We start from the raw sequence: 57671 nt of genomic DNA, 5'->3' as shown, positions 1-57671 counted from the left end.
GGGCGGGCTCAACCCACTGCTCTAGCCAGCTCAGCTCGTCCACCAGCTCATCAGCGGCAGCAGAGGAAGCGCACGCAAACTCGGCAAGCTCGTGCGGGGTTGACAGCTCCACGAAGGAGCGAGCGCCCGGATCGTACCAGCTGGCGCGGCGCGGGGCGTAGAACGCGCACTGAATATCTTCGCGTTCCAGCAGCGCCGTAATCGGGCGCGAGAGCGTCGGGTGGCCGAAGAGCACCACACGCTCAATCTGCGCGGCGGGCACGAAAGACTCATCGCCGAGCAGCTGTGGGTAGTGAGGAATCGAGGTGGCACCGTGGCGCGCCTCGGAGGAGGGCTCAGCAAAGAGTGGCAGGTTCAGCACGCGCGCGAACTCAGCCGCGAACTCGCCGGCACCGTCAGCGGCAACCACCACGGTGCGGTGTGCCGGGGTGAACTCCGCTAGGTCCGCCTGTGCCTCCAAAGAGTCCAGAAGCCAACGCTGCTCGGCGCTGGAGAGTCCTGAACCTTCAGCGCGGGCGGCGCGGGCGCGACCCTCAGCCTGCGGGTCGTAATCCTCCAGCAGGCTCTGTGCCCACTGCGGCAGCATCTGCGCAAAACGGCCAGAGGGGGTCAGCGGCGTATCGAAACAAATGTTCAGGTGCACCGGGCCAATCGGTTCCGCCGACTGCTTGCGCCAGTGCTCGGCGCTACGACCGGTCAGCGCATTCAGGCAGGCGGCAAAGGCCTGAGTCTGCTCGCCCTCCACCTGCTCGGGGTAGGAGGTCAGATCGGCTTCAGCACGCACAAAAGGATGGAAGAAACTCGCCTGACGGGTCGTCTGATTCACGCCGCTACCACGCAGACGCTCCGGGCGGTCAGCGCTCAGCACCGCCAGGGGCACACCGGCGTGGTACGCCTCCATGACGGCGGGCACGTACTCGCCCAGAGCCGTACCGGAGGTGCACACCAGACCCACGGGCTGACCGGATGCCTTGGCAATACCGAGGGCGGTAAAGGCTGCACTTCGCTCGTCCACGCGCACATGCGCAATGAGCGCGCCGGCTTCAGCGGCGGCGGCAATAGCGTACGCAAGAGGTGCGCTACGGGAACCCGGAGACACGACAACATGCCGCATACCGGCACGAATCAGCGAATCGAGCACGGATACTGCGGTGAGCATGGCGGGGGTTGAGCGGTTTTCAGTCACCGTACCATTCTAATGCCGTAAGGTTTTTCATTCAGTTATGGTTACCCTTCACGGGCGCGACCTTGATAACTGCAGTCGTCACAGTCCGCAGGCGCGTTCCAGAACCCGGTAGCAGGCGGTGACGCGCTCCACCCACCACTGGCGGGTCTGCTTGTCGGTGGCAAGACGCTCCAGGCGCTGCGGGCTGGGGGTGATGGTGCGCAGGTCCATGAACCCGTCGCGGGCGATGAGCGGCTCGTCGGTGACGTCCTCAGCCATGAGGGAGACCGTGCCCAGACCGCACCCGTACCTCAAGGTCGGTAGGGAGGCCGCCAGGGAGGCACCGGTGGCAATGCCCACCGAAGACTCCAGCGCAGAAGACACCACCGCCGGAAGCTGCGCCTGCTCCACCAGCGCGAGCGCACGACGTACACCGCCCAGCGGCGCCGCCTTAATAACCATCAGGTCCGCGGCGTTTGCGCGCGCCACCTTCAGCGGGTCTTCCGCCTTGCGAATCGACTCGTCCGCGGCGATGCGGGCGGGCAGCCCCTCCTTGGCAATGGCAAAGCGGAGCGCCGCCATATCTTCAATGGATGCCACGGGCTGTTCGGCGTAGATAATGCCGTACTCGCAGAGCTTGCGCAGTGCCTCAAGGGCACCGTCGAGGGTGTAGCCCATGTTCGCGTCCACCTTCAGGCGTGCATTAGGGAGGGCATCTCGTGCCGCCGCCACGCGGGCAATATCGTCAGTGAGGCTCTGACCCTTCTCAGCCACCTTGATTTTGAGTTCCTGAATCTCCCCCTCGTACTTGGCGAGCACCTCCGGCACACGCTCCGCAGGTACCGCAGGCAGGGTCGCGTTCAGCGGGATGCGCGTACGCACCGGCTCCGGGGTGGGCAGCCACGCCGCCTCTAGCGCGCAGGCAAGCCACGCGGCAGACTCCTGCGCACCGTACTCGAGGAAGGGTGCAAACTCGCCCCAGCCGTGCGGGCCGCGAATCAGCGCACTCTGGCGACTGTTGACCCCGCGGAAGGTGACCGTCATCGGAATTTCGACCGTGAACAGGTTCTCCAGAACCTCCTGCAGCGGCGGCAGGGGAGTGTTCGTGAGGTGAAAACCGTAGCCGAGAGGCGGCACGCTCATACTGGTGTTCAAGGTATCTGCCCTTCTGTGATGCGCTATGAGCTCACCATAACATTCTGGGGGCGGGTGGGTGCGCTCGCACCCTGTCACGCATTCTCTGGAAACTCTCAGGTTGTGGTCGAAAAAACTTTAGTTTTTCATAGCTTAACCTGGGATAGTAGGTAGTTATTCGCCCGAGAACTCGGACGGTGCTTCGCATAAAACGGCAGCTTGGGGGCTACCGTTTTGAGGGGCTGGCATCGGCGGGCTCGGGTATCACTAACAGACATGAGGGCGAGAAGGTACAAAGGGTTATGAAGAAGAAAACACCGGCAAATACATCGGGTTCGGAAAACTCCGGTTGGGAGAGCTCCGAAAACCTCGATGCTACCAGTGTGCTTCACCCCGCTGATGTGCATGCGGCCGCTACTGACAATGCGCCCACTACGGTGTTTTCCTCTGATGAGACTGCGGTGCTCTCTGATTATCAGGACCCGACTGCGGTGCTCTCTGATTATCAGGATGCTACCCAGGTGCTCACCTCCCACGAAACGGCTACCCCTGCCGCTACGCACAGTGATGACCGCACGAAAGTTTTGACGGATTACGGTTCCTCGCCGGCTAACAAAACTGCGCCTGCAGGTTCCATGAATACCGGTTCCGCGAACGCTGAATCTGCGAATACCGAAGTTATTTCTTCGCACCCCGACACCTCAGAGGTTATTGGCGCGACTCGTCCTTTGCCGCGCGCTTACCGTGCCCCCATTAAGATTCCTGAGACGATTCCCTCGCCGCAGGAACGTGCTTCCCAGGGGAACTACAGTGTGGATGAACCGATGCAGGCTACGCGCCGTCTGGACCCGCCGAAGCCTCCGGTGAGCGGTTTCCCGCTGAACAATCAGATGGGTGCTTCCCCAATGGGTGCGCCTCAGATAGGTGCTCAACAGCCTCTTCCCACGCGTGCGATGCCTCCGCAGCCGGTGGCTTATCCTCCCGAGGCGTATCCTGCCGCCGCCTACCCGAACGGTGCGTATGTTCAGACCGGTCAGGTTCCCGTGGATGCTTCGGGCCGCCCGGTGAATCGTCCCGGCGAAGAGCAGGGGCACCATCTTCCGAGTACCGGTATTTTGATGCGTCACGTGATGGCGTTGCTGTTCTTGGGTCTGTCTCTCTACGGTGCGTTTGTGTTCTTCATTTACACGGCGACCGGCCAGCAGGTTGATGAGCAGGCGTACACCGAGTATGCGCATCAGTTCAAGAGTTACCGCGGTCCGACCCTGACTGCGCTGGATTCTTTGCCCACGATTGTTGGTGTGATTGCGGTGCTGGGTCTGATTGCGGTGCTGATTTGGAAGCACCGGTTCCTGCCCTCGCTGATTGGCGTGCTAGTTGGGGCTGCGGCGGTGACGAGTACATATCTGCTCAAGCACTACCTGATTGTGAAGCCCGACCTGGGTGTTCAGGAGGCGCTGAGCAACTCGGCGCCCAGTGGCCACACGACCTTCGCAGCGGCGGCTGGCGCGGCGCTCTTTTTGGCGGCGCCTCGTTTCTTGCGGCCCACGGTGGCTCTCTGCGCGGCGGTGGCGACCTGCCTGACGGGCGCCTCCACGATTATTAACGGTTGGCACCGACCGGCTGATGTGGTGACCGCTATTCTGGTCACCGCCATCTGGACGGTCGTGGGTATGGGTGTGTTGCGTTATGTGCGTCCGGCAGATTTTGCGGTGCCGGCGCGTGGCGGTTTGGTGCTGGTGCCGTTGATGACGATTGCGACGCTGTTCCTGTCGTTCTGCGCGGTCATCCTGTATCTGATTGCGATTTTTGCGCCGATTCCCGGTGGTGCGTTTACCGCGGCGACCTGCATGATTATTGCGGTGAGCTTTGGTACGACGGCGTTGATGGTGAACCTGCTACGTCCGCGTAATAGTAATCGCTCCGCTTATTCGAAGGTGTGGAGTTATCAGTAAATGTTGTTCCCCTCCCTGCTCGGGGTGCATTAGCTCGGTGTGAGCTGAAGCATTGTCCTGTTGCGGGGAGGGGAATACAATATAAATAATTTAGTATTTTAAATACCAATAATAGGGAGGGGGTGCGCGCCCCCTTTCACTCACCCCTGAAGAGAAAGGTGCGTACCATGGCAGGTACCCATGAAGGCCGCGTCCTCGTATTCCCCCAGCTCACCGAAGCGCTGACCCCCTTTGAAGATAAGCCCCAGGCCCGCAAGATCGTTGATGCCGACGGCGGCAACCTGACCCTCATGGAACTGGCTGCAGGCCAGTCCTGGCACGAGCACCACAGCGTGCACCCCATCTTCGTGCAGGTGCTCAAGGGCGAGGTGATCTTCCACGTGAAGGACCGCGATATTACCCTGGTGCCCGGCAAGCCGATTCACGTGACCGCCAAGCTGCTGCACTCCCTGCGTGCCGTGAAGGACTCCACCCTGCTGGTGACCATGCTGACCGGTGAGTCGCACCCCGAACCCAAGGTCAATATTGACGTCGAAGAGGTCTAAACCCCGACCCCAAAATCCCTAACCCCAAAACATTAGCTCGCCGCCGCATCTGCACCGGATGCGGCGGCGAGCTTTTTCTCTGTCCTCTTGCCCTCACATATGCCGGCGGAGATTACCCTCACGCTACGCCCTGAGCTTTCTGCACGCTCGTACACCCCGCGTGGGCGTACCCTGAAAAGTACACTCCCGCTAACCTCACAGGGAGCAACCCGAAAGGATACGCAATGCCCAAGTCACTGCAACGCCCCGTCGTTCTTCTCACCGGGGCCAGCTCCGGTATCGGCTACGACGTGGCGCCGCTACTGGTGCGCTACGGCTACACCGTCTACGGTGCCGCCCGCCGCGTTGAGAAGATTGAAGAGCTCGCCTCCGAGGGTGTGAAAGCGCTCAGTCTGGATGTTGCCGATGAAGCATCCATGGAAGCCGCCGTACAGCAGATCATTGACGCAGAAGGCCGCATTGACGTGCTCATTAACAATGCAGGCTACGGATCCTACGGCGCCATTGAAGACGTCCCCATCGACGAGGCACGCCGCCAGTTCGAGGTGAACCTCTTCGGCCTGGCGCGCCTCACCCAGCTGGTGCTGCCGCATATGCGCGCACGGGGTAGCGGGCGCATCCTGAACATCTCCTCGATGGCGGGGCGTATTACCTCGCCCCTGGGCGCCTGGTACCACGCCACCAAGTACGCCCTCGAGGCGTTCAGCGATGCACTGCGCATGGAAGTTGAAGAGTTCGGTATTGACGTGGTCATTATCGAGCCCGGCGGCATCAAAACCCCCTGGGGACTCATCGCGGCAGACCACCTAGAGGAATCCTCCCGAAACGGTGTCTACGCGGCTCAGGCGCAGCGGGTTGCGGCAAATATGCGTAAGCTCTACTCGCCGTCCTCCAACCTCTCAGAGCCCAAGGTTATCTCTAACGCTATTCTGCGAGCCCTGGAGGCGCGCCGCCCCAAGACCCGCTACCTGGTAGGTTTCGGTGCTAAGCCCTCCGTGTTCCTGCATACCGTGCTGCCCGATCGTCTCTTTGACAAGGTGGCGCGCCGCATCTTCTAGAGCCGAAACAGCCGCGACCTAGAGCATTAAAAAGCGGGCGGTGCTGCGCGAAACAGAATGTTTCGTACAGCACCGCCCGCTACGTTTTTCAAGAGCTAGTACTAGTCTACTACGGCGTGGGTCGGATCGAGCACGCGCGCCAAGAAAGCCTGAGTACGTTCGTGCTGGGGGTTGCCAATCACCTGATCGGCGGGGCCCTCCTCCACGACCACGCCGTCGGCCATGAAGACGACCTTATCGGCGACCTCGCGGGCGAACGCCATCTCGTGGGTCACCACAATCATGGTCATACCCTCGTCAGCAAGGTTACGCATAATGCTCAGAACCTCGCCGACCATCTCCGGGTCGAGCGCACTGGTCGGCTCATCGAAGAGCATCAGATCCGGGTTCATGGACAGCGCACGCGCAATAGCCACACGCTGCTGCTGACCACCGGACAGCTGAGCCGGGAAGCGGTCTTCCTTGCCTTCCAGACCAACCTTGGCGAGCTGCTCGCGGGCAACCGCCTCCGCCTCCGCCTTGGAACGGCCCAGAACCTTGATCTGAGCGATCGTGCAGTTATCCAGAATGTTCAGGTGGCCGAACAGGTTGAACTGCTGGAACACCATGCCCATGTGGGTACGCACGCGGTTAATGTCTACGTCCGGGTCGGTGACCTCGGTATCGCCCACCATGATGGTGCCGTCGTTCGGCTCCTCCAGCAGGTTCACGCAACGCAGCAGGGTGGACTTACCGGAACCCGAAGGGCCGATCAGACACACGACCTCGCCCGGCTCGACCTGCATGTCAATGCCCTTGAGAACCTGAACCTTGCCGTAGGACTTGTGCAGGTTAGAAATGCGCACCGAGGAGGCGGCCATGGATGAAGTTGAAACAGTCATAGTATCTTCCGTAATCCGTATCTGTCGTTGCGCTTACTTGCGGCCCGCAAGCTGAGTGCGGCGCTCAAAGTATGCGGAGAGCTGGCCCAGCGGAACAGTGATAATCAGGTAGCACAGACCCGCAACCACCAGGGGAGTCAGGCCCGCGTTAGCGGCGGTCAGGCCCTCACGACCGAACTTCGCCAGCTCGTACTGAGAAACCGTCACGCCCAGCAGGTACACGAGGGAGGAGTCCTTGGTCAGCAGGATAACCTCGTTGGTCAGCGGGGGCAGAACCACTCGGAACGCCTGAGGAATAATGATCGAAATCATCGCGCGAGTGTGGGACATGCCCAGGGAACGTGCCGCCTCCATCTGGCCCTTCGGGATCGCCTGCAGACCCGCACGCAGAACCTCACTAATGTAAGCAGCCGAAACCATGCCCAGGGACAGGGTCACCGGAATCAGGTTATCCACGAAGCGAATCTTGAACGCCAGAGGAATACCGTAACCGAACGCGAAGAAAACCAGCAGCGCCGGGATGCCGCGGAAAAGCTCCACGTACAGGGTCGCAATCCAACGGTAGGGGGCGATAGAAGAAATACGCATGAGCGCCAGCAGTAGACCGCCGGAGAGGCCCACGATGAAGCCCAGGGTGGTGTACAGCAGGGTGTTCTTCAACGCCACGGTGATGACGTCGGGGAACTGCTGAGCCGCAACGTCCAGGTTGAATACCTGCTGGCTGAGGGTCTTCCAGTCAGCCAGAAGAATGGCTGCCAGGGCGATAACTGCCAGAAGGGCGTACTGTGCGTAGCGGAAGAGCTTCTGCTTCTGACGGGGTGAGAGTTTAGAGGACATGCGCTTTCTTATCCGTGTGCTGTTCGGTCAAGAGCGTTTTATACGCTCACAAGGGTGAAGGCCGGAGAATCCCCCAACCCAAAAGTAATAAGGGTACTCCTGAATTGGGGGAGAGGCTAACCGGCTAGACGCTTAGGAAGCGGAGGAAGAGGCGCTCGCGGAGGTGGAGGAAGTAGCACCAACCCACTTGGCCTTCATCTTGTCGAGCTCGCCGTTTTCCTTGAGCTTAGCGATGGTGGCGTTTGCCTTGGTCAGCAGTGCCTTGTTGTTGGAGGAAACTGCTGCGGCAATCTGCTCGGTATTCTCGGAATCCTGGTAGGCAATCTTGAAGGAGTCCGGGTCGTTGGTCAGTGCCTCGGACACCACGGAGAGGTTCGCTGCGACTGCCTTGACCTGACCGGTCTTCAGAGCGGAGAACATGAGGGAGGTGTCTTCGTACTGGATGACCTCTGCACCGTTTTCCTTGGCGTAGGTTTCACCGCTGGTTGCCTGCTGCGCACCAACGCTGACACCCTTCAGGTCTGCGGCGGAGGTGATGGAGGAACCCTTGGGGACCAGGATTGCCAGGTTGTCGTCGAAGTAGACGGTGGTGAATTCCATCTTGCTCTTACGTTCATCGGTCACGCCGATACCCGCAAGGGCGATATCGCACTGACCGGTGGCCAGACCGGTACCGGAGTCCAGGCCCTCGAAGCTGATGGAGGTCAGCTGAGCCTTCACGCCCAGGTCGGAGGCGATAGCGTTGGCGATGTCTGCGTCCAGACCGACGATGGTGCCGTTTTCTTCGTATTCGAAGGGCTTGTAGGGGGTGTTGGTGCAGACGCTGAGGGTGCCGGACTTGACGAGGCTGACCTCGCCGTTGGCGTCGGAGTTCTCGTTGGCGGTGGAGACGCAGCCGGTCAGTGCCAGAGGTAGCACTGCCAGCAGTGCGAGGGGCTTGAGGGATGCGGTGTTCATTGGGATGCTCCTGTGTGGGGTGTGCTCTATGAAATCTATGGTCTATTGTGCGCGCCTATGTTAAAAAATGCAAGTATATACATAAATATTCATAAATTTTTGCTGAATATGAATAATTTACACCCCTAAAAACTGAATAAAACCCCGAATTAGCGACTCGAAAACCACTTCAGAACGCACCTTAACGCACCGTGCGACACTACTACGGTTTACCCAACTATCGAATCTAGTAACCTCCATGCCACAATTGAGAGCGTGAACGCAGAGAAGAACACCCGCGCAACCCGCGCAACCCTAGACAAGAAAACCGGCGACATCGCCGCCATGTTCGATACCGTAGCCGAACGCTACGACCTCATGAACGGCATCCTCTCCCTCGGCCAGCACATCCACTGGCGCAAGCAGGCGGTCGCAGCCGTAGATGCACGCCCCGGCCAGAAAGTGCTGGACGTAGCCGCAGGTACCGGCGTCTCCTCCGAACCCTTCGCCGATGCCGGCGTGGATGTCATCGCAGCAGACCTCTCCGAAGGCATGCTGGATGTGGGTCGCCGCCGTCGTCCCGACATGACCTTCGTGCAGGCAGACGTCACCGCCCTACCCTTCGACGACGAAACCTTCGACGCAGTGACCATGTCCTACGGCCTGCGCAACGTCGCCAACTACCCCAAGGCACTGAGCGAAATCTACCGCGTGCTCAAGCCCGGCGGACGCATCGTCGTCCTTGAGTTCTCCACCCCGACCTTCGCCCCCTTTGGCGCGGTCTACAAGAACTACATCATGAAGGCGATCCCGCCGATTGCCCGCGCAATCTCCTCCAATCCCGAATCCTACGAATACCTCGCCGAGTCCATCATCACCTGGCCCAACCAGCAGGAACTGGCGCAGAAATTCAAAGAGGCGGGCTTCACCTCCGTGCAGTACCGCAACCTGACCGGCGGCATCGTCGCCATTCACCGCGGTTTCAAGCCCGAAGCACACAACGCATAGACACCGCGTTCACACACCACCGAAGACACCAACACCAAGAAGATAGAAGACACCGTGAGCAACGCAGAGCAGCCCATTGCCGCAACCGACCTGCTGGGAGACCTCGACCTGAAGCTTCCTGCAGGCTTCGAACTCATCGCTGCAGACCCCAAGCTGGGTCCGCAGATTCTTTCCTCCCTCGCGCGTATTGAGGAGCGCCTGGCCGAGGCGATCGCCCAGACCGACCACCTTGCGGATGTCGCATCCCGTCACCTGCTCTCTGCGGGCGGCAAGCGCGTGCGTCCCCTGCTGGCACTGCTCTCGGCAGCTGTCGACGGCGAAATCAACGACGAGGTTATCGAAGCCGCCGTGGTCGTTGAACTGACCCACCTGGCAACCCTCTACCACGACGATGTTATGGACGACGCCCCCAAGCGCCGCGGCGTGGACAGCGCCCAGATGATTTGGGGCAACTCCGTCGCAATTCTGACCGGCGACCTGATCTTCTCCCGCGCATCCCTGCTGGTCTCCGAGCTGGGCACCCGCCCCATGAAGATTCAGTCCCAGACCTTTGAGCGTCTGGTGCTCGGTCAGCTCTTTGAGACCACCGGCCCCCGTGAGGGTCAGGACCTGCTCGACCACTACATTGCCGTCATTGAGGGTAAGACCGGCTCCCTGATTGCCGCAGCCGGCGAGTACGGCTCCCTGCTTTCGGGCGCTTCTGAAGATGTTATCTCCATGGTCAAGGCGTACGGCGAGCTGGTGGGCGTGGCGTTCCAGCTGGCTGACGACGTGATTGACATTGTGAGCGACGGTAAGACCAGCGGTAAGACCCGCGGCACCGACCTGCGTGAGGGCGTGCCGACCCTGCCGACCATCCTGCTGGACCGCGCGGTAGCCGCCGGCGATGAATCCGCTATTGCTGTTCGCGCCCTGCTGGATGCCGACCTCAGCTCCGACGAGGCGCTGGAAGCAGCCGTGGAGGCGCTCGCCGTCCACCCGGTTACCCAGGAAGCATGGCAGATTGCTTACGACTGGGCGGACCGCGCAATCGCCGCGATTGCTCCGCTGCCCGAGTCCACCGCGAAGGCTGCGCTGGAGTCCTTCGCTCACGCTGTGGTTCACCGCGAGGGCTAAAATGCCTCACCACGTAGCGTGTGCGCTGGCGTAAGTGCTGATGCGTCTCATACTTCAAAACCCCCGCTGAATCTGCCTGGATTCAGCGGGGGTTTTCTGCATTATGGCTAGTCAGCACCGGTTTTCAGGGTGGGTGTGAGCGAGTGCCCTGTCCCGCATAGTTCCGTATGCTGGGGTCTCCTTGACCGCTATATGCCTTTAAGGTAATCCTTATAGGCATGCCTGAGGCGCACATCCACCCTTCAGACGTTTGACGGCTCCCACGCCCACCCCGTGTTGGAGAGCCGTTTACTATTTCTGGACGCGAGCAGAGCCCAACCACCCCGACGGGTTATTCTCGCACCAACCATCCGCGTCCCCACATCTAGAGGTTTACAACAATGGGAGCATCTACCCCTAAGGCGCCCGCGAAGCGCGAAGGCTTCTCGAGCCGCCGCGTCTTTATCTTTGCCGCCATCGGTTCTGCTGTTGGTCTGGGCAATATTTGGCGTTTCCCCTACATCGCATTTGATAACGGCGGCGGCGCCTTCATGATTCCCTACATTGTCGCCCTGCTGACCGCCGGTCTGACCTTCCTGTTCTTTGACTACGCAATCGGTCACCGTGCGCGTGCTTCGTCGCCGCTGGCCTTCCGCCGCCTGAACCGCAAGACCGAGTTCATCGGCTGGTGGCACATGGGTATCAACTTCGTGATCGCTATCTACTACGCCGCTATTGTGGCGTGGTCGTTGCGTTACATGGTTTTCTCCTTCACCAATGCGTGGGGCGATAACCCGAAGGCGTTCTTCCAGGGTGAGTTCTTGAAGGTTGCGGACACCCCCGGTGTCTCCCTGGACTTCAACATGAACATCCTGATTCCCATGGTTCTCGTCTGGGGTGTGCTGCTGGCTGTGATGGCTCTGGGCGTGCAGAAGGGTGTTGGCGCGGCCAACATCGTCTTTATCCCGCTGCTGCTGGTCATGTTCGTGGGCCTGGTGATTTACTCCCTGACCCTGCCCGGCGCAGTTGACGGTCTGAACGCGCTGTTCACCCCCAGCTGGGATTCGCTGGCTAACCCGGATGTGTGGGTTGCCGCCTACGGCCAGATTTTCTTCTCGCTGTCCATCGGCTTCGGCATTATGATCACCTACTCCTCCTACCTGAAGCCCAAGGCTGACCTGACCGGTTCGGGTGCCGTGGTTGGCTTTGCAAACTCCGGTTTCGAGCTGCTTGCGGGTATTGGTGTGTTCTCGGCTCTGGGCTTTATGGCTCAGGCTGCGGGCACCCAGGTGAGCGATGTTGCGACCAGCGGTATTGGTCTGGCGTTCATCGCGTTCCCGACCATTATTTCTCAGGCTCCCGGCGGTGTGCTGATCGGTATTCTCTTCTTCGGCTCCCTGCTCTTCGCGGGCTTCACCTCCCTCATCTCGATTCTTGAGGTGATTATTGCGGGTGTTCAGGACAAGTTCGCCACCTCGCGTCTTGCTTCCACCGCCCTGGTGATTATTCCGGTCGCCGTGATTTCGCTGTTGCTGATGCCGACCACTACCGGCCTGTACGTGCTCGATATTCTCGATAACTTCGTGAACCTCTTCGGTATTCTGGCCGCCGGCCTGTGCGCCATCATCGTCGTGGCGTACGTGGTGCGTGCGCTGCCCGCCCTGGCCGAGCACCTGAACCGTTACTCCTCCATCAAGGTCGGCAAGATTTGGATGGTTCTGCTGGCCGTCGTGACCCCGCTGGTTCTTGGCTACTCCCTGATTCAGAGCGTCATCAAGCTGATTCAGACTCCGTACGAGGGTTACCCGACAGATATGCTGGCAATCTTCGGCTGGGGTATGAGCGCGCTCCTGCTGGTCGGCGCGATCGTTGTTTCTCTCTTGCCCTGGTCGAAGAAGTCTCGTGCCGCTGAGAAGCCTCCGGCACCTCCGGTGATTGCCGGTCAGGTGGAGCACGACCACGTCGATACGACCATTACCCGTTAGGAGCCCTCATGTCTATCTCTGCAATTGTGATGCTGATTGTGGCCATCCTGATTATCTGGGGTGGCCTGGGCCTGGCGATGCTGAACCTGCACCGCCATCCGGACCTGGATGCCCTGGACGAAGCGGCTGAGGCTCAGGGCTCCGAGCTCTAGAGCGTAAACGCGACATACAGTGATGCCCCGCCGGCTTATAGTTGGCGGGGCATCGCTGTATTTTATGCGGGTGTTGAGCGTGCCGAAGGGACAGAACGGGGGAGGGAACTATTTGTTCTCGGAGCGCTGGGTTTGCTCCTGCTCTTCCAGAAGAATCTGCGCATCCTCAGCCTGTACGTTTTCCGCCTGAACCAGCGGAATCATGCCGGTCTCCGGATCCGACAGCGCGGAGGCGCGGTAGGAGCGGGAGGCGCGTAGCGCATCCACCGTGAAGATGATGAGCGCAACCCAGATGAGGCCCAGGCCCAGCACCTTATCGGCGCTCATCTGCTCGTGCAGAACGGTCAGCGCCAGAACAAACTGGATGGTCGGGCCCAGGTACTGCACCATGCCAATGACTGATAGCGGCAGAGCCTTGGTTGCCGCGGCAAAGAGCATCAGCGGAACAACGGTGACCACGCCGGTGGATGCGAGAAGCCAGAAGTGTCCGGCGCCTTCGCTGAAGAGGGTCATTTGTCCCTGAGCGTTGAGTACAAAAAGGGCGGCAATGCCGAAGGGTGCCAGGATAAAGGTCTCCAGGGACAACGAGACGAGGGGGCTCACGTCGTGGGCTACGCGTGCCTTGAGCAGGCCGTAGATGCCGAAGGAGAACGCCAGGCCCAGACCCGTCCAGGGTACCTGACCGTAGATGAGGCTCATCATCAGCACCGCGATACATGAAATCGCGACAGATACCCATTGCGCGGCGCGCAGGCGCTCCTGCAGGAAAATCACGCCCAGCACCACGGAGACTAGCGGGTTAATGAAATATCCCAGGGACGCATCAATCGTGTGACCGCTGGTTGTTGCCATCACGTAGATAAGCCAGTTCGCGCAGATGAGGAACGATGCCGCCGTCAGTACCAGCATGATGCGGCGGTCCTTGAGGGCGCGGCGGAAGTCCGCGGTTGCCCGCACAATCGGTAGTAGCAGGGCGCAGAAAATGAGGGAGAAGACCACTCGCGCCACCACAATCTCAATCGGTCCTGCCGGCGCCATCAGCACAAAATACAGGGGGAGCAGACCCCAAATGATGTAGGTGCCGATGATGGTGATAAACCCGTTGCGGGTGGTGTGCTTCTGCGTTTCTGACATGGTTTCGTCTGACCTGATTCTTCGGTTACGTTCTTTTAAACTATTCATCGGGATGCGCCGGCAGGGGTATCCACACAGGTTTCGATGCGCGCACACCACTGTACCCGATACGGGGTGCAGCATACGCTAGGGACGCCGCAGGCGCGGTACCACGAGGATACCGCGCCTGAGGAATGCTGCGTATTCGGTTTAGAGGCCGAAGAAGCGGGAGAAGAAGCCCTTCTTCTTGGGCTGCTCTGCCTCGCGGCGTGCAGCTTCTTCCTGCTCGCGGCGGGCTGCCTCTTCGTGCTCTGCCTGCAGGTCGGGAGCTGCGCCAGCGTTGCGGATGGGCTCCACGTGCTGCTCTTCGTATTCTGCTGCTTCCTGCTCGACCTCGACGGGCTGCTCAGCTACAGTCTCAGCGGCGACCGGCTCCTCAGCGTACTCTGCGGAAGCCTCAACGGTCTCGTATTCGGGCTGCTCGGCGCCGATGGACTCGTCGGTGTAGACGCGAGCCTGTTCGGTCTCTTCTGCCTCGTACTCGCCGGGCAGGGTCTCCACGGTGACCAGGCCGGGCTCTGCGTACTCTGCCGGCTCCTGATCGAAGGGAGCCTCGTCGGCGGGGTAGAGGTTCTCGGTGCTCTCGACGCCGGGTACCTCGGTCTCTGCGACCGGTGCATGCTCGGCGATCTCGACGGCGCGCTCTGCATCAGCCTCGGCACGTGCGGCGGCGCGTTCTGCTGCCTCCTGCTCGCGCTGTGCGTTCTGAGCGGCTGCCTCTGCGGCTGCCACGCGCTCAATCTCGGCGCGCAGTGCGGCGAGGGATTCGCGACGCTGTGCGGCAGCGGCTGCGCACTGCTCCAGAATCTCGGGGCCAACCTGAGGTTCAGCCTGCTCGATGCCGCTGATGCGACCCTCGTCGAACCACAGGCGCAGGGCACCGTCGGTTGCGGTCAGCACGGCGGTTGCCTCGGTGTCCCAGGCGATGTGGAAGCCGCGCTGCTGAGCATAGGAGTCCACCGCCAGAACCTGGTTGTGGATTTCTTCGCTCTGCAGGGTCTTCGCGATCACGCGACCGATACCCTTGTAGGTCGGGGCCTCGAGGGTCAGCTCGGCACCCTCCAGCAGGGTCCATGCGCGCACGCCAGCGCCCGCGGGCAGCGGGTAGTGTGCGTACAGGCCGCTGATGGTCTTGGTTGCCAGGGTCAGGCGGCGTGCCAGGGACTCGGAGAGGGGCAGCTCGTCGGTTGTCAGTTCGGCCAGGCCGTCACGCTCACCGGTTTCGCGCGCCTGAATAGCGGCGGAAACAACGGAGTCGGGGAAGTAGCCCAGCTGCTGCCAAGACCAAATCCAAGTACCGCGGTTCTCGGATTCGGTGCCCAGCAGGTGCGGCTTGAGCGAAAGCGGGGGAGTGGTCTCAAAATCCAGAGACTGGGAGGTGAAATCCACGTTCCACTCGGAGGTACCCACGAGCTCAGCGAGTCGAGCCTGGTACTCGGTGGAGATAAAAATCGATGCGTCGATAAGGTCCTGCAGAGAATTCGTCATGCTTCAAGATTATCAACCTTTTAGCGTTCACTATGCCGTGTATCCCCGGTTTTGGGGTGCGCTTTAGGCGTATTGGACGTTAAGAGGGTCGAATGGGCCGTCTAGAGAGGTACAGGGGAGAGGTAGAGCATATATCTTTCGGCGTAAACTATCTGCGTTGAGTGCCCGTGTTCGTTAGAATCGAAGAGACGGCTTCTTCCGGCACCCTGTAAGCCGATACTACGACCGAACACGGATGCCTCCAGCCGCGCCGTATTCACACTCAAGGATGTATGAACTATGACTGAACCCCGCCTTGCCGAGACGAGTAGCCGTGCCGCGCGCATCCAGGATGCGCTGAACAACATTGGAAGCTGGCTGCTGGATGTCGTTAGTGTTGACCCCGGCTGGAGCGAAATGGTGCTGGACGTCAAGCCTCTGGCAGGTCAGATTTTCGTGCGTGTGCGTGAATTCCGCGACGGTGAAGAGATTATCGGCACTATCGGCCCGCTCAAGGACGGCTCGCCCATTATTGCTGAGGTCCGCAAATTGCAGCGTGCCGCCTACGACGGTAACCGCGGCACCTGGTTCACCGCCTCCATCGTGGTGGCGGCAACCGGCTGGCCCAACCCGCAGTTCAGCGTGGGGGCCTCCTATAACCGTGACGATGAGCCTGCCAGCTGGAAGAATGAAGGCACCCTGACCGCAACTGACGTGCGTGAGCACCTGGCTGAGTTCCCTCGTGATGCTTCGCGTATCCCTCAGTGGGCTCGTGAGCGTATGGAGGGCCGTGCACGCCATTCTGCCGCAGAATCACTGTCTTCGAGCGAGCACGAGATTCCGAACCCCTACCTGGTCGCTGCCTTGGAGACCTTCCGTAACGATGTGCAGGAGCGAACCCTCATTAACGTGGTCCGCACGATGCTCGGTGGCGACGTTCTACTGGATGCGACCGGTTCCCTGCTAATTCCTTCTGAAACCGACCTGATGGGCCCCGAATCGGTACTGACCCACCAGGTCATTCGTATGCCCGAGACCGGTATGCAGGCGCTGTGTGTCTTCTCCTCCTCCGAGCACATTGGTAAGAGCTACGTGCGTCAGGAATCCGAGGGCGACGAGCTGATTCTGCGCGAACCGGCGATGAAGGTCTTCATTGACTTCCTCAACAATGAGGCGCTGGACCTGATCGTGGTTGACCCCGGCACCGATCACGAGTGCTACATTGAGCGCGCTCAGGTGCAGTGGATTATCACTTCTCCCCGCAATGATGGCGCGAAAATGGCGCTGGTGCAGGACAACATGCAGATGCTACTCGGCTCGCTGGTGTCCCCGGCGTCCGTGCTGCTGGTGGGTGTTGACCCTGCCGACCCGTCCGGTACCTCCTTCGTGTTTGACCCGGATGAGAACGGCAACCCGCAGAGCCTGCTGGTGTTCACCTCGGCCATTGAGATTGCGGCACTGGACCCGCATATTGAGGTGCGTTCGGCGAACGCCCTGGATATTCTGCGTTACGCCCTGGAGATCGGTGCACCGAGCGTGAAGGTGAACGCGATTAACCCCTCCACGGTGTTGACCGCGGCGCAGATCCGCGAGCTGTTGGAGATTGTGGGCTCTCAGCCCCGTATGGGCGCCTAAGTTCGTGCATTGAATAACAGCTCCTGCATTAAATAACTTAAACCGTTGAGGCGGCGACACTGCTTGTGTCGCCGCCTCAACGGTTTAAAACGCTCATGACCGAGCCTGCCCGAGACTCCCGGGGCTATAGGGTTATGCCGCCAGGATGCGTGCTGCCGCTTCCTGCTGGGTGCGGGCGAGTGCCGCCTCCTGCTCGGTCTGGCAGTCTACACATACGCCCTGGTAGAGCACGTCTGCGCTGAAGAGCGCCATACCGTGAAAATCGCTGGGGGTCAGGCAGGGCGCGGAGCCGACCGCGCAGTCCACATCTTCGACCTTGCCGCAACGTACGCAGAAGGCGTGGTGGTGGTTGTCGCCCGTGCGGGTTTCGTAGAGTGCGGGGGTTCCCGGCGGCTCAAACTTGCGCAGCAGGTCGATGTCGGTCAGGTCGGCAAGAATCACGTAGACCGACTGAACCGTGATGGCGGGGATGCGCTCGCGGACTGCCTGCACGATGGTGTCCGCGGTGGAGTGCGGGTGCTCCTGTACTGCGTGGAGTACGGCGAGGCGCTGCTTGGTGACGCGGCGGCCCCTGGCGCGCAGTCCGGTGGTCCATGCTTCTTCGAGCTGTTCGGGGCTCATTGCGGAGAGCAGGGGCAGGCCGGTGGTGTGGGCGCAACCGGTGTTGTGATGGTCTGGGTGCTGGGTCTTCTTCGTGTCGGAGGTTGTCTTTGCGTCGGTCATAGGTTTAAGTCTACACATTATTATGAGAAATTCATCATTATCTTATGAAAAACTCATAATAAGCCGGCAGGGCGTCCCTTTCATCCACTCTGTGGCGCCCCTCCTCGTCCCGGTCTCGGGTGTGAAGAGATGCCGTACAATCAAAGAACCTAGAGTAACCCGTACCGGCAATCACCATCAAGGAGGATAGGGTCATGGTGTACGACTTCACAAACCCCATCTACATTCTGCTGATGATTCTGCTCTTCGGTGTGCCCATCGTGACCCCGGTGATTTACGGCCAGTACCGCAGTACTACCACCGGTTTTGATCTGGAGGGTCAGCTGATGCTCGGTCTGCTCTTCATCCTTTTTCTGGGCGCGTACGGCACGATTCTGCTGCTCGGTATTTTTCCGACTGCTACGGCGCAGGTGCTGGAGCAGGTGCCTCTGGTGAATATCCCTGGCGCCATTCCCTAATCCCTTTTGATCTTTCGGCGTATGGGTGACGCTCTGGGTGAATCTGCGCTCCAGAAGGTGCGCCCGCGGGTGCTTGCACGTAATCTATAGAGTCAAGTACACGCTGTACGCACTGACCTAATTGTTCAGGAGGATACCCATGCACAGCCATAACAACGGACTGAAAACTGCCCTGTTGATGGGCTCCATGGTGGGCATGATGCTGCTCATCGGTGGCCTGCTTTCGGCGACTTTCCGCACCTCCATTTTCATCTGGGTTATGGGCCTGTTTAGCTTGGGTTCGGTCGCGTACACCTACTGGAACTCCGATAAGCTTGCTCTGCGTTCCATGAATGCTTACCCGGTCAGCCGCGAAGAGGTTCCGGTGCTTTACGACATTGTGGAGGAGCTTTCCTCCCGCGCGGGTCAGCCCATGCCCGCCCTTTACGTGGCACCGACCATGACCCCGAATGCGTTTGCAACCGGTCGTAACCCCCAGAACGCGGCGGTGTGTTGCACCGAGGGTATTTTGCAGTTGCTGGATGAGCGCGAGATGCGCGGCGTGCTCGGCCACGAGCTGATGCACGTGTACAACCGCGATATCCTCACCTCTTCGGTGGCGGCGGGTATCGCCTCCATCATCGGTACTGTTGCTCAGTTCCTGTCGTTCGGTGCGATGTTTGGTGGTTCCAGCCGCGACGGTGAACGCTCGAACCCCATTGCCATGTTCGTGATTGCGCTGCTGGCGCCCATTGCTACGCAGGTTATTCAGATGGCTATTAGCCGCACCCGCGAATTTGACGCCGACGAGGATGGCGCACGTCTGACTGGCGACCCGCTGGCTCTGGCTTCGGCACTGAACAAGCTGGAGAGCGGTGTGTCCATGTACCCGATGGATCCGAACAACCGCAATACTGAGGCGGCGAGCGCCATGATGATTGCGAACCCCTTCGGTTCGCTGAAGAATATGCTCTCTACTCACCCGCCGATGGATCAGCGTATTGCGCGTCTGCAGCAGCAGGCTCGTGAGATGGGGCAGTACTAAGTCTTTTCTCTGCTGAACCATTCGGGTACGAATATGACCCCGTATAAATATGACTCAGGGTGACGATTGTGACCCGCGATGACGGGTTGGCAGACAAAAAATCCTCGGGGTGGCTACTGTGGAAGTAGTCACCCCGAGGATTTTGCATTTTGGCTTCTAACCGCCTCCCTCACCCATGGCGGGGGAGTGCCTGTGCTTAGCGGTAGTTGACGAACTGCAGGTCAACCTCAAGGTCAGCGGACTTGAGCATTGCAATAACTTCCTGCAGGTCATCGCGGGACTTGGAGGAGACGCGCAGCTCATCGCCCTGGATGTTTGCCTTCACGCCCTTGGGGCCCTCTTCGCGGATCATCTTGGAAATCTTCTTCGCCTGGTCCTGGGCGATGCCTTCCTTGATGGAGCACTCGATACGGGTTTCCTTGCCGGATGCGTAGGGCTTGCCGGAGTCCAGGGACTTCAGGGAGATGCCGCGCTTGACCAGCTTGGACTGGAAAACGTCGAGCACTGCCAGGGCGCGCTCTTCGGCGTTTGCCTTGATGAGGATCTTGTCGCCGGAGTAGTCGATTTCTGCACCTACGCCGCGGAAGTCGTAACGCTGGGAGATTTCCTTCTGCGCCTGGTGCAGTGCGTTGGAAACTTCCTGCTTGTCCACCTTGGACACAATGTCGAATGACGATTCGCTAGCCATGGGCCTTCCTTTCGTGAATGAGGTGCTACTGGCACCGGTTAGTACTAGCCTACCGGGTTGGGGCTCTTGTTCACAGCTAACTATCAGAAATACGGGCCTGTTTTACAGGCGTTACTAACCTTAAGAGAGGACAATAGAAATATGACCACTCCTAACCTGTCCGTAACGGACCTGCACACGAGCGAGGAAGCTCGCGACCTGCAAACCCTCCTTTTCATCGACCTGCATACCTCTCTGGGTGCTGAGCCCGAGGGTATTCCTGAGGCGGAGCGTCTCAACGAATCTGACCACCACGAGATTCATCTTGACCTGCATGAGGAAGATGCTGAGCCTTCTCCCTTTGACGGTATCGGTATCACTCTGACGGAGCCTTCGCTGGTGGCGCGTTTCCGTGGCGTTCGCCGTGACCTGGAGCGTGAGATTGCTGGCGACATGTGCACTGTGGAGCAGGCGCGCCGCTATCTGGAGCACCTGGAGATTGTGCTTCTGCTTGAGCAGGATGGCGATACTCCGTCCCGCTCCTTCTAAAGTTGCTGTAGGCGGTAGCTTTATTTACGGCTTTATTCATGAGGGCTTTATTTATGAGGTGAGAGCGCGGGCGCTGCGATAGATATGCGCGATAGATATAGATGCGCGGTGAGCGTGCACCGACGCTCTGATGTGACGAAAAGACGATAAATATAACCAGATATATAACCTTCGTCACAAAACCCTATGTGAAGTGTACAAGTCCCTAAAACTGCTGTAGAGTAGTCTCTGTTCGCTTGAGCGAGCAACTAGCACCTAGCTAGGCGGCAGGTTACCCGAGCGGCCAAAGGGGGCTGACTGTAAATCAGCTGGCACTGCCTACGGGGGTTCGAATCCCTCACCTGCCACAAATAGCCCGGTTACGAAAGTAACCGGGCTTTTGTGTATCTAAAACCAGTTTCAAGGTGGCTCCCGCAGCGGTCTTCCACTACAGCCACCTTCCGTGGTTGCGCCCGTATTTTCCCGATGTCCGCGAGGGGCTTTCTTGCGGGAGGGGAGGGAGAGCTCACTCGGGGGGGCTTCGGTTGCCGAGTCGGGCGCCTCCAGCAGCAGATGCAGGGGCGTTCGTCAGGATGTTCGCGACACACCCGTGAACCGGCTGAAACTACCGTGTAAAGAGCCAACTATGACGGCAATTTGTCATATCTTTCACAATGTTTGAATCCCAGGGCGAACAATTAGCGATTGGGGTCTTGAGGGTGTAGCTTTATCTCATGGCTACTATTGAAATTACTCAGCAGAACCTGACTGCTACCGTCGAGAGCAATGACATCGTCTTCCTGGACTTCTGGGCAGATTGGTGCGGTCCCTGCAAGCAGTTCTCCCCCGTCTACGAGGCGGCTTCGGAGAAGCACAGCGACATCGTTTTCGGCAAGGTTGACACCGAGGACCAGGGCCAGCTCGCTCAGGCAGCTGGCATCACCTCCATCCCCACCATCATGGGCTTCCGTGGCGGTATCCTGGTTTACCAGCAGGCTGGCGCACTGCGCGAAGACCAGCTGGAGACCGTGATCGGTTCGATCCGCGAGCTCGACATGGACAAGGTCCGTGCAGAAATCGCAGCAGCAGAGGGCTCTGCAGAGAAGAAGTAAGCTCACCACCACAAAAGAGCTTGAACGGGGCGCACCCGCCGGTACAACCGGCAGGGGCGCCCCGTCCCCTTTTAACCTCGTGAGGTAGCGTTAGCGGCCGCGGTGATCGTCAATGCTCATGCGCGCCCCGAAGCGTTGCTTCGAAAAGCCCGAAGCGTGCATGAGCCGCACCAGACGCTGCCGATGCGGGCTGTAGGGCGCCAGCAGGGCGAGCATTCCCGCATCATCGGTGCGCTGACCGGTGAATAACTCACCGACCGCGTGCGCCAGATGGTAATCACCCACGCTGATGGCATCCGGGTGCCCGCATACACGCTGCAGAGCCTCGGAAATACTCCACGGGCCCACGCCGCGCACAGTGTGCAGGCTCCGTGCCAGTAGCGCGACGTCGCCTTCTGCCGCAATGTTTTTCAGAGACTCGGCGGAACGTGCGTAAGCGTACACGGCATCGTAGCGGCTTTTATCAACGCCCGCCCGATGCCAATCCCAGGTAGGAATTGTCGCCAGGGTCCGGGCGGCCGGGTAGACGCGCATGCCTTCGGGCTGATGCCCCAACCCGGTCGAAGGGGCGGGGGAGCCGTACTTTCGCAGAACCCAGCCCAGGGTTCTGAACGCTTCGGTCTGGGTGATGCGCTGCTCCACAATGGCGTTGAGCATCTGCCGGTCCAGCTGCCCCGAGGCGCTGAGGCGGAGCCCCGGATTCTGCCGCCACGCCTGCTGAACACGCGGCGGAAGAGACTCAAAAGAAGGCAGAGCGCCAAACTGCTCTGCGGGGTCGTGCAAACCCAGCCAATACGTCATTTCCTGCGCCAGCGCCTGAAGATCGGCTCGCGCCTGCATCTGCTGATCTGCGGCACTATAAGAAACCCAGATGCGAATACGCACCGGGCGCATCAGCAGACGATGCAGGGAGGGGAGAGACTCGGGAAGCTCGGCTGGCTGCGCCAAACGTTCGGCGTACAGCACGGCCGGGAACTCGTGAAACGGCGTGCGAGCCGTCACCCAGATTCGCTCGGCACCATCCGCGCGGCTCAGCGCACGATACGAAAGATCCTGAGCACCGCGGCGCAACGACCCCAAAGTCTGCGCCAACTGCACCGGAACATGCGGCTCAATCACAACCTCGCACGCCTCGGGAGCCAGGGCGCCGGGAAGGGGCGAAGCGGCGGGGGAGAGAGTACGAATCTGAACGCGCGGCTGGTGAAGAACGGTAGGCTCCTGAAGAACATCCGCAAGCGCCGGCGCATAGGGTACACCAGCTGCCGCCAAAGGATGCCGGGTGCGCTGCACACCCGCTGCCGGGAGGCTACCGGAGGTCGTACCACCAGGGGTCGTACCGCCGGGGGTTGAGGAAGGAATCGTACTCACCCCACCAGTCTATTCCCTCATTGACGACGCCCCACCAATCTACGCCCCCCAACCAAAGCACCAGAAATACTCGGCAGGGCAGGCACACCGCTAATGCGATACCCTAAAAGGTAGAGCGATAACGAACGCAAACTCCGCCACCGGCACAACACAGGCTATGCGTTCCGCCCGTTCACAAGGGCGCCCACGCCCGGACATACACCCCGAGAGAAGGACGCCTATGGCACCGGAAGCACATGACGCACCCTCGACGACTAACGCACCTGAAACGACGAGCGGCACCGCTACAGGCGCGCGCCGCCAGCGTACCCAGAAAAAGCCGCGTCAGTCCTTCACCGAGCGCGTCAAGAGCATCCGCCCCCTTGAACTTCTACCCGGTCTGCTGCTTGCCGCCGCCGTCATGGCGCTGTACACCTACTACTCGCTTCAGCAGATGAAGCACTGGGTGACCCCCTCCTGGGACCTGGCGATTTTCACCCAGATGGCGCAGGCGTACTCGCACTTCTCCGTGCCCATTGTGCCGATTAAGGGGCCCGACTTTAACCTCTGGGGTGACCACTTCCACCCGATTCTGGTGCTTCTGGGACCCATCTACGCGCTGTTCCCCTCGCCGACCACGCTACTGGTCGTGCAGAACGCCCTGGTCGCCTTCGCAAGCTTCGCCATTGTGCGCTTCACTCAGCGTGCCTTCGCACTCGCCCAGAAAACTGAGGATGCCCAGAAAACTGAGGATGCGAAGAAGGGCGAACCGACGCAGAACGCTCAATCCGCAAAACTTCAGAGCGTCATCCCGACCCTCACCGGTCTGCTGCTCGGTGCCGGATTCGCCCTCAGCTTCGGCGTTCAGCAGGCTATCGCCGCCCAATTTCATGAAGTAGCCTTCGCCGTGCCGCTACTCGCCATGAGCCTCGGTTACCTGGTGCTCGCCTCGCGAGTGAGTGGCACCGAACGTGCCCGCTACCTCGCCTACGCCTGCTGGTGGTCCCTGCCCATCGCCTTCGTCAAAGAAGATATGGGTATTACTGTCGCAGCCATCGGCCTCATTATCTTTATTCGCACCGGCTGGCTGAGCATCGCCGTTGACATTCTGATGCCGCGCCTCTCCGCTGGTACCCCCGCTCCCATGCGCACCCGCATGCAGCAGCTCTACTCCTCGTGGGCACGCACTCCCGCCGTCGCAGAATCCACCATGGTCATGATGTGGGGTGTGTTCTGGTCGGTTGTCGCCGTCTACGTAATCCTGCCCTACTTCAATAGCGGCGGTAACTTCGATTACGCCGACAAGGTGAACTTCTCCGCAGCCTTGAGCGACCCCTTCGGCTCAGCGCTTCAGATGCTCAGCAATAACACCAAGCTGGCAACCCTCGGCCTGTTGCTCATTACCGGCGCAATCCTCTGGGTCATTTCTCCGCTCGCGGCAATTGCCCTGCCGACCCTCGCCTGGCGTCTGCTCTCCACCATGGAATCCTACTGGGCAAGCACCTGGCACTACTCGCTCGTGCTCATGCCCGTTGTCTTCCTCGCCCTGCTCGACGCCGTCATGCGGATACGCTACGGCGTGGTTCCCGCCGCAATTCCGGTACGCTCGGTTGCGCGAGTAGCCGATAGCGCCTCCGTGCAGGAGGCCGATGCGGCGGCTGAGCCCGGCCGCCTTAGCGCCCTGGCACGCCGCATGCCGGTATGGGCTCTGCCCGCCGTGGCGCTCTTCCTTGCGGTATCCCCGATCTTTGTGGCAGGCTCCCAGCAGCCCCTCGCATCCCTGGCCAATACGCAGTTCACCGCCTCCGCGCTGACTACGACTGACCAGATGAAGCAGGACGCCGTGCAGAAGGTACCCGAAGGGGTGTCGGTCGCATCTGACCTGTCGATTCTGACTCAGCTGATTCCCGGCCGCACCGTCTACTGGATCGGTCACACCGGTGAGCCCGCACCCGACTACGTGGTCATCGATCGCATGAGCAACTCCTGGAGCGGCAACCCGCCGACCAACGCCGCACAGTACGCGGCCGACCGCTACGGCCATTCCTACGCTAAGTACGCGACCGTTGGCACGATTGATATTGTGCGCCGCGTAGACTAGCCCCTCGGTTCAGCGGCTCAATGAGCGCCCACCCCGCAAACGTTGGGGTGGGCGCTCGCATTTAAGAGATGAGGTTTTAAGCACCTTTTTATAGCTCAAGTGGGACCCTGCTGTACACTGGATAGAACACGGGAACCCCCGATGAAGGTCTTGTGCGCACCCGGCACCCAAGGTGGTGCTGGAATTGTAGGTGCGCCGTACTCACCATCACCGATTGATACGCCCCATAAACTTACGGTTTACACCGTACACGCGGGCTTCTCTTAACGATCTCTGGTCCAGCCTCTATGCTGCGTCTGCTGTAACAGACACACCACCGCCGTGTCAGCGGGAAGGCGAACCACCAGGAATACGTGACATTGCATGTGAGCATTACCCACCCTGTACACCCCTGATCCACAGGGACTACTGTGCGCCAAGCGCAGAGTACGAACAGGCGTGCGGATAATGTGCCGAGAAATTCAAGACCACCCCCAGCAAAAGCCGCTACCCGCAGCATCCGCAGAATACGCCGGTAACGGAGGACCCCTGGACGTTCTACTCCCCAGGGGATGATGTGTGGCTGGGCCGTGAAGGGGACACCCGGTAAGCGCCGAAAAGCGTGCGCTATCCACCCCTACCGTATAGAGGAAAAATTGACTGAGAATACTGCTACCCCGGCCGAACTGAACGCCGAGGCAGAGACCGTTGTGACCACTGAGAACATCACCGAGAACACCGTTGAGAGCCCTGCTGTAGAAGCAGAAGAAACCACCGCAGAAGCTACTGCAGAAGCACCCGCCGAAGAAACCGCCGAAAAGGCTGAAGAAGAAGGCGTACGTTTCACCGACCTGGGCCTGGACCCCCGCGTCCTGGCAGCCCTGGAAGAGGTCGGTTACGAGAAGCCGTCCCCCATTCAGGAGCAGACTATCCCCCTGCTGCTTGAAGGCCATGACGTGGTCGGTCTGGCACAGACCGGTACCGGTAAGACCGCAGCATTCGCGCTGCCGGCACTGTCCCGCATGGCTGAACTCGCCGACATCAACGGCATCTCCCGCGACACCCAGGTCCTGGTCCTGGCACCCACCCGCGAGCTGGCTCTGCAGGTTGCAGAAGCCTTCTCCTCCTACGCAACCCACATGGAGGACTTCACCGTCCTGCCCATCTACGGTGGCTCCCCCTACGGCCCGCAGCTGGCTGGTCTGCGCCGCGGTGCGCAGGTCGTCGTCGGTACTCCCGGCCGCGTGATTGACCACCTGGAGAAGGGCTCCCTGGATCTGTCCAACCTTCAGTACCTGGTACTGGACGAGGCAGACGAAATGCTGCGCATGGGCTTCGCCGAAGACGTGGAAAAGATCCTCGAAGGCACCCCCGACAGCAAGCAGGTTGCGCTCTTCTCCGCAACCATGCCCAACTCGATCCGCAAGATCGCTCAGCAGTACCTGAACGACCCCACCGAAGTTCGCGTCAAGGCTAAGACCACCACCAGCGCAAATATCTCCCAGCGCTACATGCAGGTCATGCACTCCCACAAGCTGGATGCAATGACCCGCGTGCTCGAGGTCGAAAACTACGACGGCATCATCGTCTTCGTGCGTACCAAGAAGGAAACTGAGGAAGTTGCCGACAAGCTGAAGGCACGCGGTTTCGCGGCAGCAGCGATTAACGGTGACATCCCCCAGCAGCTGCGTGAGCGTACCGTTGACGCCTTGCGTGACGGCCGCATCGACATCCTCGTGGCAACCGACGTGGCTGCACGCGGCCTGGATGTTGAGCGCATCTCCCTGGTCGTCAACTACGACATCCCCCACGACACCGAGTCCTACGTGCACCGCATCGGCCGTACCGGCCGCGCAGGTCGTGAAGGTGCCGCAATCCTCTTCGTCACCCCGCGTGAGAAGTACATGCTGCGTCAGATCGAGAAGGCAACCCGCCAGAAGGTCGAGCCGATGCACATGCCCACCGCAGAGGCAGTGAACGAGACCCGTAAGCAGCGCTTCGCACAGCAGATTACCGAGACCATCGAGTCTGAGGACCTGAGCTTCTTCCGCGAGATTATCGAGGACTACGAGAACGAGCACGACACCACCGCTGAGGACATTGCAGCTGCACTGGCTGTTATTGCCCAGCAGGGTCGCCCCTTCTTCCTCGATGAGAGCGAAGATATCGCCCACAAGTCCCGCCCCTTCTCTGACGAGGATTCGGATCGCGGCGGCCGTAAGGCAAAGCGCGCGCACAACGACGAGGGCATGGTCAACTACAAGCTGAATGTTGGCCGTTCCTCCCGCGTGACCGCAGGCGCTATTGTGGGTGCACTGGCTAACGAGGGTGGCATTAAGGGCTCCCAGATTGGCTCCATCGATATTCGCCAGCACTTCACCATTGTTGGCCTGCCCGAGGACCTGCCCCGCGACTTCTTCGACCGCCTGCGCGACACCAAGATCGCTGGCGAGTTCATCAACATCCGCAAGGACAACGGTCCCAAGGGTGGCGGCGGTGGCCGCGGCTTCGGTGGTGGCCGTCGTGAGGGTGGCTACCGTGGCAACCGTGAGGGTGGTCGCGACTTTGGCGGTCGCGATAACCGCCGCGAGGGTGGCTACCGCGGTAACCGTGAGGGTGGCCGTGACTTCTGCGGCGACCGCGACTTTAAGCGTGGCGGCCGCGATTTCGGTGGCAAGCGCAATGACCGTGACTTCGGTGGTCGCGACTTTGGCGGCCATGATAACCGCCGCGAGGGTGGCTACCGCGGTAACCGCGATGGTGGCCGTGACTTTGGCGGTCGCGACTTCGGCGGCCGTGATAACCGCCGCGATGGCGGCTACCGCGGTAACCGTGACGGCGGCCGTGACTTCGGCGGCCGCGGCAAGCGCTACTAGGATTTCGGCTAAGCCTGAATTTGCGGTATGAGAGGCTTGCTGAGGCTATCGGCTAGCCTTGTCATCCGCATATGATTCAAAGACCGGCAGGGGAGCGATAAGCTCTCCTGCCGGTCTTTATGTATTTGTGTGTTGATGTGTTTGCGTCAGCTGTTGTGGTGGCGCCTGGCCAATTACTGGGGCGCCTGGCCATTGCTGGAGCTCCGGGTCAAAGCTGGGCTCTCATGCGGCAGCGCGGAGAACAGGAAAACATCAAATGTGGTGTATGCCATAGCTTCTCCGCTTGCGAGCATTCTTGAAGACCTGTATAGTTTTACCTGTTGCCCCGATAGCTCAGTGGTAGAGCGCCATCTTGGTAAGATGGAGGTCCCGGGATCGATTCCCGGTCGGGGCTCTCTCATTAATTCATGCGAGAGCACGTATTAATGATGTGGCGGTGTAGCTCAGCTGGTTAGAGCGCACGACTCATAATCGTGAGGTCGACGGATCGAGCCCGTCCACCGCTACGCCCCGATAGCTCAGTGGTAGAGCGCCATCTTGGTAAGATGGAGGTCCCGGGATCGATTCCCGGTCGGGGCTCAGATAAGCCTGTCTCTTCGGAGGCAGGCTTTTTTGTTTGCCAATTTTGTCTGCCTATTTTCTTTGCCTGAAACCCGGTCTGCATGCGCTCAGCGCACGGCTCGATGCCAGGCATAGCGAAGCCCCCGAGAAAAACTCGGGGGCTTCATCTTTATGCTCTGATCAAAGCGTTAGGAGGCGCGGCTCACTACCGGCAGCTGGGACAGCAGCTCGTAGGAGCGCAGGCGGTCCTCGTGCTCCCACGCCTCGGTCATGACGATAAGCTCGTCAGCGCCCGTGCGCGCCACCAGGTCCTCAATGCGAGCCTGCGCGGTAGCGGGGGAGCCCACAATTGCCTCGGCGGTCATGCGTTCAATGTGCATTTTCTCCGCGTCGGTCCAGACGGCGTCCATATCCTCCACGGGAGGTGCGAAAGACAGATTGCCGCGCACCACGCCCAGGAAATGCTGCTGCTGGCTCGTGTACAGGTAGCGTGCCCGCTCGTCGGTATCGGCGAGCATTGCGGTGGCACCCACCATGACGTAGGGCTGCTCCAGGTGCTCCGAGGGCTTAAAGTTTGCGCGGTAGGTGTCTACCGCCTCCTGCAGCATTGCGGGCGCAAAATGCGAAGCGAACGCGTAGGGCAGACCCAGCTGTGCGGCAAGCTGCGCACCGAACAGGGAAGAACCCAGAATGTACAGGGGCACCTTCGAGCCCTGGCCGGGAATGGCGTGCACGCGGTGCATGGGGGAGGGCTCGCCCAGGTAGCGCTGCAGCTGCTGCACCTCGGCGGGGAAGCTCATGGCGGCAGAATCGTCGCGGCGCAGAGCGGCGGCGGTCATCGGGTCGGTGCCGGGCGCACGGCCCACACCCAGGTCAATACGACCAGGGTGGAACGCGTTGAGGGTACCGAACTGCTCCGCCACCACGTAGGGTGCGTGGTTGGGGAGCATAATGCCGCCCGAGCCCACGCGAATACGCTCGGTTGCGGCAGCGATTTCCGCCATGACCACGACGGTTGCTGAGGACAGCAGGGAGCCGGCATTGTGGTGCTCGGCGACCCAGAAACGCTCGTAGCCGTAGGACTCAGCCGCGCGGGCGGCATCGATGGTGTTGAGCATGGTCTGGTGCTGGCTCTGGTCGGGGCGGTGCGGCATCAGGTCAAGCACCGAAATTTTTACGTTGGAAGACATAACTTTTCCTTCTGAAATAGATTGCGGGTACCCGTCCAGCCTACGCCTGCTTGGGCTGGATGGGTAGGGGTGCGCCGGGCGCCTTCGCTAGCAGGTAAAAAATGCGACGAAATACTGCACGCCTGCATAGTGGTTGCCTGCATGCCGGTTACCTGCACGCCGGTTACCTGTACAGTGGTCTGTCCACTCTGTGCGTTTGAGCTGAACACTGTGCACAAGAACGGTAGACTGAAATCATGAGCATTAACCCTGAGATTGTGGGCAGGGTCTACCCGTCCGAGAACACCTACGTTGTCGGTCGTGAAAAGATCCGCGAATTTGCCCGAGCAGTTCACGCAGAAAACCCCCTCCACCACGACGTTGAGGCAGCCCGCGCGGCAGGGTACGCAGATGTGATTGCCCCGCCGACCTTCGCCATTATCCTGGCGCAGGCAGCTGACGCGGCACTCATCAACGACGATTCCGCCGGTATTGATTTCTCCCGCGTGGTGCACGCCGACCAGCGCTTCACCCACCACCGCCCCATCGTTGCCGGTGATGAGCTGCGCACCGAAGTTCACGTGGACTCCGTGCGCGTTATGGGTGCCGGCGCAATGCTGACTACCCGCGAAGAAATCGTTGACGCGCAGGGCGAGCCGGTCACCACCTGCATTTCTTCCCTGCTGGTTCGTGCTGAGGAGGAAAACTAATGGTGCGTTTTGTAGATCTTGAAAAGGGCCAGGAAATCGGTTCGCGTACCGTGGAGCTCTCCCGCGCTTCGCTGGTGCGTTACGCTGGCGCATCCGGTGACTTCAACCCGATTCACTGGAACGAGCGTTTTGCTCAGTCGGTGGGCCTGTCCGGCGTGATTGCTCACGGCATGCTGACCATGGGTACCGCCGTGCAGCTCGTGAGCGACTGGGCGGGCGACCCCGGCGCAATCGTGGACTACCAGACTCGATTCACCAAGCCCGTTCCCGTGGCGGATGCGCCCGGCGGCGAAAACCCCGACACCCCCACGAACGCCCTGACCATCAGCGGTAAGGTGGGTGCCCTGAATGCGGATGAGCGCACCGCCCGCATTGACCTGACCGTCACCGCTCGTGACGAGGAAGGCAAGGAGCAGAAGGTTCTGATGAAGAGTCAGGCTGTGGTTCGTCTCTCGGTATAGAGTTTCTGTGCTTGCAGATAGCCGTGTGAAAGCAACTATGTGAAATCCCCGGCGCTACCCGATGCGGTGGTGCCGGGGCTTTTGCATGCTCGGCTGTGTGCTCGGCTGCGCGCTCGCCGGCGCAGGTGGTGGCGCTTCTTTCTGCGGGAGGCGCGCCGGAAAATGAAGGAAAAATCACCATAAGGTTTTCGTGACTTTAACGCGTGGCGGGTGTTGACCCCGCACAACGACCGGTATTCTTAACCTATGACTGAAAAGCTGTTGAGCGAACTGACCACCGCCCAGGTAGGCGGTCCCGCTAAGACCTACGTCCGCGCCACCTCCGAAGCAGAAATTATCGAAGCAGTCTCCGCTGCAGACGCCGCAGGCGAACCCGTCCTCATCGTGGGCGGCGGCTCCAACCTGCTGGTTTCCGACGAAGGCTTCAACGGAACCGTCGTGCACATCGCCTCCGAAGGCGTAGAGGTTCTGCCCATCCCCGCATGCGGCGGCGCGAACGTGCGCGTGCAGGCGGGCACCATCTGGGACGACTTCGTGAAGCTCAGCATCGAGAACGAATGGGTTGGCCCCGCGGCTCTCTCCGGTATTCCCGGCACCGTGGGTGCAACCCCCGTGCAGAACGTCGGCGCATACGGCGTTGAGGTGGGCGAGTTCATCGCCTCCGTACGCACCTGGGACCGCGAAAAGAACACTCGGAAGACCTTCGCGAGCGCAGACTTGCGCTTCGGCTACCGCGACTCGGTGCTCAAGCGCGCAACCGTCAACGGCTCGCCCCGCTACGTGGTGCTGACCGTTGATTTCCAGTTCACCCTCGGTAGCCTGTCCTCCCCGATTCGTTACGCCGAGCTGGCGAAGAGCCTGGGCGTTGAGCCCGGTCAGCGCGCCGAATCCGCACTGGTACGCGAAAAGGTGCTGGAGCTACGTGGCTCCAAGGGCATGGTGCTCAACCCCGAGGATCGTGACACCTTCTCCACCGGTTCCTTCTTCACCAACCCAATCGTTCCGCGCTCGGCCCTGGATTCCCTGCCCGAGGGCGCCCCGAACTTCCCGGTGGTCGTGAAGACTTCCCCGTTCACCGCGGGTGTTGAGGATCCGGATCACGTGAAGCTCTCGGCCGCCTGGCTGATTCAGCACGCCGGTTTCGAGAAGGGCTTTGGCCTGGAGGGTGAGTCTCGCGAGATTGCCCAGGGCCGTGCGAGCCTGTCGACCAAGCACACCCTGGCGATTACGAACCGCGGCGGCGCATCCGCTGAGGATATTTTCGCTATCGCCCGCGCTGTGCGCGACGGCGTGCGTGAACGTTTTGGTGTGACCCTGGTTCCTGAGCCTGTCGTGGTTAACGGCGAAATCTAAACGCTTAACTTCTCGCCTCTCGTAGCGCGAGGACGCATAGAATAAACGCTTCAGAATAAACGCTTCGGGCGGTCTCTGATAAAGAGGCCGCCCGAAGCGTTGTATTGATTCGCTGAGCTAGTGGCGAGGTGAGGAGATACGCACCTGGCCCGGCAGGTAGGGCCTGCGCTTGGGCGCTGTGCGCGTTGCCGCAAGGGGAGCGGCGGGCAGGTGCTCCATCAACACCTGAACCGCCAGGGGAAGCTTCTGCGGCGGGCTGGGGGCGTGGAAAATCGGCTTATGGCGCGTGGGCCGGTACGGGTAGTATTCCGCGTCCTCGCTGTGGGACCAGACAAGGTTGCCGAACTCGCTGGGAACGGGGGAAAGCACGTTGGCGTAGTAGGCGCGCGTCTGCAGGTCGGCACGCTCGGAGGCGCCGGTAGTGGTGCCGGTAGATACGCCGCTGGGCACACGGTCCTGCTCAATGATGAGGGCGCGGACCATGCCGCCTACGGTGCTGATCGCGTTTACGTGTAGGGCGAGCAGATCCCCGTCCTTGTGGTCGACCTGTACCTGCCCGTCCGCGAGGATTTGGGTGCCCATTGTGATGCTGCTGGCGATTCCTTCGCAGAGGGCGCGGATGAGCGCCATACGTGCAGGGTAGAGGTCTGCGATATCCCAGCCGATGAGGGCGGGCGCGGCGGAATTGCCTGCGTAGTCCTCACAGGATTCGTAGGCTGCGACGTCCACGTAGCCGCGGGCGATGGGCTCGCGGTCGTAGGGGCGGCCGTCGCGCTGCTCCCAGAAGCTGAGGGCGGTTGCGGTGAAGACAGCCTGGCCGTCTCGTACGGCGACGCTGAGCGTAAAGTCCTGCGGGTAGCCGTTTTTGGTGCGCGGGCGCAGGGTGATTGCGCGGGTGTATTCGTTGAATTCCTCGGGCCAGTCCAGGTAGTAGCTCATTTTTGCCCCGTCGCCACGGTGCACGGTGAGTTCGCCCGGTAGTAGCATGGCTTCGGGCACGCCGCCGGCACGTTCGGTGGCGTAGTGTTCGCTCACGGGCCAGGGGCTGAACTCTGTGCGGTAGGGGCTGGAGAGGAAGGAATCGAGCATAGAACGTATCCTCTCATAGTTTGAGGTTGTGGCGCATGGATAGGGGGCTTAAATGACAAATGAGCTGCCCCCTCTGACGGCTCAGAAAGAGTGTTCAGAAGGGACAGCCCATCATGTAGCTGGGCGGTTCGTTAGAGGGACTCGCCGCGGCGTTCAGGCAGCAGGAACACGGTGGTTGCCGCTACCAGGAACGCGGTGGAGAAGAGCGTAAAGAGCAGCGGGGTTCCACCGAATGCGACCAGCGGCGGCACAATGAGCGGCGCCGCGATGGAGGCGATACGACCAATGCCGGCGGCGGCACCGGTGCCGGTTCCGCGCAGGTGGGTCGGGAAGATCTCCGGGCTCAGGGCGTAGAGGGCGCCCCACGCGCCGAGGTTGAAGAAGGAGAGCATGCAACCGGCGAGGATAATGAATACCTCGGAGTGCGCCATGCCGTAGCCAGCAGCCGCCAGTGCGGAGCCGAGCAGGAAGGTCGCCAGGGTTGCGCGTCGGCCCCACTTTTCGATGAGATAGGCGGCGACCGCGTAGCCGGGCAGCTGGGCGAGGGTCATGATGAGGGTGAATGCGAAGGACTTCACGAGGCTGAAGCCCTGGGCGTTCAGCAGCGCCGGAATCCAGATGAACGCGCCGTAGTAGGAGAGGTTGATGCAGAACCAGATGATGCACAGGGCGATGGTCTTGCGGCGCTGACCGGCAGCCCAGATGGAGTGGATTTTCGCGGATTCTGCGTTGTCGGCACTTTCTGCGGCACCGTGTACGGAAGCGTCTTCGGTCTGCTTCTTACCGGCTCGGGAGAAGAGCGCGGGGGAGGCCTCGAAACGTTCGACCACCTGGCGTGCCTGATCGTGCTTGCCGACCGACTCGAGGAAGCGCACCGACTCGGGGGTTCCCATACGGATTACGAGCGAGTAGAGGGCGGGAATCAGCCCGATGGCAAGCGCCCAACGCCAGCCGTTTGCCTGCGGAACGATGAAGGTACCGATGAGAGCGGCGAGGATCCAGCCCAGAGCCCAGAAAGCCTCCAGCGCGACCACGACGCGGCCGCGGATAGCGCGAGGCGAGAACTCAGAAATCAGGGTGGACGCCACCGGAAGTTCCGCGCCCAGACCCAGACCGACCAGGAAACGGAAGACGAGCAGCACACCCAGGGAGGTTGCCAGGGCGGAGGCGCCGGTCGCCAGACCGTAAATCAGCAGGGTGAGTGCGAAGATGTAGCGGCGGCCGAGCTTATCGGCGAGTAGGCCGCCGAAGGTTGCGCCGAGCGCCATGCCGACGAATCCGATGGAACCGAGCCAGGAGGCTTCGGTGGGGCTCAGATGCCATTCCTTGATGAGGGCCGCCATGACGAAGGAGATGAGACCTACGTCCATGGCGTCGAGTGCCCAGCCGAGACCCGAGATACCCAGGAGCTTGCCGTGGGCGCGGGTGAAGGGCAGGTTTTCGAGGCGTTCGTTGAGGGTCGGTGCGGCGTTGCGTTCAGCAGCGGGTGCAGAGGTACCAGCGGGTGCAACAGCATTGGTGCGGGATGAGTCCGTTGATACGGGACGAGGGGAGGACACGGTAGTGGGTCGCTTCCTTAGTGTTTAGGCGTAGTGCCGGGCGAATTGTTCCCTTACAGTGTATAAAGGTACTTTCGACTTGAACACTATTGAAACGAAAAAATTTTGAAGATGACGGAAAAATCTCAACATGAAGAAATCTTTCACAGCCGCCGCCCAGCGGTAGGTGCTATTCTCTAACCACCGCCGCCCGGTGAAACTCACCTACGGCACGTTTGGAAGGACCACCCCTGAAAACCATTGAAGATGAAGTCAAGGAAAGCGAGACCAGCCGCTTTCACCGCTGGCTCGAAGCCCGCAAGGAGCGTATGCACGCGCATCCGGTCATGCGTCATCTCTACAAGCCCCTCGTCATCGGTGTGGGCGCCTTTTGCTTTATTGCCGGACTGATTATGCTCGTCACTCCCGGCCCCGGCTGGCTGTTCATCTTCATCGGCCTGGGCATTTGGGGCACCGAATTCACCTGGGCACGCCGCGCCAATATCTTCATGAAGCACGTGGTGCTCACCGCCTGGTACCGCTACCGCGCCTGGCGACAGCAGCGTAAGGAACGCAAAGCCGCACGCAAGGCAGAACGCAAAGCCGCCGCCGCAAACCAGCGCTAAACCAGCTCGCGCTAATCCGGCCAGTGCTAATCCGGTTCGCGCAAGCTATAGACAGACGCAAAAAGCCCTCGCTCCCATCCGATAAGAATGGTAGCGAGGGCTTTCTTATAGCTTGTCAGTGAGCTTTAGAGCTTGCCAATAGCAATCTGCAGCATACGGCGAATCGGCTCAGCAGCACCCCAGAGCAGCTGGTCACCCACGGTGAACGCGCTAATGTACTCGGGGCCCATCGCGAGCTTGCGCACGCGGCCAACCGGAATCTCCAGAGAACCGGAAGCAGCCACGGGGGTCAGCTGCTCCATGGAAGCCTCACGCTCGTTCGGCACGAAGCGAACCCAGGGGTTGTCCTCAGCGATGATGCGCTCGATCTCCTCGATCGGCAGGTCCTTCTTGAGCTTGATGGTCAGCGCCTGAGAGTGTGAGCGCATCGCAGCGATGCGGACGCACAGACCGTCCATGGTGATCTTCTCGTCTTCGGAGCGGCCCAGAATCTTGTTGGTTTCGACCTCAGCCTTCCACTCTTCGCGGGACTGACCGTTACCCAGGTCGGAGTCGATCCAGGGAATCAGGGAGCCGGAGAGCGGCACACCGAACTGGGTGGAATCCAGCTCACCGGAGCGCTGCTTAGCGAGGACCTTGCGGTCGATGTCCAGAATTGCGGATGCGGGGTCGTTCAGCTCCTCGGAGACCTCGTTGCCCAGGTCGCGGAACTGCGCGAGCACCTCGCGCATGTGACGGGCACCGCCGCCGGACGCTGCCTGGTAGGTCATGGAGGTTGCCCACTCGACCAGGTCGTTCTTGAAGAGGCCGCCCAGGCCCATCAGCAGGCAGGAGACGGTGCAGTTACCGCCGACAAAGTCCTTCACGCCGGATGCCAGGCCGCGGTCGATGACGTCGCGGTTAATAGGGTCCAGCACGATGATGGAGTCATCGTTCATGCGCAGGGTGGAAGCGGCATCAATCCACAGACCGTCCCAGCCGGCTGCACGCAGCTTCGGGTGCACAGCCTCGGTGTAGCCACCGCCCTGAGCGGTCACAATAATCGAGTGCTTACGCAGCTCATCAATGTCGTATGCGTCCTTCAGCTCGGACGGCTCAATTACGCCGTCGAAGGTGGGCGCAGCGCCACCAACATTAGAGGTAGTGAAGAAGACGGGGGTAATGCCCTCGAAGTCGCCTTCCTCAACCATGCGCTTCATGAGGACGGAGCCCACCATGCCGCGCCAGCCAACAAAACCTACAGAGTCACCGGGATTAAAGTTCATGGTTCCCAGTGTACTCTCAGGCTGGCGGGTGCGGACTAACACCGTACAAAAAATTTGATATTCGGAACGGGATAATCTGCGTAGACGCTAGGGTGGGCATCCGGCTCGGCACCGGGTACTGCATCGGGGCGCGTTAAAGCGTTCAAACCCGCGGTACTCCGGGTGGAGCAGCCGCAGGCTTGAAATGCATGTCTATATCAACGAGTGAATGAGGGAAGCTTGAACTAGATACGTTCGAGCCGCTGGAACGAGAAGTACATGGGGTTCTTCGTGCCCGACTCATCGAGCAGGTAACCCTTCTCGCTATTCTCCCAGGCACTCTCAGAGGTGACCCGCCAGCACCCGTTCGGTGAGCTGCCCTCGCAGCTACCCGCAGAATCTGCAAGCTGCAGTTCGGGCGCTCGCGTATCGCCGGTAATCTCGTTACCTTCCTGGCAGTAGAAGAGGGTCCGCTCCACCGTCTCCACCCGACCGAAGGCGGGCAGGTCGGTGCGGGAGAGCGCCTCCGCGTAGACGGAGCCGCCGCCAATAATCCAAGCATCAATCGCGGCGGTATCTGCGGGGGTAGCTTCGACCGGCGCACCCGCGGCGTCACGAGCCGCGTACAGCGCCGCATCCAGCGAAGGAACCCACAGGGCACCATCGCGTTCTTCCGCCTCGGTAACCGAACGGCTAATCACAATATTCGTACGGCCCGGCAGGGGGCGAAAACGCGGCGGGAACGACTCCCAGGTGCGGCGACCCATAATCACCGGAGCGCCCAGCGTCACCTTCTTGAAGTGCGCCAAATCCTCCGGCGCGTACCAGGGCATATCCCCGTCACGACCAATGATGCCGGCATCAGTTTGAGCCCAAATAGCGCCCAGACGAAACATCATGCCTCCTCGTTACCTGCAGTTAGACCGCAATCGGGGCGGCAATACCGGGGTGGTGCTTGTAATCCACCAGCTCAAAGTCTTCATACTCGTAATCGAAAATAGAAGGCTTCTTCGTCTTAATGACCAGCTTGGGGTACGGGTACGGCTCACGCGGCGGGTAGGGGTTACCCTCCGGGTCGGTGCCGTAACCCAGCTGCTTCTTCACCTGCTCCAGGTGGTTCGAGTAGATGTGGCAGTCGCCGCCGGTCCACACGAACTCGCCCGGCTCCATGCCTACCTCCTGCGCAATCAGGTAGGTCAGCAGCGCGTACGAGGCGATGTTGAAGGGCACGCCCAGGAACATGTCCGCGCTACGCTGGTACAGCTGGCAGGACAGCTCCTTCACACCGTCCGCGCGTTCGTGCACGTAGAACTGGAAGAGTGCGTGGCAGGGCGGAAGCGCCATATTGTCCACCTCGGCAGGGTTCCACGCCGAAACAATATGGCGGCGCGAGCTCGGGTTATTCTTCAACGAATCAATAACCTTCGCAATCTGGTCAATCGTGCCACCATCGGGGGTCGGCCACGAACGCCACTGCACGCCGTACACCGGGCCCAAATCGCCGTTCTCATCAGCCCACTCATCCCAAATGGTCACGCCGCGCTCCTGCAACCAACGCACATTCGAGGAACCGCGCAAGAACCACAGCAGCTCAATGGCAACAGACTTGAAGTGCACGCGCTTGGTGGTAATCAGCGGGAACGACTTACGCAGGTCAAAACGCATCTGACGGCCAAACACGCCGAAAGTGCCGGTACCGGTACGGTCGGAACGCTGTGCATCCGCCGCGATGGCGTCCTTGTTCTCCTCGAGGATTTCGCGCAGAAGATCTTCATAGGGAGTGGGGATTGCGTGAGTCATAAGAAAAACCTTGAATCCTGTCAGTAGACGTGAGAGACGGTCACAAATCAACCGCCCCTCTATTGTAAAACCCCCGAATGGGCGCAGGTAGAGCAAACGCGCTGAGCATAAAGCCCAGCGCGCTCGCCGTTAGAAGATCAAAGTATATGGATGTTAGTCCAGAGCCGCGCGTACACGCTCCACCGAGACAATACGCGGGTTATCGCCCTCAGTTACCTGCAGAACCAGGGCATCGCCAGGCTCCAGGTACGGGTCCTCGGTCGGAAGCACCTCCGCGGAACCCTCAAACAGGTACTCACGCAGAACATCCATCACCTGGGGCAGCACCGGGCGGTGAGTGCACAGCAACGAGGAAGAATCCTTATCGAACAGCGACGCCACGGTGCGGGCAACACGCGCCGGGTGACGCTGAGCGCCAGCCTCAGACAGGGACTTCTTCTCCTTCACCGACACACCATAATCCACCGAGTACGGGGTCACGGTCTGAACGCAACGCAGCCACGGGGAAGAAATAATACGGCTCGGAGCCCACGCCGCAAAGAGACGGCTAGAGGCCAACGCCTGACGCTTACCGGTCGCCGCGAGCGGACGGTCATCCTCAGCAGCAGCCCAGTTCGAACGCGGCTTAGCCTTCGCGTGGCGGGCAATGAGAATCGGGCGGGTACGCAGCGCATCCGCCTCAGCCAGAGCCTCCAGGGACTCCAGGGGTGCCAGGTCGTCCTCGTTGGTCAGCAGGGCGCGAGCAACCTCGGTGGATACCCAGCGCAGCTCATCCACTTCACCCTCATCCGCCAGGGCGCGGGAGCCTTCCGGAAGCTCAGCAGACCAGTAAAAAACATCCTTGGGACGGCCACCCACCGGGTAGGAAGTCACAGCCAGGGGCACACCCAGAACAACCTGCAGGCCGACCTCTTCGCGAATCTCACGGATAGCGGTCTCAGCCAGGGACTCGCCCGGGTCCTGCTTGCCCTTAGGCCAGGACCAGTCATCGTAGCGGGGGCGGTGAATGATGAGGACCTCAAGCGCACCGTCGCGCATACGCCAAATCAGTGCGCCAGAAGCAACAATATCCGCAGTGTTCGCGGGGGCTCGGTCAATGCTGTTGACCGCATCAAAACGTCGTGCCGAGTAGTAGATGGAGGGGGAATCCAGCGGTGCCATATCTCTCTCTGAACCTCTTCGCTAGGCTGTGCACAATGCCAACGGGCACCATGCTCCGCGTCTAATTGTAGGTGAGAGAACGGTCAAGTTGTAATCTCAACGTAACCTGTTGTTCACTTTTGTGCTAAGTGCACTAGTCCACCGCACGTTTTTGCACGACACGCGGAAAACCCCGCCTACCCTCACACCAAAAAGCGTGAGAACAGACGGAGTTCACAACCAGAATTCACCGCTAGGTCAGCGGCAAATCCTTAGACTTTATCCACCACGTTCTTACGGGAACGCGAACGCAGATAGTACGACTGAACATCCTGCAGCGGGTTACCCTGGTCGTCGGTGTCGTGGCGGGTCCAGTTACCCTCAGAATCCAGGTGCCAGGTACGCGAAGAATCACTCATATAAGTGGTGAACATGTCACGCAGGTACTTCACATGGCGCGGATCCTTCACCGGCACGAGCGCCTCAATGCGGCGGTCCAGGTTGCGGTGCATCATATCGGCAGAACCAATGTATACGATCGGATCGCCACCGTTCTCAAACGCAAACACACGCGAATGCTCCAAGAAGCGGCCCAGCACCGAACGGACGCGAATATTCTCGCTCAGACCCTTAACGCCCGGGCGCAGCGCACAAATACCGCGAACCACCACATCCACCGGCACACCAGCCTGCGAAGCGCGGTACAGCGAATCGATGACGGCCTCATCCACCATGGAGTTGCACTTGATCTGAATCTTCGCCGGGCGGCCAGCCTTGTGGTTCTCAATCTCCTGGTCGATGCACTCAATCAGGCCGCTACGCAGAGTACGCGGCGCCACCAGCAACGACTGGTAGTTGGTCTTCGGCGCGTAACCAGACAGCTGGTTGAACAGGCGGGAGACGTCCTCACAAATCTGCTCATCGCAGGTGATGATACCCAAATCCTCGTAGAAACGAGCCGTCGACGGGTGGTAGTTACCGGTACCAATGTGCGCGTAACGGCGCAGATGGTTACCCTCGCGGCGCACCACCAACGACAGCTTGCAGTGAGTCTTCAAACCCACGATGCCGTACACCACGTGCACGCCAGCGCGCTCCAGCTTACGAGCCCACGAGATGTTGGCTTCCTCATCAAAGCGAGCCTTAATCTCGACCAGCGCCACAACCTGCTTGCCAGCCTCAGCCGCCTCAATCAGCGCATCCACGATGGGGGAGTCGCCACTGGTGCGGTACAGGGTCTGCTTAATCGCCTGAACGCGCGGGTCGGCGGCAGCCTGAGCCAGGAACGCCTGCACACTGGTTGCGAAGGAGTCGTACGGGTGGTGCAGCAGCACGTCGTGGTCGCGGGCGGCAGCGAACACATCCGCAGCCTTCGCGGTCTCGGTGGCGTTGAGCCAACGGGAAGTGTGCGCAATGTGCTTGGGGTAGTGCAGCGCCGGACGGTTCGCACGAACAATCGCACTCATACCGCGCAGATCCAGCGGAGCCGGCAGGCGGTACACCTCGGACTCGTTGATGTTCAGCTCAGAAATCAGCAGATCCAGGATGGTCGGGTTGATGGTGTCCTCAACCTCCAGACGGACCGGAGGACCGAAACGACGGCGCAGAAGCTCCTTCTCCAGAGCCTTCAGCAGATTCTCTGCGTCGTCCTCTTCCACCTCAAGATCCTCGTTACGGGTCACGCGGAAGACATGGTGCTCCACAACATCCATGCCCGGGAAGAGGGTGTCCAGGTGCTCAGCAATGATGTCTTCGAGCGCAATGTAGCGGCTCTCGCGGCCCGCAGTGTTGGCAGCACGGGAACCGTCCACAGAGACCATACGGTCCAGCTGATCGGGCACCTTCACGCGAGCGAACAGCTCCTTGCCGGTCTGCGGGTTACGCACCAGCACCGCAAGGTTCAGCGACAGACCCGAAATGTACGGGAAGGGGTGCGCCGGGTCAACAGCCAGAGGAGTCAGAATCGGGAAGATGTCCTGCATGAACTCCTGGCGCAGGCGCTGCTTAGCGTCCGTATCCAGGTCGTTCCAACCCACAATGCGGATGTTCTGCTCCTCCAGAGCCGGAAGAACCTGGTTGTGGAACACATCAGCGTGACGAGTCTGCAACTGGTGAGCGCGCTCAGCAATCTCTTCCATCTGCTCCTCGGGGCTCAGACCGGCTGCCGAAGGCACCGCCAGGCCGGTCGCAATGCGGCGCTTCAGACCCGCCACACGCACCATGAAGAACTCGTCCAGGTTAGACGCCACAATCGACAGGAAGTTCAGACGCTCCAGCAGGAACAGGTTCGGGTCCTCCGCCAGCTCCAGCACGCGGGTGTTGAAGTCCAGCCAGCTACTCTCACGGTCGAAGAAACGCTCCGGGCCGAACTCCTCTTCCAGACTGAAGTAGGAGCGCTTCTCGCCCTTCTCAATGCGGTCGCCGCGAGACTCGGCACGCTCAATCTTCGAAATATCGTGGCCGATATGAATGACACCGGTCATGGGTGCCGGCTCAGACGGCTTAGGCTTAGGCGCCTTATTCAGGCCATTGGGGGCGGGTACCATACTGTACTTGCCTTTCTGATCGGGGGTAAGTCGTGAAGAAGCACGCCAACTGTGGCGCACCAAAAACTAGGCGGCAGGCGCGTCCTGTTGGGCGGGGGCGTACATGCGGTCAACCGTCGCCACGCCGAAACCCAACGAAGTGTAGAGGGAATATGCGGTGGTGTTATCGGCGTCCACGTACAGGTCGATGGCGCGCAGCGGCTCGCCGTTCTCGTCCTCAGCGCATGCCAGGTACGCCAGCGCGCGCAGGGTGAGGGTTCGGCCCAGGCCGCCTCCCTGAGCCTGCGGGTTCACACCCACCACATAGATTTCGCCGGAGGGGGACAGCTCGCTCTGCTCCTGACCGGTCGGAATCTTCGTCCAGGTGAATGCCGCGATGGCGGAGTCATCCTCCACCTCGGAGGCGATGAAGAAACCCTCAGGACGGAACCAGGGGGAGCCGGTGCGCTCGCGCAAATCGGCGAGGGTGAGCTTGCCCTGCTCCGGGTGATGCGAAAACGCTGCGGCATTCACGCGCAGCCAGGGGAACTCGTCCGCGCCGGTGAAGGTGCGCATCCGCAGGTTCTCCGGCAGGGCGCGCGCGTCGGAGCGTTCCACGAGGTCTTCGCGGGTCTGCGCGTCCAGGGGCAGAACCATCTTGTACAGCACGCGCACCGGCTCGAAACCGTGCAGGGTAGCGAACGCGTGGGCAGGGCTTTCAATGCCGGTGTCGGTGGCGCTACCGTGAACCCAGAGTCGGTATCGTACGGCGTCTTCACCCAGCTGGCGGACGGCGTGGTCGAAGAATGCGCTGCCGGCGCCTCGTCCGCGGTATTCGGGGGCGACGGCTGCTTCAATCACGCCGGTATCTTCGTCGTTTGCCGGGGTGAGCGCCACAAAGACGGCGGCGAGGGTGCCGTCGTCCTCGGCGACAAAGAAACGCGGAGGGGTGAGGGTGCTTTCGCGCAATGCCTTGCTCAACTCAACGCGGGTCTGCTCAGAGAACGCCGAGACGCCGTCATGGCGGGCAACCTTCTGCGCAAAGGAGTCGAATCGTTCCAGCAGCTCTTTGGTGAGATGCGGTTCCGCGTAGACAAGGGAGCTTTCAGCGGGCAGGGTGGAGGGATTGGGTGTCTGACTGTGTACCATCATCGCCTTCTTTCGTAGCCTTCTGATTCAACTCTACCGGGGATAGTTGCTCTTTGAAGAGTTTGTTCTTCGTCCTGGGCGAATATGACAAGAACCGGAACATTTACACATTCTGGTACTCAGCTCAGCGGCGAGGCTACTTCATAACGGGGTACACCAAAATAGGGGTTGGAGCCCTAAAAATTTAGCGGGTGCTGTTGAAGGAATAGCCCACGTTACGCACGGTCGAAATCATCTGCTCGTATTCGGTGCCGAGCTTGGAACGCAGACGACGCACGTGCACGTCCACGGTGCGGGTGCCGCCGTAGTAGGAGTCGTAACCCCACACCTCGGAGAGCAGCTGGGCTCGGGAGAAGACGCGTCCGGGGTGCTGAGCCATGAACTTGAGCAGTTCAAACTCTTTGAAGGTCAGGTTCAGAGCGGTGCCGGAGAGGTGCGCTGAGTACGCCTGGGTGTCAATGACGAGGTTACCCGCGCGCACGATGCGCTCTTCGGAGTTCTCTTCTTCTGCGGCTGCGTCGCTCTTGATGGCGAGGCGCAGGCGCGCATCCAGCTCGGAGGGGGACGCCTGGTCAGAAACAATATCGTCAACCTGCCAGGAGGCTGCAACCGCCGCCATACCGCCTTCATTCAGGAGTGCGATGAGCGGCAACTGTACGCCGGCGGCGCGCAATAGCTGGGCGCATTGGCGTGCTTTGACGAGTGCGGTGCGGGCGTCGACCATGAGCAGGTCGAAAGCTTCAGATTCGAGGGTGGTGTGGGCAGTGTCGAGGGGGAAAACGTGTACCTTGTGGCTGAGTAGACTCAGCGAGGGAATCATATCCTGCGCGGCGGTATCGCTCAGAAGCGCAATACGGTACACATTCTCTCCTTTCCTGCATATTTCCCGTGTAAAACTTTTGGCTCTTTCTAGTGTACTCGCCCGGCTGTGATGCAGCTGTGGGAGCCGGCGCAGGCGGGGCACAAATATCGTATTCCGGACTGTTCATATAGCCTTTTCAACCGATGACTGCAGGGGTTCTGGCATGCTGGTGCGGAACCGGGGTCTTGCCCGGCGCTAGGCAGGTCTTGCATCCGGGAAGCGGCTTGGGTGTCCACTATGTTTCCGCCGTTGATTCTGCGCCCTTTCGGGGTGGGTCTGTGGTAGGTTTAAGGCATGGAAAACAATCTTATGGCTCTTGAAGCTCTCTTCATGTCGCTGATGGCTATTATCTCCGTGTGCATCGGTATCGGTGCATTCGCAGTACTGCGTGGCCTCTTCAGCGGTCAGAAGTAGTCTTCCCCGCACAGAGCAGAAGCATCGCCCACACAGGGCTTTAGGCGGTCGTACGGTTCGTACCGCCTCGCCAATGACGGCGTGAACCCCCACCCGGTCCCCTCCGGTTGGGGGTTTTCTTTATGCTGCCCGCCGTACCATTTACTCTGCAGGAGGCGGTGCTACCCCGTGCCGTGAGCGAACGAACAGGGTGCCGTTTTTACGCTCGGGTACTAAAATGGGAGGTATGGCTATTGAAATCCCTACCAACCTAACCCCTGAACTTGTTCCCTTCGCATGGCTGCTTGGTACCTGGGAAGGCACCGGAACCATGTGGTACGAAGGCCAGGAAAACACCCCCTTCGGCCAGATTATTACTTTTGAGCAGGATGGTCTGCCCTTCATTGAATACCGCGCTGAGTCTTTCCTGCTCGATGACGAGGGTCAGAAGCTGCGCCCCATCACCGTTGAAACCGGTTTCTGGCAGATTGACCGCCCCCTGACCGACGCTGACGGCGGCTTCGGCATTGTCCCCAAGGACGTTGTTCCCGCCTTCGCCGACGCGGCAAGCGTAGAGACTCTCCGCAATGCCGACGACGGCTTCTCGCTGCTCGCAACCATCGCGCACCCCGGCGGCATTAGCGAAAACTACGTGGGCATGGTTAAGGGTCCGGTCATCCGCATGCAGACCGGTAACCTGCTGCGCGACGACATCTCCCACGAATACGCAGGCTCCGTGCGCCTGTGGGGCCTGGTCAACGGCAACCTCATGTGGGACTGGGAGATCGCAGACGCCGAGGGTAAGCTGCACAAGCACGCCTCCGCTGAGCTACGTAAGACCTCGTCGATGACCGGTGACTCCCTGGGCACCTCGATGTTCGGTTCCCTGGATGGCGAAGAGCCCACCGGCGAGCCCGGCTCCGAGCCCACCGCCTAATAACTAACGTGAGTCTGCCCCGCTGGCCGGCGGGGCAGACTCTTTGCGTGAAAGGTGCACCTTCCGTGACTGAATCTTCGCTTGAAGCGCCTCAGGCTGAGGCACCCCAGCCCGATGCCGCCCGCCCGGTGAGCCCCCTGCTGAGCCTGCACGGCGCTTTTGCCGCCTCCGGGCTGGATGCCGGCGTCGCCGCACATTACGGCAACCCGATGCTGGAACAGCGTTCCCTCAGCTTTGATCGCTCCGCCGGTGCGGAGGAGCCGCTAGTGTTGGTGGACCGCTCCTCCCTGGGCGTGGTGCGTGTTGAGGGGCCGGACCGCCAGACCTGGCTGACCTCCATCGCCTCGCAGATTCTGACCGGTATGACCGCCGGGGAGAGTCGCGAGTTCCTGCTGCTTTCCCCTCAAGGCCGCGTGGAGTACGCACCCGCCGCAATTGAAGACGGCGAGGCACTCTGGCTGATCGTGGAGGGCAACCAGGCACAGCCGCTGACCGATTACCTAAACCGCATGAAGTTCATGATGCGCGTTGAGGTGCAGAACCTCAGCGACGAGTACGCGGTACTGGAGAGTGCCCGTAACCCGATCCTGCAGGACGGTTCGGTGCATCCGGCGCTCGCTGAGGGCAAGCCGCTGGTGTGGGAGGACCCCTGGCATACTCCTGCACCGGGTAGCTACCGTTACGACGAGGCGGGCGATAATCACCCGGGCGCGGACTATGTGCGTTTCTTGAGCATTGTGCCGCGTTCTGCTCTGCCCGCCCTGGCTGAATCTGCGGACGCGCGTTTTGCGGGCCTGTGGGCTGCGGAGGCTCTGCGTATTGAGGCGTGGCGCCCGCGCTACGGTACCGAGGCGGACGATAAGACGATCCCCCAGGAGCTGGATTACACCCGTACGGCGGTGCATTTTGATAAGGGCTGCTACAAGGGGCAGGAGACGGTGGCTCGCGTGCATAACCTGGGTCGCCCGCCGCGCCGCCTGGTGTTCTTGGATATTGACGGTTCGGAGCACACCCTGCCGGCGGCAGGTAGCGAGCTGTTTGTGGAGGGTAAGTCCCGCCCGGTCGGTCGTATTACCTCGGTGGCGCTACATTATGAGGCGGGCCCGATCGCTCTGGCTGTGATTAAGCGCGGCGTTGACCCGCAGGCGCCTTTGCGTGCGGTTGATGGCGGAGACTTCCTGCCCGATGGGTCGCCGGCGCCGGCGACCGAGTACGCGGTGGCTCAGACGACGGTGGTTTCGCCGGAGTCCGGTGAGGTGGCGCGTCGTTCTTTGGCTGGTCAGGACTTCCTGAAGCGCTAGGCGCTCCTGACCCAAAACCGCCTGAACTAGAACCCATCCCAGCTAGAACCGCGGAGGCGGGCACCCGTTACGAGTGCCCGCCTCCGCGGCTTTAGTATGAGTGCTCAGCGAGCTTGCTGAGCTTGCGGGGTTTAGCGGCCGAAGAGGACGGCTGCTTCTTCCCAGCGTTCCTGAGGTACGGACTTCAGACCGTCCAGTGCCTCTTCGAGAGGTACGTACTTGATCTCGGTGCCCTGCACGGAGACCATCTTGCCCCACTGCTTCTGAGCGACCATGTCGACTGCGCCCATGCCCAGGCGGGTTGCGAGCACGCGGTCGTAGCCGGTGGGTGCGCCACCGCGCTGGATGTGGCCCAGGATGGTGTTACGGGTCTCGACGCCGGTCATCTTCTCGATCTCGTGGGTGATGTACTCACCGATACCACCGAGGCGGGGGCGACCGTCCTTTTCGGTACCCTTGTTGGCCATGACGTCGTCAAAGCCTTCGGGGATGAAGCCTTCAGCAACAACAACCAGGGGAGAGCGGCCGCGGTCGTGTACTTCCTTGACCCATTCAGCGACCTGCTCCATGGAGACCTTGACCTCGGGGATCAGGATTGCGTGTGCGCCTGCTGCCATACCGGAGTGCAGTGCGATCCAGCCGACGTGGCGGCCCATGACCTCGGCGACCATGCAGCGGTGGTGCGATTCACCGGTGGTGCGGATGCGGTCCATAGCCTCGGTTGCGATGGACACTGCGGTGTCGAAACCGAAGGTGTAGTCGGTTGCGCGCAGGTCGTTGTCAATGGTCTTGGGGACACCGATGACGGGCAGGCCTGCGTCTGCCAGACGCTTTGCGCCTGCGAGGGTGCCTTCACCGCCGATAGCGACGATTGCGTCGATGCCGTGGCGTTCCATCATGATTTCGATGTTTTCGGGGCCACCGTTGGGGCCGTCGAAGGGGTTGGTGCGGGAGGTACCGATGATGGTGCCGCCCTGAGCAGCCAGGCCGCGGACCTTCTGACGGGGCAGATCCATGTAGTCGCCTTCAACGACGCCGCGCCAGCCATCACGGAAGCCGACGAACTCGTAGCCGTACTTCTTGACACCGTTGAGGACAGCGCCGCGGATAACAGCGTTCAGGCCGGGGCAGTCGCCGCCGGAAGTAAGCAGACCGATCTTCATGGTTGGCTCCTAATGTCTGCGCGTTTTAGGTGTTGTGCGCGCGTGTATATAACTATGACCTCCACGAATTCGGCACGCGAATGTTCGCCGGTCGGGAGGTCGTTCTCTTGGTCTCTATTTTAGCGATGTTTGGGTTGTGTGGGTAGTGGTGGAAAGCCGTGGGAACGCCCGTTTTGGTGCTGAAAAGTTCAGGTTTTTAGTACCTGTATGTTTGGGTTTGAAACACAAATAGCCGCCCTTTCCCACCTATGGCACCGAAGAGGCGAATGAGGCTTCCTCACATCTGTAAAGATGCGGGAAGCCTCATTCGTTTTAAAAATATTTTTAAATATTTGTGGGATTCTCCGTTTTTAGGGCAAAAAACGGTCAATAGTCCTGTGATTGATCGTTTCGCACCGGTTTATCCCACGTCTGAACCGCTTCCCACGGGGTGAGTTGCAGGTTTAGCAGGCGCGTTCAGAGGGGGACGGAACTAGTCGCGTGCCTGACCGAGGAACTTCTGCAGGCGTGCCAGGCCCTCTGCCAGGTCCTCGTCACTCAGGGCGTAGGAGAGGCGCAGGTAGCCGCTGGGGCCGAATGCCTCGCCGGGAACTACGGCAACCTCAGCCTTTTCGAGGATGAGCTCGGCCAGCTCTGCGGTGGTCTGCGGGCGTACGCCTTCAATTTCCTTGCCGAGCAGTTCGCGTACGTCCGGGTATGCGTAGAACGCACCGGTGGGTACGGGGCAGTGCACGCCTTCAATAGCGTTCAGACCGTCGACGATGGTGCGGCGGCGGCGGTCGAAGGCTGCGTGCATGATTTCCACGTCGTCCTGCGGACCGGTCAGAGCGGCAAGAGCTGCGCGCTGGGCGATGTTGTTGACGTTGGAGGTCATGTGGGACTGCAGGTTGGAGGCTGCGGCGATGACGTCGCGCGGGCCGATCATCCAGCCCACACGCCAACCGGTCATGGCGTAGGTCTTTGCCACGCCGTTGAGGATGACGCACTGGTCTGCGAGCTCGGGCACTGCCTTCAGGATGGAGACGGATTCGGTGCCGTCGTAGGTGAGGTGCTCGTAGATTTCGTCGGTCAGCACGAAAATGCCCTTGGCAAGTGCCCATTCGCCGATGGCGCGGGTTTCTTCTTCGGTGTAGACGGCACCGGTCGGATTGGACGGGGAGACGAAGATGAGTGCCTTGGTGGCGGGGGTGTATGCAGCTTCGAGCTGCTCGACGGTTACCTTGTAGTGCTGGTCGCTACCGGCGAAAACCTCGATGGGGTTACCGCCGGCCAGGCGGATGCACTCGGGGTAGGTGGTCCAGTAGGGTGCGGGCAACAGGACGTCGTCGCCTTCGTCGATGACGGTTGCGAATGCCTGGTAGACCGCCTGCTTGCCGCCGTTGGTGACGATGACCTGTGCGGGGTCAACCTCTACACCGGAGTCACGCAGGGTCTTTTCGGCGATGGCCTTCTTCAGTTCGGGAAGGCCGGAGGCGGGGGAGTAGCGGAAGTTCTTGGGGTCGTTGAGCGCTTCGCGTGCTGCGTCCACAATGTGCGCAGGGGTGGGGAAGTCCGGTTCGCCTGCGCCGAAACCGATGACGGGGCGTCCCTGAGCCTTGAGTGCTTTTGCCTTTGCGTCGACGGCGAGGGTTGCGGAGGGTGCAATGGCACCGATGCGGCTTGAAATACGCGCCATGGGGCTCTCTTCTCTTTCTTCGTGTGCGCTGCCGGCGTGAAGTCGACAAAGATGTAGGTGATGGGAATGCGCATGTGGGACCATTCGCGCGTGATGGGCGCGGGTGTGAGCGTCGTTCCTTGTTATAGGATACGGTCCACTAGTAGTGATGCGGAACCCCTCGTCAAGGTATCTCAAGAGGTTTTTCGAAAAATATTACATTTTGAAGTTGCATCGGCCCCGAAAGATGGTTTACAGTTAGTTCTGCACCCGCAAGGGTGTAATTGTTTGCCCCTCTAAAGCCACGGCTTAGGAGGCAGTGGAGGAGTAGACACGTGAGAAGCAACTCTCACACCTGAAGTTAACGCTTCAAAGGGTGGTGGCTCAATTGGTAGAGCAGCGGTCTCCAAAACCGCAGGTTGCAGGTTCGAGTCCTGTCCGCCCTGCTTTTATTGCCTCAATAAATAATTTGTACGCCCGCACCCCGGGCGTACTTTTTTAGACTCAGAAAGGGGCAGAAGAAATGGCATCGTCTGCTACCGCCGAGAAGGCTGTTCAGCCCGGCGCATCGTCGAAGAGCGATAAGAAGCTCGGTTTCTTCGGCCGTATTTTTGCATTCCTCCGTGAAGTTTTTGCGGAGTTGAAGAAGGTTACTACTCCCACCGGACGTGAACTGGTTGGTTACTTCTTCGGAGTTCTGTTCTTCGTCGTGGTGATGCTCCTTCTTATTTCTGGTCTGGATTATCTTTTCGGCCAGGGAGCATTCTGGATTTTCGGTAACGGAACGATTCAGCGTAACTAGTACTGGCTGCATCCTTATTTGGGGTGCCCCATCAGTGATTTCCCTCAGCGCATTGGTGAGTGGGAGTCCCCTCTAGATGATTAACGATAGAAAGTAGGAGCGACGTGTCCGAGCAGGAACTGGTATCCGAGATTGAAGAGGTCGAGGTAGCCGCTGCTGAGGCTACTGAGGAGTCTGCAGCTATTGAGCAGCAGGCTGAGGAAGCTACCGAGGCTGTCGAGGTGGCTGAAGCAGCTGCTGAGGCTGCTGAGGAAGTCGACGCTCTGGAAGAATTCAAGTCCAAGTTGCGCCGTCAGATGGGTGACTGGTACGTGGTGCACACCTACTCCGGTTACGAGAACAAGGTGAAGACCGGTATCGAGACCCGTATCCAGAACCTGGAAGCTGAAGATGAGATCTTCGAGGTTCAGGTTCCCATGGAGACCGTGGTTGAGTTCAAGAACACCGTGAAGAAGACCATCCGCCGCGTGCGTGTTCCCGGTTACGTTCTGGTGCGTATGGAACTGACCGACCACTCGTGGGGCGTTGTCCGCCACACCCCCGGTGTGACTGGCTTCGTGGGTCAGGATGCGTACAACCCGGTCCCGCTGCGTATGGACGAGGTCTTTGACATGCTCCTGCCGGTCTTCGAAGAGCAGCAGCAGAGCCAGGGTCTGCCCGTTTCCAAGCCCGTTATTGAGTCCGACTACACTGTGGGCGAGAACGTCCGCGTGAAGTCCGGTGCTTTCGAAGGCATGGACGCTACCGTTTCGGAGATCAAGGGCGAGTCCCAGCAGATTGTCGTGATGATTTCTGTCTTCGGCCGCGATACCCCGGTGACCTTGAGCTTCACCGAGATCGAAAAGATTTAACGTTTTTAGCGTGTGAATATGAGCCTCGCACTTCGGTGCGGGGCTCATATTTTGTAGTGACTGTATATCCGATGGTGGCTGTGCGGGTGAGGTTTACTCTTTCTGCTAGCTGGCGCTGGATTAAGTCGCTGATTAACGCTAGAATGTTGGTTTGTGTATGCGCATGTCACGCTTTCATGCGGATGCCCGGGTGACCGCGCCACGGTCACCGTCTTGCCGGCGTACGCTCCTGTGCGTCGGTTCCCAGCTAAGAAAAGGACCCTACATTGGCTCCCAAGAAGAAGGTCACTGGCCTCATCAAGCTGCAGATCCAGGCAGGCGCCGCTAACCCGGCTCCCCCCGTCGGCCCCGCACTGGGCTCGCACGGTGTGAACATCATGGAGTTCTGCAAGGCATACAACGCTGCAACTGAGTCGCAGCGCGGTAACATCATCCCCGTTGAGATTACCGTCTACGAGGATCGCTCCTTCACCTTCATCACCAAGACCCCTCCGGCTTCCCAGCTGATCAAGAAGGCTGCTGGCGTTGCTAAGGGCTCCGCTGTTCCTCACACCACCAAGGTTGGTTCGCTGACCGAGGCTCAGGTGCGTGAGATCGCTGAGACCAAGATGCCCGACCTGAACGCAAACGACCTGGATGCTGCTTCCAAGATCATCGCAGGTACCGCTCGTTCCATGGGTATCACCGTCGAGTAATTTCGGTTCGCCGAATAGCCGAGTAATCGGCACCGTAGATTTTTCTACACAGAACTTGTAAATGCCCGTCGTATGGACGGGATGTGGCAGAGCCGAGCGCGGCTCACGAGACCACAACTGCATAAGGAGAAAAGCAGATGGCAAAGCGCAGCAAGGCGTACAAGGCAGCTGTAGCCAAGATTGAAGAGGGTAAGCTCTACACCCCCGCTGAGGCAGTTGCCCTGGCGAAGGAAACCTCTTCCACCAAGACCGACGCAACCGTTGAGGTTGCAATGCGTCTGTCCGTTGACCCCCGTAAGGCAGACCAGATGGTTCGCGGTACCGTGAACCTGCCCCACGGCACCGGTAAGACCGCTCGCGTGGTCGTTATCGCAGCAGGCCCCAAGGCTGCTGAGGCTGAGGCAGCTGGCGCTGACTACGTTGGTTCCGACGAGCTGATCGCAAAGATCGCTGGCGGCTGGACCGACTTCGATGCAGCGGTTGCAACCCCCGACATGATGGGCAAGGTCGGCCGCCTGGGTAAGATCCTGGGTCCCCGTAACCTGATGCCGAACCCCAAGACCGGTACCGTGACCATGGATGTTGCAAAGGCTGTTGCAGACATCAAGGGCGGTAAGATCGACTTCCGCGTTGACCGTAACTCCAACCTGCACTTCATCATCGGTAAGGCTTCCTTCACCGCTGAGCAGCTCGAGGAGAACTTCCAGGCAGCTCTGGAAGAGGTTAACCGTCTGAAGCCCTCTTCGGCTAAGGGTCGTTACATCTCCAAGGCAACCGTTGCTACCACCTTCGGCCCCGGTATCCCCGTTGATCCGGCTGCCGTTGCTGCCTAAGGTATGCACCTGTAGCTTCTAGCATTCGCTAGTGATCGCCCCCGACGTTTAGGCGTCGGGGGCGATTTTTTGTGCATGATTTTGTCTGTGTGAAGATTCAAGACACAGCGTTAAGATTCAAGACATTGCGTGAGCGGTGTCAGTTAAAGTACGTCACGGACTTCCAGCTTTTATAGGCTTAAAACATAGAATGATTTTCGAGCTCCCCGGTTCCTTGGGCCTTGTCCATGCCCGGGCACCGTCGAAACAAATACACGGGGTTGCACGCCCCTATTCTGCCCTACAACCATGAGAGGTAAAACCTAATGCCTTCTTCCCTCCAGAGCGAGCAGAGCGCCCGCCGCGGCCTCAGCGTGCCGGTCAATTATTTTGCGGTGGCGCTGGGTACCGGTGCGCTGGGGGCGGCTTGGCGCACCGCGGGGGCGAAGGACATGGCGCCCGGCTGGGTGGGGGAGAGCATCCTGGCGTTTAACGCTGTGGTGTGGTTGTTCCTGATGGGGTTCCTGATTCACGCGGTGGTGAAGTACCGCTCGTGGCTGCGTGGTTTTTGGGAGCACCCGGCGCGTACCTGTTTCTTTTCGCTGATTCCGGCGACGACGGCGCAGGTGGGCGCGGCTCTTTACCCGTATGCGGAGGCGCCGGCTCTCACCCTGGTGGTGCTGGGTGGTGTGGGTCAGCTGTATTTCGCGACTCACCGTATAGCCGGTACCTGGCGCGGGGGGTATGCGCCCGAGGCCGCCTCGCCGGTGCTGTACCTGCCGACCGTGGCGACGAACTTTGCGACCGCTACGGCGATGGGTTTTGTGGGGTGGCGCGATATGGCGATGCTCTTCTTCGGTGCGGGTCTGATTTCGTGGTTCAGCATTGAGGCTGCGATTCTCAACCGTATGCGCACCCTGACTCCGCTGCCCAAGGGAGAACGCGGCGTCATTGGCATTCAGATGGCTCCGCCTTTTGTGGGAGGTAACGCCTACTTGGCGGCGAATGGTGGCACGGTGGACTGGTTCTTCCTGATACTGACCGGTTATGGCATTCTGCAGCTGTTCTTCTTGATGCGTTTGCTCCCCTGGACTCTTGAGGGTGGTTTCTCGATGAGCATGTGGGGTTTCTCGTTCGGTATGGCTTCCATGGCGGCGAGCGGTATTCGCTTGACGGCTGCTGGCTCGCTGGGGTTGGTGGGTCCTGCGCTAACGGTGGCGGGTACGGCTTTCCTCATCTTCCTGTGGGTGGGTACGCTGCATCTGGCGTTGAAGGGGCGTTTGCTGGTACGACCGAGCTAGGGTGCTCATATGAGACTCTGGTGCGAGGCTCGCGTGCTGTTTTATGACGGTGCTTATCTTCTGCGCCCGTGCCGGGTACAAGTTTCGGCGATAATGGGGGAATGACTTCTGCATCCTACTCTTCTGCCGCGGTGGAGCCTTTTGAAGGCCTGCGTATTCGAGGTGTCGCTAAGACCTTTGGCACCGATACGACGGTTCTGAATGAGATTGACCTGGATGTGCACCCCGGCGAGTTGATTTCTCTGGTTGGTTCTTCGGGTACCGGTAAGTCCACTCTGCTGCGTATTATTGCCGGCCTGGAGGAACCGAGCGCCGGTCGGGTGACCTACGCCGGTCAGCCTCTGGAACGCGGCTCGGTGGGTGTGGTGTTTCAGCGCCCTATTCTGTACCCGCACCTGAGTGTGAAGGACAATATTCTGTTTCCGACCCGGCTGGGTGCGTTCGCCGGTCGGGTTGATATGGACTACTACCGTGAGCTGCTGGAGGCTTTGAAGCTTGAGGGGCTGGAGTCCCGTAAGCCTTCGCAACTGTCGGGTGGTCAGGCTCAGCGTGTGGGTATTGCGCGTGCTTTGATTCGTCGTGCTCCGGTGGTTCTTTTTGATGAGCCGCTGGCGAGTGTGGATGAGCAGATGAGCGCGAGTATCCGCGCCGATATTGTGCGCCTGCATGAGCGTTACGGTTTTACGGGCCTGTACGTGACCCATGATCAGAATGAGGCGCTCATGCTGGGGCAGCGGGTGGCGGTGATGGATGCTGGCTACCTGGTGCAGGTGGACACTCCGGAGCGGCTGCTGGCGCATCCGCATACTCTGCAGGTGGCGAAGCTTATGGCGGCGCCCGCGCTGAACCTTTTGGCTCTTGAGGATTCGGAGTCGCTTCCTGTCGGGTGTGAGTTGGCGATTCGTGCGACCGCTCTGTGCCCTGTGGTGGCAGACGCTGCTTATGCTCTGCCGGTGCTGGTGCTCGGCAGCCGCCATCTGGTGGGTGGCATGCTGTACCGTGCGCATCTGTTGGAGGCGGTGTCCCTGCCTCTGGAATCTCGGCGGGCTTCGGCGGATTCTGAGCTGAGTGCCCGAATGTGTGCCCGAGTGCGTGCCGGTCAGGAGCTTGAGTTCTTTATCTCGGATGCGCAGGGCGCCACCTTGAGCGGAACCTCCCCGAACAGTACCTTCCTGAGTGCGGGGGAGCGGGTGCACCTGGGGGTGGCGGCGGAGCGCTGCTTCTTGTTCTCAGGTGGAAAGCGCTTTTACCTCTAGAACACGGTTTCTGGGCCTTTCAACCGGGCCTTTTAGGTTGGAGAAAGAGCGGTTATTTGGCTTAAAAGGGGTCTTTAAGTGATTAATCCCGCTTAATCACGTTTTTAACTTGCGACTCGGGCTTTAACCTGAGATGATGAATGAACCAAAGACCGCCGGTCTAGAACTATGTCCTCTATCGCCACCTCGGTGGAGACGAAGAACAGAGTTCTGATAAGAGCAGATTTCACTAGAAATCGCCGCCCGCGTAGGTAACTCGAAGTAAATAGTCGTTGCCCTGATTTAGGGTGCCGTCTATCGTGCCTCGTACGCCTACGCGTCGGGGCATTTTTTATTGCTTGCAATAAATGCTTCGAGGCTCTACCGGCGACCTTACAAGAATCGGAAGAAGGAACTACCATGGCGACTCAGGAAAAGATCGCTGCAGTATCCGAGCTGAAGGAACTCTTCGAAGCTTCGAACGCAGTCATCCTGACCGAATACCGCGGTCTCACTGTTGCACAGCTCAAGGAGCTGCGCCGCGCACTCGGTGCAGAGACCGAATACGCCGTGGTGAAGAACACGCTGGCTGCTATCGCAGCTAAGGAAGCTGGCATCGACGCATTCGAAGGCCACCTCCAGGGTCCCTCCGCACTGGCATTCATCAAGGGCGACCTGATTGATGCTGCTAAGGGCCTGCGTGACTTTGCCAAGGCTAACCCCCAGCTGATTGTGAAGAACGGTTACTACGAAGGTGCCGCTCTGACCGAGGACGACGTCAAGCGCTACGCTGACCTGGAATCCCGCGAGGTTCTGCTGTCCAAGGTTGCAGGTGGTGCAAAGGCTACCATCGCACGCATCGCACAGGTTGTGGACGCACTGCGCGTCAAGCTGGAGGAGCAGGAAGGCGCAGCTCCCGCTGCTGCCGAGGAGGCTTCGGAAGAGGCATAAGCCCCTTTCGTGCTACTGCACCAGCGCTGAGATACTCAGCAGCGTGAACGCGAATAGCGTGTAACGCACCCTAAATTTGACCGACCCTCTCGGGTAGGTACTGAAGATTTACACCGCGGGCGTCAGCCCGCACCAGATAGTGAAGGAGCCAAACAATGGCTAAGCTGTCCATCGAAGAACTCATTGCAGCATTCAAGGAACTGTCCCTCGTTGAGGTTTCCGAGTTCGTCAAGGCATTCGAGGAAGAGTTCGACGTCACCGCAGCTGCTCCCGTTGCAGTTGTAGCAGGCGGCGCAGCAGGCGAGGCTGCTGAAGAGAAGTCCGAGTTCGACGTTGTCCTGGAGTCCGCTGGCGACAAGAAGATCGCAGTGATCAAGGAAGTTCGTGCCCTGACCTCCCTCGGCCTGAAGGAAGCAAAGGACCTGGTTGACAGCGCTCCCAAGGCTCTGCTCGAGGGCGTTTCCAAGGAAGACGCTGAGAAGGCTAAGGAGCAGCTCGAGGCTGCTGGCGCAACCATCACCCTCAAGTAATCGACTTCTTCTCGATTCTTACGCGGGCGGTGCATCCATCGGATGTGCCGCCTCGCGGCATTTAACGGCCCCGAACCCGCCCGGTATGAAGACTGGGGAGGTTCGGGGCTTTGCCGTGTCTGCTCTTTTATCCTGTGGCAAACGGCGGTGCTGTCCCATCTGACCGTGCTCACCTGCAGAAGTCGCTGTGACCGCCCTGTGCCTCGGATGAGAGAGGCTGAGAGCATTGTGGTTCCTCTCTCCTAGAGCCCGGCAACGGGGGAGAGGTGCCGTATGATGGGATGAGACAACCCAGACATTCCTTTGCACGAAAACGGATAGACATGAGCGATCAGAAGAAAAAGAAGAAGAGCGCAACCGAGCGACCCGCTCGCGATCTGGCGGCTGAAGCACAGCAGGTTCTGGATGCTTTCGGCGCCGGTGTTCGTGAAGACCGCGATTACCCGGCACTGCACCTGGCGCCTCCGGTGGGTCGCCTGAACGACCCGAACGGTCTGGTCTTTGACGGTAAGCGCTACCACGCCTTCTACCAGTACTCGCCCCTGCATCCGGAGCGTATGGTCTACTGGCGTCACGCTGTGAGCGAGGACCTGACCCACTGGACCGATGAGGGGACCGCCCTGGTGCCCGATAGCCGCTACGATTCGCACGGCTGCTACTCCGGCTCCGGCATTAAGGTGCCCGGCGGTTTTGAGTTCTTCTACACCGGTAACGTGAAGGACGAAAAGGGCAACCGCGAAACCTACCAGATTCTCGCAACTGCGGGTGAGGACGCGAAGCCGACCCGTCAGCTGCCCCCGCTGATTTCTGGTCCCGAGAAGGGCTACACCGCGCACTACCGTGACCCGCACGTCTTTGAACGTAACGGCGAATGGTGGATGGTTATTGGCGCTCAGCGTGAGGATCTGACCGGCGCCGTGGTCGTGTACACCTCCGCCGACCGCCGTGAGTGGACCTTCCGCGGCGAGCTGGGTATCA

51 protein-coding genes and 5 tRNA genes (2 of these 56 cut by a window edge) are annotated in these 57671 nt (G+C 60.2%); 34 read left to right on the top strand and 22 right to left on the bottom strand.

Translation table 11 applies throughout. From position 1 onward, the window contains the following. Together menD and O3675_RS05240 are read right to left on the bottom strand one after the other, a co-directional pair. Nucleotides 1-1186, bottom strand: the 5' portion of a protein-coding gene (menD, locus tag O3675_RS05245) for a 2-succinyl-5-enolpyruvyl-6-hydroxy-3-cyclohexene-1-carboxylic-acid synthase (protein WP_371571378.1). The gene continues 644 nt to the left of window position 1, outside the view; the window shows 1186 of its 1830 coding nt (coding positions 1-1186); its start codon is at nucleotides 1184-1186; its stop codon lies off the left edge, out of view. 78 nt (nucleotides 1187-1264) lie between these two features. Then, on the bottom strand, nucleotides 1265-2308 hold the full coding sequence (locus O3675_RS05240; RefSeq protein WP_371571376.1) for an o-succinylbenzoate synthase: 1044 nt from the start codon (nucleotides 2306-2308) through the stop codon (nucleotides 1265-1267). A gap of 293 nt (nucleotides 2309-2601) precedes the next feature. Here O3675_RS05240 and O3675_RS05235 point away from each other — a divergent pair, with 293 nt between their 5' ends. From O3675_RS05235 to O3675_RS05225, 3 genes are all read left to right on the top strand, one after another. Next, nucleotides 2602-4254 (top strand): phosphatase PAP2 family protein, encoded by a 1653-nt coding sequence (locus O3675_RS05235; RefSeq protein WP_371571373.1) that lies wholly within the window; start codon nucleotides 2602-2604, stop codon nucleotides 4252-4254. A gap of 167 nt (nucleotides 4255-4421) precedes the next feature. After that, nucleotides 4422-4799 carry a cupin domain-containing protein gene (locus O3675_RS05230; protein WP_049327511.1) on the top strand — a complete coding sequence of 126 codons (378 nt, stop codon included), beginning with the start codon at nucleotides 4422-4424 and terminating at the stop codon, nucleotides 4797-4799. Between the two features lie 224 nt (nucleotides 4800-5023). Beyond that, a complete protein-coding gene (locus tag O3675_RS05225) occupies nucleotides 5024-5857 on the top strand; it encodes an oxidoreductase (protein ID WP_070615274.1) in 834 nt (277 codons plus the stop codon). 101 nt (nucleotides 5858-5958) lie between these two features. On the opposite strand, the gene O3675_RS05220 is transcribed toward O3675_RS05225, so the two are convergent. The 3 genes from O3675_RS05220 to O3675_RS05210 form a co-directional block, all read right to left on the bottom strand. Then, nucleotides 5959-6738, bottom strand: coding sequence for an amino acid ABC transporter ATP-binding protein (locus tag O3675_RS05220; protein WP_314841865.1), 780 nt, complete (start codon nucleotides 6736-6738; stop codon nucleotides 5959-5961). A gap of 33 nt (nucleotides 6739-6771) precedes the next feature. Next, complete coding sequence (locus tag O3675_RS05215) at nucleotides 6772-7575, bottom strand: amino acid ABC transporter permease (RefSeq protein WP_005504788.1); 804 nt, start codon at nucleotides 7573-7575, stop codon at nucleotides 6772-6774. 132 nt (nucleotides 7576-7707) lie between these two features. Next, entirely contained in the window at nucleotides 7708-8532 is an 825-nt protein-coding gene (locus tag O3675_RS05210) for an ABC transporter substrate-binding protein (RefSeq protein WP_371571370.1), read from the bottom strand. Between the two features lie 255 nt (nucleotides 8533-8787). Between O3675_RS05210 and O3675_RS05205 the strand changes: the two genes are divergently transcribed. From O3675_RS05205 to O3675_RS05190, 4 genes are all read left to right on the top strand, one after another. Further along, nucleotides 8788-9519 carry a demethylmenaquinone methyltransferase gene (locus O3675_RS05205; RefSeq protein ID WP_303981253.1) on the top strand — a complete coding sequence of 244 codons (732 nt, stop codon included), beginning with the start codon at nucleotides 8788-8790 and terminating at the stop codon, nucleotides 9517-9519. A 54-nt stretch (nucleotides 9520-9573) separates the two neighbouring features. Beyond that, nucleotides 9574-10635 (top strand): polyprenyl synthetase family protein, encoded by a 1062-nt coding sequence (locus O3675_RS05200; RefSeq protein WP_314928670.1) that lies wholly within the window; start codon nucleotides 9574-9576, stop codon nucleotides 10633-10635. A gap of 380 nt (nucleotides 10636-11015) precedes the next feature. Beyond that, nucleotides 11016-12599 (top strand): sodium-dependent transporter, encoded by a 1584-nt coding sequence (locus O3675_RS05195; RefSeq protein WP_049331769.1) that lies wholly within the window; start codon nucleotides 11016-11018, stop codon nucleotides 12597-12599. Between the two features lie 8 nt (nucleotides 12600-12607). Further along, a complete protein-coding gene (locus O3675_RS05190) occupies nucleotides 12608-12751 on the top strand; it encodes a methionine/alanine import family NSS transporter small subunit (RefSeq protein WP_080974908.1) in 144 nt (47 codons plus the stop codon). A 108-nt stretch (nucleotides 12752-12859) separates the two neighbouring features. On the opposite strand, the gene rarD is transcribed toward O3675_RS05190, so the two are convergent. Both rarD and O3675_RS05180 read right to left on the bottom strand, forming a co-directional pair. Then, entirely contained in the window at nucleotides 12860-13885 is a 1026-nt protein-coding gene (gene rarD, locus O3675_RS05185) for an EamA family transporter RarD (protein WP_371571367.1), read from the bottom strand. A 189-nt stretch (nucleotides 13886-14074) separates the two neighbouring features. Further along, on the bottom strand, nucleotides 14075-15412 hold the full coding sequence (locus tag O3675_RS05180; protein WP_371571366.1) for a DUF6882 domain-containing protein: 1338 nt from the start codon (nucleotides 15410-15412) through the stop codon (nucleotides 14075-14077). Nucleotides 15413-15691: 279 nt separating this feature from the next. Here O3675_RS05180 and O3675_RS05175 point away from each other — a divergent pair, with 279 nt between their 5' ends. Then, nucleotides 15692-17026 carry an SseB family protein gene (locus O3675_RS05175; protein ID WP_371571363.1) on the top strand — a complete coding sequence of 445 codons (1335 nt, stop codon included), beginning with the start codon at nucleotides 15692-15694 and terminating at the stop codon, nucleotides 17024-17026. A 132-nt stretch (nucleotides 17027-17158) separates the two neighbouring features. Here O3675_RS05175 and O3675_RS05170 read toward each other — a convergent pair whose 3' ends face one another. Continuing rightward, complete coding sequence (locus tag O3675_RS05170) at nucleotides 17159-17749, bottom strand: Fur family transcriptional regulator (RefSeq protein ID WP_070674862.1); 591 nt, start codon at nucleotides 17747-17749, stop codon at nucleotides 17159-17161. A gap of 194 nt (nucleotides 17750-17943) precedes the next feature. Between O3675_RS05170 and O3675_RS05165 the strand changes: the two genes are divergently transcribed. Together O3675_RS05165 and htpX are read left to right on the top strand one after the other, a co-directional pair. Beyond that, nucleotides 17944-18207, top strand: a complete 264-nt coding sequence (locus O3675_RS05165) for a hypothetical protein (protein ID WP_005504804.1) — start codon at nucleotides 17944-17946, stop codon at nucleotides 18205-18207. Nucleotides 18208-18346: 139 nt separating this feature from the next. Further along, nucleotides 18347-19231: a zinc metalloprotease HtpX gene (htpX, locus tag O3675_RS05160; RefSeq protein WP_314422491.1), complete on the top strand. Its 885-nt coding sequence runs from the start codon at nucleotides 18347-18349 to the stop codon at nucleotides 19229-19231. 196 nt (nucleotides 19232-19427) lie between these two features. Here htpX and O3675_RS05155 read toward each other — a convergent pair whose 3' ends face one another. Continuing rightward, nucleotides 19428-19919 carry a YajQ family cyclic di-GMP-binding protein gene (locus tag O3675_RS05155; protein WP_005508322.1) on the bottom strand — a complete coding sequence of 164 codons (492 nt, stop codon included), beginning with the start codon at nucleotides 19917-19919 and terminating at the stop codon, nucleotides 19428-19430. Nucleotides 19920-20060: 141 nt separating this feature from the next. On the opposite strand from O3675_RS05155, the gene O3675_RS05150 reads away from it, so the two are divergent. From O3675_RS05150 to O3675_RS05140, 3 genes are all read left to right on the top strand, one after another. After that, a complete protein-coding gene (locus O3675_RS05150; RefSeq protein ID WP_303939759.1) occupies nucleotides 20061-20447 on the top strand; it encodes a hypothetical protein in 387 nt (128 codons plus the stop codon). 265 nt (nucleotides 20448-20712) lie between these two features. Further along, nucleotides 20713-20794 (top strand) — tRNA-Tyr (locus O3675_RS05145). A gap of 366 nt (nucleotides 20795-21160) precedes the next feature. Further along, nucleotides 21161-21538 (top strand): co-chaperone YbbN, encoded by a 378-nt coding sequence (locus tag O3675_RS05140; protein ID WP_005504813.1) that lies wholly within the window; start codon nucleotides 21161-21163, stop codon nucleotides 21536-21538. A gap of 90 nt (nucleotides 21539-21628) precedes the next feature. On the opposite strand, the gene O3675_RS05135 is transcribed toward O3675_RS05140, so the two are convergent. Next, nucleotides 21629-22906, bottom strand: a complete 1278-nt coding sequence (locus tag O3675_RS05135) for a DNA-3-methyladenine glycosylase (RefSeq protein ID WP_371571361.1) — start codon at nucleotides 22904-22906, stop codon at nucleotides 21629-21631. A 220-nt stretch (nucleotides 22907-23126) separates the two neighbouring features. On the opposite strand from O3675_RS05135, the gene O3675_RS05130 reads away from it, so the two are divergent. The 5 genes from O3675_RS05130 to O3675_RS05110 all read left to right on the top strand — a co-directional run bounded on the left by O3675_RS05130 (nucleotide 23127) and on the right by O3675_RS05110 (nucleotide 28420). Beyond that, on the top strand, nucleotides 23127-24986 hold the full coding sequence (locus O3675_RS05130) for a DUF2079 domain-containing protein (RefSeq protein WP_371571359.1): 1860 nt from the start codon (nucleotides 23127-23129) through the stop codon (nucleotides 24984-24986). A 635-nt stretch (nucleotides 24987-25621) separates the two neighbouring features. Next, a complete protein-coding gene (locus O3675_RS05125; RefSeq protein ID WP_371571357.1) occupies nucleotides 25622-27841 on the top strand; it encodes a DEAD/DEAH box helicase in 2220 nt (739 codons plus the stop codon). Between the two features lie 322 nt (nucleotides 27842-28163). Beyond that, nucleotides 28164-28235 (top strand) — tRNA-Thr (locus tag O3675_RS05120). 38 nt (nucleotides 28236-28273) lie between these two features. Beyond that, nucleotides 28274-28347: transfer RNA gene (locus O3675_RS05115), tRNA-Met, on the top strand. 1 nt (nucleotide 28348) lies between these two features. Next, nucleotides 28349-28420 (top strand) — tRNA-Thr (locus tag O3675_RS05110). 170 nt (nucleotides 28421-28590) lie between these two features. Here the strand turns inward: O3675_RS05110 and O3675_RS05105 are convergent. Then, nucleotides 28591-29592: an LLM class flavin-dependent oxidoreductase gene (locus O3675_RS05105; protein WP_070615238.1), complete on the bottom strand. Its 1002-nt coding sequence runs from the start codon at nucleotides 29590-29592 to the stop codon at nucleotides 28591-28593. 236 nt (nucleotides 29593-29828) lie between these two features. Between O3675_RS05105 and O3675_RS05100 the strand changes: the two genes are divergently transcribed. From O3675_RS05100 to O3675_RS05090, 3 genes are all read left to right on the top strand, one after another. Next, nucleotides 29829-30281 (top strand): MaoC family dehydratase N-terminal domain-containing protein, encoded by a 453-nt coding sequence (locus tag O3675_RS05100; RefSeq protein ID WP_005504824.1) that lies wholly within the window; start codon nucleotides 29829-29831, stop codon nucleotides 30279-30281. Next, nucleotides 30281-30742 (top strand): MaoC family dehydratase, encoded by a 462-nt coding sequence (locus O3675_RS05095; protein ID WP_371571354.1) that lies wholly within the window; start codon nucleotides 30281-30283, stop codon nucleotides 30740-30742. The genes O3675_RS05100 and O3675_RS05095 overlap by 1 nt, the downstream gene beginning before the upstream one ends. A 246-nt stretch (nucleotides 30743-30988) precedes the next feature. Then, on the top strand, nucleotides 30989-32095 hold the full coding sequence (locus O3675_RS05090; RefSeq protein WP_371571352.1) for a UDP-N-acetylmuramate dehydrogenase: 1107 nt from the start codon (nucleotides 30989-30991) through the stop codon (nucleotides 32093-32095). A gap of 117 nt (nucleotides 32096-32212) precedes the next feature. Here the strand turns inward: O3675_RS05090 and O3675_RS05085 are convergent, their stop codons facing one another. After that, nucleotides 32213-33184: a histidine kinase gene (locus tag O3675_RS05085; protein WP_371571350.1), complete on the bottom strand. Its 972-nt coding sequence runs from the start codon at nucleotides 33182-33184 to the stop codon at nucleotides 32213-32215. Nucleotides 33185-33315: 131 nt separating this feature from the next. Next, a complete protein-coding gene (locus O3675_RS05080) occupies nucleotides 33316-34743 on the bottom strand; it encodes an MFS transporter (RefSeq protein ID WP_049327530.1) in 1428 nt (475 codons plus the stop codon). Nucleotides 34744-34958: 215 nt separating this feature from the next. Between O3675_RS05080 and O3675_RS05075 the strand changes: the two genes are divergently transcribed. Beyond that, the gene (locus tag O3675_RS05075; RefSeq protein ID WP_005508339.1) at nucleotides 34959-35348 is read left to right on the top strand and encodes a PGPGW domain-containing protein; all 390 of its coding nucleotides are present in this window, start codon (nucleotides 34959-34961) and stop codon (nucleotides 35346-35348) included. Between the two features lie 125 nt (nucleotides 35349-35473). On the opposite strand, the gene asd is transcribed toward O3675_RS05075, so the two are convergent. The 7 genes from asd to O3675_RS05040 form a co-directional block, all read right to left on the bottom strand. After that, complete coding sequence (gene asd, locus O3675_RS05070; protein WP_371571347.1) at nucleotides 35474-36613, bottom strand: aspartate-semialdehyde dehydrogenase; 1140 nt, start codon at nucleotides 36611-36613, stop codon at nucleotides 35474-35476. A gap of 224 nt (nucleotides 36614-36837) precedes the next feature. Continuing rightward, nucleotides 36838-37488, bottom strand: a complete 651-nt coding sequence (locus O3675_RS05065) for a dihydrofolate reductase (protein WP_371571463.1) — start codon at nucleotides 37486-37488, stop codon at nucleotides 36838-36840. Between the two features lie 22 nt (nucleotides 37489-37510). Further along, nucleotides 37511-38392 (bottom strand): thymidylate synthase, encoded by an 882-nt coding sequence (locus tag O3675_RS05060; RefSeq protein WP_371571345.1) that lies wholly within the window; start codon nucleotides 38390-38392, stop codon nucleotides 37511-37513. Nucleotides 38393-38545: 153 nt separating this feature from the next. Beyond that, on the bottom strand, nucleotides 38546-39553 hold the full coding sequence (locus O3675_RS05055; RefSeq protein WP_371571343.1) for an NUDIX domain-containing protein: 1008 nt from the start codon (nucleotides 39551-39553) through the stop codon (nucleotides 38546-38548). A gap of 251 nt (nucleotides 39554-39804) precedes the next feature. Next, complete coding sequence (locus tag O3675_RS05050) at nucleotides 39805-42078, bottom strand: RNA degradosome polyphosphate kinase (RefSeq protein WP_371571340.1); 2274 nt, start codon at nucleotides 42076-42078, stop codon at nucleotides 39805-39807. Nucleotides 42079-42144: 66 nt separating this feature from the next. After that, nucleotides 42145-43209 (bottom strand): mycothiol synthase, encoded by a 1065-nt coding sequence (gene mshD / locus O3675_RS05045; RefSeq protein ID WP_371571339.1) that lies wholly within the window; start codon nucleotides 43207-43209, stop codon nucleotides 42145-42147. Nucleotides 43210-43390: 181 nt separating this feature from the next. Beyond that, nucleotides 43391-44068, bottom strand: a complete 678-nt coding sequence (locus O3675_RS05040; RefSeq protein ID WP_294640247.1) for a response regulator transcription factor — start codon at nucleotides 44066-44068, stop codon at nucleotides 43391-43393. 640 nt (nucleotides 44069-44708) lie between these two features. Between O3675_RS05040 and O3675_RS05035 the strand changes: the two genes are divergently transcribed. Together O3675_RS05035 and O3675_RS05030 are read left to right on the top strand one after the other, a co-directional pair. Continuing rightward, a complete protein-coding gene (locus tag O3675_RS05035) occupies nucleotides 44709-45398 on the top strand; it encodes an FABP family protein (RefSeq protein WP_049363143.1) in 690 nt (229 codons plus the stop codon). 65 nt (nucleotides 45399-45463) lie between these two features. Beyond that, the gene (locus O3675_RS05030; RefSeq protein WP_371571335.1) at nucleotides 45464-46699 is read left to right on the top strand and encodes a folate-binding protein YgfZ; all 1236 of its coding nucleotides are present in this window, start codon (nucleotides 45464-45466) and stop codon (nucleotides 46697-46699) included. 131 nt (nucleotides 46700-46830) lie between these two features. Here O3675_RS05030 and O3675_RS05025 read toward each other — a convergent pair whose 3' ends face one another. Together O3675_RS05025 and O3675_RS05020 are read right to left on the bottom strand one after the other, a co-directional pair. After that, nucleotides 46831-47862, bottom strand: a complete 1032-nt coding sequence (locus tag O3675_RS05025; protein ID WP_005504866.1) for a 6-phosphofructokinase — start codon at nucleotides 47860-47862, stop codon at nucleotides 46831-46833. Nucleotides 47863-48334: 472 nt separating this feature from the next. Further along, nucleotides 48335-49537 (bottom strand): pyridoxal phosphate-dependent aminotransferase, encoded by a 1203-nt coding sequence (locus O3675_RS05020; protein ID WP_371571332.1) that lies wholly within the window; start codon nucleotides 49535-49537, stop codon nucleotides 48335-48337. A gap of 352 nt (nucleotides 49538-49889) precedes the next feature. Between O3675_RS05020 and O3675_RS05015 the strand changes: the two genes are divergently transcribed. From O3675_RS05015 to O3675_RS04970, 10 genes are all read left to right on the top strand, one after another. Continuing rightward, nucleotides 49890-49962: transfer RNA gene (locus O3675_RS05015), tRNA-Trp, on the top strand. 77 nt (nucleotides 49963-50039) lie between these two features. Continuing rightward, nucleotides 50040-50318 (top strand): preprotein translocase subunit SecE, encoded by a 279-nt coding sequence (gene secE / locus O3675_RS05010; RefSeq protein ID WP_005504868.1) that lies wholly within the window; start codon nucleotides 50040-50042, stop codon nucleotides 50316-50318. A gap of 104 nt (nucleotides 50319-50422) precedes the next feature. Then, nucleotides 50423-51169, top strand: coding sequence for a transcription termination/antitermination protein NusG (gene nusG, locus O3675_RS05005; RefSeq protein WP_049338063.1), 747 nt, complete (start codon nucleotides 50423-50425; stop codon nucleotides 51167-51169). Between the two features lie 266 nt (nucleotides 51170-51435). After that, nucleotides 51436-51864, top strand: coding sequence for a 50S ribosomal protein L11 (gene rplK, locus O3675_RS05000; protein ID WP_005504870.1), 429 nt, complete (start codon nucleotides 51436-51438; stop codon nucleotides 51862-51864). A 137-nt stretch (nucleotides 51865-52001) separates the two neighbouring features. After that, a complete protein-coding gene (gene rplA / locus O3675_RS04995; protein ID WP_005504876.1) occupies nucleotides 52002-52697 on the top strand; it encodes a 50S ribosomal protein L1 in 696 nt (231 codons plus the stop codon). Nucleotides 52698-53002: 305 nt separating this feature from the next. Continuing rightward, nucleotides 53003-53977 (top strand): TDT family transporter, encoded by a 975-nt coding sequence (locus O3675_RS04990; RefSeq protein WP_371571328.1) that lies wholly within the window; start codon nucleotides 53003-53005, stop codon nucleotides 53975-53977. Nucleotides 53978-54078: 101 nt separating this feature from the next. Further along, on the top strand, nucleotides 54079-55233 hold the full coding sequence (locus tag O3675_RS04985; RefSeq protein ID WP_371571326.1) for an ABC transporter ATP-binding protein: 1155 nt from the start codon (nucleotides 54079-54081) through the stop codon (nucleotides 55231-55233). A gap of 399 nt (nucleotides 55234-55632) precedes the next feature. Next, nucleotides 55633-56163, top strand: coding sequence for a 50S ribosomal protein L10 (rplJ, locus tag O3675_RS04980; RefSeq protein WP_005504882.1), 531 nt, complete (start codon nucleotides 55633-55635; stop codon nucleotides 56161-56163). 155 nt (nucleotides 56164-56318) lie between these two features. After that, entirely contained in the window at nucleotides 56319-56693 is a 375-nt protein-coding gene (gene rplL, locus O3675_RS04975) for a 50S ribosomal protein L7/L12 (RefSeq protein ID WP_005508362.1), read from the top strand. Nucleotides 56694-57016: 323 nt separating this feature from the next. Next, nucleotides 57017-57671 carry the start of a glycoside hydrolase family 32 protein gene (locus O3675_RS04970; RefSeq protein ID WP_303940096.1) on the top strand. The gene runs 887 nt beyond the window's last position, so only the first 655 of its 1542 coding nucleotides appear in the window; it begins with the start codon at nucleotides 57017-57019; the stop codon falls past the right edge of the window.

The organism is Rothia sp. 27098_8_27 (assembly GCF_041432805.1).
In the GTDB taxonomy this organism is placed as follows: domain Bacteria; phylum Actinomycetota; class Actinomycetes; order Actinomycetales; family Micrococcaceae; genus Rothia; species Rothia mucilaginosa.
The sequence above is the reverse complement of the archived record's forward strand: the minus strand, read 5'-3'. Positions and strand labels throughout refer to the sequence as shown.

Coding starts and splice junctions, on each gene's coding strand:
- O3675_RS05230 (WP_049327511.1), top strand. CDS start 4,422: ATGGCAGGTACCCATGAAGGCCGCGTCCTCGTATTCCCCCAGCTCACC.
- rarD (WP_371571367.1), bottom strand. CDS start 13,885: ATGTCAGAAACGCAGAAGCACACCACCCGCAACGGGTTTATCACCATC.
- O3675_RS04985 (WP_371571326.1), top strand. CDS start 54,079: ATGACTTCTGCATCCTACTCTTCTGCCGCGGTGGAGCCTTTTGAAGGC.
- O3675_RS05055 (WP_371571343.1), bottom strand. CDS start 39,553: ATGGCACCGCTGGATTCCCCCTCCATCTACTACTCGGCACGACGTTTT.
- O3675_RS05210 (WP_371571370.1), bottom strand. CDS start 8,532: ATGAACACCGCATCCCTCAAGCCCCTCGCACTGCTGGCAGTGCTACCT.
- O3675_RS05100 (WP_005504824.1), top strand. CDS start 29,829: ATGAGCATTAACCCTGAGATTGTGGGCAGGGTCTACCCGTCCGAGAAC.
- O3675_RS05220 (WP_314841865.1), bottom strand. CDS start 6,738: ATGACTGTTTCAACTTCATCCATGGCCGCCTCCTCGGTGCGCATTTCT.
- O3675_RS05035 (WP_049363143.1), top strand. CDS start 44,709: ATGGCTATTGAAATCCCTACCAACCTAACCCCTGAACTTGTTCCCTTC.
- O3675_RS05150 (WP_303939759.1), top strand. CDS start 20,061: ATGACCACTCCTAACCTGTCCGTAACGGACCTGCACACGAGCGAGGAA.
- O3675_RS05190 (WP_080974908.1), top strand. CDS start 12,608: ATGTCTATCTCTGCAATTGTGATGCTGATTGTGGCCATCCTGATTATC.
- O3675_RS05195 (WP_049331769.1), top strand. CDS start 11,016: ATGGGAGCATCTACCCCTAAGGCGCCCGCGAAGCGCGAAGGCTTCTCG.
- O3675_RS05050 (WP_371571340.1), bottom strand. CDS start 42,078: ATGGTACCCGCCCCCAATGGCCTGAATAAGGCGCCTAAGCCTAAGCCG.
- O3675_RS05060 (WP_371571345.1), bottom strand. CDS start 38,392: ATGACTCACGCAATCCCCACTCCCTATGAAGATCTTCTGCGCGAAATC.
- O3675_RS05095 (WP_371571354.1), top strand. CDS start 30,281: ATGGTGCGTTTTGTAGATCTTGAAAAGGGCCAGGAAATCGGTTCGCGT.
- rplJ (WP_005504882.1), top strand. CDS start 55,633: ATGGCGACTCAGGAAAAGATCGCTGCAGTATCCGAGCTGAAGGAACTC.
- mshD (WP_371571339.1), bottom strand. CDS start 43,209: ATGATGGTACACAGTCAGACACCCAATCCCTCCACCCTGCCCGCTGAA.
- O3675_RS05020 (WP_371571332.1), bottom strand. CDS start 49,537: ATGGCGCGTATTTCAAGCCGCATCGGTGCCATTGCACCCTCCGCAACC.
- O3675_RS05235 (WP_371571373.1), top strand. CDS start 2,602: ATGAAGAAGAAAACACCGGCAAATACATCGGGTTCGGAAAACTCCGGT.
- O3675_RS05090 (WP_371571352.1), top strand. CDS start 30,989: ATGACTGAAAAGCTGTTGAGCGAACTGACCACCGCCCAGGTAGGCGGT.
- O3675_RS05155 (WP_005508322.1), bottom strand. CDS start 19,919: ATGGCTAGCGAATCGTCATTCGACATTGTGTCCAAGGTGGACAAGCAG.
- rplL (WP_005508362.1), top strand. CDS start 56,319: ATGGCTAAGCTGTCCATCGAAGAACTCATTGCAGCATTCAAGGAACTG.
- O3675_RS05170 (WP_070674862.1), bottom strand. CDS start 17,749: ATGACCGACGCAAAGACAACCTCCGACACGAAGAAGACCCAGCACCCA.
- O3675_RS05085 (WP_371571350.1), bottom strand. CDS start 33,184: ATGCTCGATTCCTTCCTCTCCAGCCCCTACCGCACAGAGTTCAGCCCC.
- O3675_RS05165 (WP_005504804.1), top strand. CDS start 17,944: ATGGTGTACGACTTCACAAACCCCATCTACATTCTGCTGATGATTCTG.
- htpX (WP_314422491.1), top strand. CDS start 18,347: ATGCACAGCCATAACAACGGACTGAAAACTGCCCTGTTGATGGGCTCC.
- O3675_RS05240 (WP_371571376.1), bottom strand. CDS start 2,308: ATGAGCGTGCCGCCTCTCGGCTACGGTTTTCACCTCACGAACACTCCC.
- O3675_RS05215 (WP_005504788.1), bottom strand. CDS start 7,575: ATGTCCTCTAAACTCTCACCCCGTCAGAAGCAGAAGCTCTTCCGCTAC.
- O3675_RS05130 (WP_371571359.1), top strand. CDS start 23,127: ATGGCACCGGAAGCACATGACGCACCCTCGACGACTAACGCACCTGAA.
- secE (WP_005504868.1), top strand. CDS start 50,040: ATGGCATCGTCTGCTACCGCCGAGAAGGCTGTTCAGCCCGGCGCATCG.
- O3675_RS05180 (WP_371571366.1), bottom strand. CDS start 15,412: ATGACGAATTCTCTGCAGGACCTTATCGACGCATCGATTTTTATCTCC.
- rplA (WP_005504876.1), top strand. CDS start 52,002: ATGGCAAAGCGCAGCAAGGCGTACAAGGCAGCTGTAGCCAAGATTGAA.
- O3675_RS05175 (WP_371571363.1), top strand. CDS start 15,692: ATGACTGAACCCCGCCTTGCCGAGACGAGTAGCCGTGCCGCGCGCATC.
- asd (WP_371571347.1), bottom strand. CDS start 36,613: ATGAACTTTAATCCCGGTGACTCTGTAGGTTTTGTTGGCTGGCGCGGC.
- O3675_RS04990 (WP_371571328.1), top strand. CDS start 53,003: ATGCCTTCTTCCCTCCAGAGCGAGCAGAGCGCCCGCCGCGGCCTCAGC.
- O3675_RS05025 (WP_005504866.1), bottom strand. CDS start 47,862: ATGAAGATCGGTCTGCTTACTTCCGGCGGCGACTGCCCCGGCCTGAAC.
- O3675_RS05140 (WP_005504813.1), top strand. CDS start 21,161: ATGGCTACTATTGAAATTACTCAGCAGAACCTGACTGCTACCGTCGAG.
- O3675_RS05105 (WP_070615238.1), bottom strand. CDS start 29,592: ATGTCTTCCAACGTAAAAATTTCGGTGCTTGACCTGATGCCGCACCGC.
- O3675_RS05225 (WP_070615274.1), top strand. CDS start 5,024: ATGCCCAAGTCACTGCAACGCCCCGTCGTTCTTCTCACCGGGGCCAGC.
- O3675_RS05065 (WP_371571463.1), bottom strand. CDS start 37,488: ATGTTTCGTCTGGGCGCTATTTGGGCTCAAACTGATGCCGGCATCATT.